A 53,642-nucleotide genomic window follows, 5' to 3' on the forward strand; every position below is an offset into this window, starting at 1 on the left:
CCGACGCTCGGCGCGGGTCAGGGCGCGGAAGGGACCGACCAGGCGCGGTCCGGCGAGCCGGTTCTCCAGCTTGCGCGCCTCCCGCTTGAGCGGCTGGGCCACGTACTCCCCCAGGATCACGCCGGAGGCCAGCGCGATCGCTACGGAGATGGCGGTCATCAGCGCGAGGATGCCCTGGGAGACGAGGTAGCCCCCGTCCGCGAGCCAGGTGAGGCCGCGGTAGATCGACAGGCCGGGCAGGAACGGCACGATCGCCGGCACCGCGACCACCAGCGGGGGCACCCGGACGCGGCCCGCCACCGCATAGGCGACGAGGCCGACGAAGAAGGCGGCCACGCCGGCAGCGGCGGCGCGGCCGAAGCCGTTGACCTCGACGGTCTGGGAGATCAGGGCGGCGACGGCGGTGATCGCCGCGATCGGCGCCACGGCCCGGCGTGGGGCGTAGCAGGCGACGGAGAAGGCAGCCGACGACACGGCCGCGCCGAGGATCAGGACGGGCAGGTCGGAGTACTTGACCTGGCCCGGCACGAGGCCGCTGAGCCCGATGTCGAGCACGTCGGAGACCGAGATGCCGAGGGCGACGCCCGCGATGATGCCCGCGGTGGCCATCATCGCCTCGATCAGCCGCGCGCCCGCCGTCAGGTAGAAGCCGGTGAGCGCGTCCTGCACGGCGCCCATCAGCCCGATCCCGGCGAGCAGCATGATGATGTTGGCGGTGACGACCAGCGACTCGTCGACCTCGATCGGGGTGGCCGCAACGCCGGCGGCGAGCAGCGTGGCGATCGCACCGCCCGCGACCTGGTGGTAGAAGAACGGCAGCCGTCGCCGCGCCATGAGGATCTGCACGCGGTCGATCGACACGGCCGCCAGCGCGGCGACGGCCGAGACGAGGGCGCCACCGCCGAGGAAGACGCCGACGCCGGCGGCCATCACGGCCCAGGCGATCGTGACCGCCCACCGCGGGAAGGCGTGTCCCAGCGACACGATGGTCGCCATCCGGTTGCGCGCGAGGTAGAGGTCGGCCCGGTCCAGGAGGATGTCGCGCACCAGGTGGTCGACTGCGGTGAGGTCCTCGTAGTCGATGTCGCGCTGCTGCACGTGGCGCATCATCAGCGTCGGTACGTCGTCGAGGGAGCGCTGGTAGCTCATCGAGAGGGCGGTGAAGGTCACGTCGACCTCGGCCTGGCGCAGGTCGAGGTGGTCGGCCACCGAGCGCATCGTGGCGGTGACGTCCGCGGCGCCGGCGCCCGAGGACAGCAGCATCTCGCCGATGCGCAGTATGAGGTCCATCGAGAGGTGGATCTCGCGCACCCGCTGTGCCTCGGTCTGCTCGTTGTGCTCATCCACGCCGCCATGCTCGCACCGCTCCCGGGGCCGCTGTCACAGGGGTGATCCGTGACCGCCCGGCGCTCCCTAGAGTGAGCCCATGCGCATCGACTTCCACGCGTCAGCCCGGCCGACGCTGGGCGTCGAGTGGGAGCTGGCGCTGGTCGACCGGGTCAGCCGCGACCTCGTGAGCGTGGCGTCGGAGGTGCACGAGCTGGCGGGCGGGCGCCTCGACGAACCGGCCCGGCTGCACAAGGAGCTGCTGCGCAACACGGTCGAGCTGGTCACCGGGATCTGCGACACCGCCGGCGAAGCGGTTGCCGACCTGCGCGAGACCCTGGCCGTCGTCGCCCCTGCCGCGCGCGAGCTCGGCGTCGACCTGCTGGGCGCCGGCTCGCATCCCTTCGCCGACTGGTCGCACCAGCAGCTGACCGAGGGCCACCGCTACGCCGAGCTCATCAACCGTACGCAGTGGTGGGGCCGCCAGATGCTGATCTGGGGCGTCCACGTGCACGTCGGCATGCCCGAGCGCGACCGCGTGATGCCCGTGCTCGCCTCGATGCTGACGACGTACCCCCACCTCCTGGCCCTCTCGGCGAGCTCGCCGATCTGGGCGGGCCAGGACACCGGCTACGCCTCCAACCGGGCGCTGATGTTCCAGCAGCTCCCGACCGCCGGGCTGCCGTTCACCTTCGACACCTGGCCCGAGTTCGAGAAGTGCATCGCCGACCAGACGACGACCGGGATCATCGAGTCGATGTCCGACGTGCGCTGGGACCTGCGGCCGGCGCCGCACCTCGGCACCCTCGAGCACCGGGTCTGCGACGGCATGTCCGACCTGGGCGAGATCGCCGCGCTCACCGCGCTCGTCCACTGCCTCGTCGTCGACCTCGACACCCGGCTCGCGGCCGGCGAGACCCTGCCGACGATGCCGCCGTGGCAGGTCCAGGAGAACAAGTGGCGCGCGGCGCGCTACGGCCTCGACGCCATCGTCATCCTCGACGACCACAACCGCGAGCGGCTCGTGACCGACGACCTCCACGACCTGCTCGAGCGCCTCACCCCCGTCGCCCGCCGGCTGGGCTGCGAGGCCGAGCTGCGTACGGTCGCCGACATCCCGAAGCGCGGCGCGTCGTACCAGCGGCAGCGCGCCGTGGCGCGCGAGTCCGGCGGCGACCTCATCGCGGTGGTCGACGCGCTCGTCGCGGAGCTCGACCACTCGCTCCAGTCCTGACCCGCGGGACGCCGCCCTTGTGGCGGTCGTCACCGGGCGAGAGGATGCCCGGACGCCCTCACCTGGGGGAAGTGGCGGAGGAGAACCAGTGGTCAACCTGATCGACCCGACCGCGACGGGCTTCCTGCTCGCGGAGAACCGCAACATGCCGATGCACGTCGGCGGGCTGCAGCTCTTCGAGAAGCCCGAAGGCGCCGGACGCAACTACGTCCGCGAGATGTACGAGCAGATGCGCGACGTCGAGCAGATCGCCCCGCTCTTCCTCAAGCACCCCCACCGCTCGGCCCGTACGGCGGGCCAGCTGGTGTGGCAGCCCGACGAGCAGTTCGACATCGAGCACCACGTCCGCCACAGCGCGCTGCCCAAGCCCGGGCGGATCCGTGAGCTGCTCGAGCTCTGCTCGCGCCTGCACGGCACCCGCCTCGCCTGGGAGCGCCCGCTCTGGGAGGCCCACGTCATCGAGGGCCTGCGCGACGGTCGGGTGGCGATGTACACCAAGACCCACCACGCCCTCGTCGACGGCGTCTCGGCGATGCGGCTGCTCGCCAGCGTGCTGTCGACCGACCCCGACGAGCGCAACATGCCCGCCCCGTGGGCAATGCGGCCTCGCAAGCCGCGCGAGGAGGAGCCGAGCGACGGGGGCGCCTCGCTCGCCGACGTCTCGGCCAGCACGGTGCGTACGGCGCTCGCGATCGCGTCGGAGGCGGCCGGGATGCCCGGCGCGCTGATCCGCACCCTCAACAAGAGCGTCCGCAACGAGACCTCCGCACTCTCGCTCTACGCACCCCGCACGCTCCTCAACCAGAACATCACCGGCTCACGTCGCTTCGCCGCGCAGGACTGGCCGGTCGAGCGGCTCCGCGCCGTCGGCAAGTCCACCGGCACCACCATCAACGACGTCGTGCTGGCGATGGTGAGCGGCGCGATGCGCACCTACCTCTCCGACCTCGACGCGCTGCCCGACACGACGCTGGTGTCGATGGTGCCGGTCGGTCTCAACGCCAAGCAGTCGGGGCTCGCCTCTGCCGAGGGCGGCAACGCCGTTGGCTCGGTGATGGTGCAGCTCGGCACGCACCTGCCCGATCCCGCCGCCCGGCTCACCGCGATCCACACGTCCATGCAGGACGGCAAGGAGGGCCTGTCGGCGATGACGCCGGCGCAGATCCTGGCGATGAGCGCCCTGGGCCAGGCGCCGGCGATCCTCGGTCCGGTGCTGTGGATGTCTGGCATCGTCCGCCCGCCGTACAACCTGATCGTCAGCAACGTCCCGGGCCCGCGCACCACGCACTACTGGAACGGCGCGAAGCTCACCGGCACCTACCCGCTCTCGATCCCGATCAACGGCATGGCGCTCAACATCACCTGCACCTCGTACGACGGCAAGATGTGCTTCGGCCTCACCGGCTGCCGACGCACGGTCCCCCGCCTCCAGGTGCTGCTCCAGTACCTCGACGACGAGCTCAAGGCGCTGGAGAAGGCGGCCGGGATCTGACCCCCGGGGTAGTCCGCATCAAACTTCTTGTCCTGGAGCTTGTTCACCAGAATTCTGATGCGGACTATCCGGGCGAGGCGTGTACGTCCAATCCGCCGCCCACCTGCTCGGCGACGGCGGTGAGGCGCGCGCGGGTGATGTCGGCGACGGTCGGGAGGCCGGCGAGGCGGGCGTTGGAGCCCTCGCGGGTGGGCTCGGCGGAGTTGATGCTGATGCAGCGGCGGGTGCCGCCGTCGGCGGCGTTGGCCAGCGCGACCGCGTGACCGGTGGTGCCGCTCCCGGCGAACGGGTCGAGCACGACAGCGTCGTTGGGCACGGTCGAGAGGATCCGGCGCACCAGGCCGGTCGGCTTGGGCGACTCGAAGACATGGCCGACGAGGGCCTTGAGCTCGGCGACGGCGCTGTCGGTGGAGCCGATCTCCTCGGCCAGCCAGATGGTGCGCAGCTTCTTGCGGCGGCCACCCTCGCGCAGCAGCCAGTCGCGCTGGAAGATGTCGACCCGCTCGCCGGTGCGGCCGCGGATCACCCGGCACTCGAGGTCGTCTGGGCGCTCGTCGACGCGGGGGCGCGACCACCGCCACACGGCCGGCCGCCCGTCGCCGAAGACCGGGGTGAGCGCCTGGCTGCCCGGGAACTCGGTGGTGGCGACCCGACCGGTCGCGGGGTCGCCGTGGAGCGCGAAGTGCAGGGTCGGCGCGGTGACCGGGTTGAACTTCTTGTTGGTGTTGCGCAGCGGGAGGTAGCGGAAGCGCCGCCCGTCCGGGGCCGACAGCGGGAAGTCGGCCTCGTCGACCGACTCGGTGCTGCTGCCCTCGACGACGCAGGCCGGCAGGTGCCGGGCGTACGCCAGGACGTACTCGTGGCTGGTCGCGAACCCGCGACCGAGCTGGCGGCCCTTGGGGTTGAGGTTGACCACGATCTGGGCGAGGAAATTGGCCTCCCCGAACACCTCGTCCATCAGCAGCCGCAGGTGGGCCGCCTCGTTGTCGTCGATGCTGACGAACACCGCGCCGTGCGGGGCGAGGACCTCCCGGACCGCCTCCAGGCGAGGCCGCATCATCGCTGTCCAGGCCGCGTGCCGGCCGGCGTACGGGTCGGCGTGCGAGCCGTCGCGGAAGCGGTCGGCGTACGCGAAGTCGTTGCCGGTGTTGTACGGCGGGTCGGTGTAGACGATGTCGACCGAGCCGGGCGCGAGGCGGGGCAGGACGTCGAGGTTGTCGCCGACGTGGAGGGTGTTCCACGCGGGCGCCGCGGTCGGGGGCATTGACGCGGCGGGCACGGAAGCAGCCTAGGTGCAGGGCAGGGACCCGCTGGTCCCAATTTTCCCATCCGTCACACGATGTCCTTTACTCTGGAACACGTGCCTGACTTCTCGTGCAGCTCCGTGCCCTCTCCCGCTCCCCGTCGGCCCAACCGGGCGCTGACGATCGCCACGGCCGGCGTGCTCGTCGCCGGCCTCGCTGTCGGGTTGGGTGGCGGTCCCTCGGTGGCCAGCGACCCGGACGGCTCCGCATCTGCGCGCGAGGGATTCCCGGCGCCCGGCCAGGCCGGCAAGGGCGGCTACCGCGGACGCAACCAGACCTCGGACGGCAAGCCCGGTGTCGTGGTCGGCCCGCCGGTCAACCTGCGTGGCCGCTCCGCCGTCGTCGCCAACGAGACGGCGTACGAGATCGCGCCCGGCGTCGTGCTGCGCGAGTGGGACCAGGTCGACGGCAGGCAGCCGGTCGGCCAGGTGAAGATCAACCTGATCACCGTCAACCTCGACGCCCCGAACATCAGCTTCGGCCCGCTGAACGCCAGCTTCGTCACCACCCGCCGCACCGTCAGCCAGCTCGGCCGGTGGGGCGGGGCGCTCACCGCCGTCAACGGGGACTTCTTCGACATCGGCCGCACCGAAGGCGCGCTGGGCGTGACCGTCGACCCGGCGGAGGGCCTCCTCACCGGCTCGCGCGACGGCTGGATCCCGGGCATCAACTCCAGCCTGTGGTTCGACGCCTCCGGCCCGCACGTCAGCCCGCTCAGCGTCCAGTACCGCATCCGCCAGGAGCCCGGCCTGATCGTCAACGGGTTCAACCACCCGCGCGTCCCGAAGGGCCGCGTCGGGATCTACACCCACGAGTGGAACCGCACCAAGGGTTACCTCGTCACCGACGGCAAGAAGCGCGCCCGTGAGGTGGTGCTGCGCAAGAACCGCGTCGTCTCCAACAAGCCGACGCTCTCCAGCGGGCTCAAGATCCGCTCGAAGGACCGGGTGCTCATCGGTGTCGGCCAGGCCGCGGGCCAGCTCAAGAACCTCAAGCTGCGCCAGAAGGTCACGTTGGCCCAGCGCATCGAGGGTGGGCGCCCGACGGCCGCGATCAGCGGCGACCGGGCCCTGCTGGTCAACGGCGTGCGCACCGTCATCAACAACACGATCGCCCACCCGCGTACGGCGGTCGGCATCGACGCCGACGGCCGCAAGCTGCACATCCTCGTCGTCGACGGACGCTCGGCCACGAGCCGCGGCTACACGATGGTCGAGCTCGCCGACTTCATGACCGCGCTCGGCGTGGAGAACGCCATCAACCTCGACGGTGGCGGGTCGTCGGCGATGTACACGCGCAACGGCACCGGCGCGATGGGCATCGTCAACGAGCCCTCCGACGGCGGCGAGCGCAAGGTGGCCAACGGGTTCGGCCTGATCTACGGCGCGGAGCTGCCGCCGGTCGTGCCGCTGGTGCCGACGCCCACCCCGACGCCCACTCCCACGCCGACCCCCACGCCGACGGTCCCGACGCCCACGGAGACTACGTCGCCTCCGCCGCCCCCGCCGCCGACCTGACAGGCAGGGCCCTTGGTAGTCCGCATCAAACGTCTGGTCCTGTCAGCCGACCAGCAGAAGTCTGATGCGGACTACCGGGCGGGGCAGGCCGCTCAGGCGTCCGGGACGGTGAAGACCACGACGTAGGTCATCGGCGCCAGGCACTGCACGCCGTTCTTGGGCAGCTTGGGGACGACCTCGAAGCCCGCCTCGCCCGCGTCGATCGCCACGTTGCGCGGGTCGTCGCAGCCCACGGCCACCGTCGCGGCGTACGGCGTGGCGTCGGGCGCCAGCCCGGACTCGGCGCCGATGGCGGCGCCGATGCTCGGCGCGAAGGCGGCGTCGAACTGGCCGACGAAGTCATTGATGGCCTGGTCGGTGTCGAGCACGAAGGCCAGGGTCGAGGCCGACCCACCGACCTCCGTCGCGTGCACCATCGTCGCCTTCGTGACGCCGGCGGACCCGATGGCGTCGATGGCCTGGGCGGTGCCCGGACCGCCACCGTCCGACGCGGTCTCCGTCGGCGTCTCGCTGGGCGAGTCCTCGGAGGGGGACGGCGTGCTGCTCGCGGAGTCGGAGGTGGCGTCGGGATCGGTCGCGGTGTCACCGCCGTCGTCGCCGCTGCACGCGGACACACCGGCCGTGAGGGCCAGGGACGTGAGGAGGGCGGCGGTCCGGGTGCGGACGCCCGAGCGGCGCAGTGAGGTAGTCATGGTGGTTCGACGATAGCCACGCCGCGCCCGCTCCCCGGTCAGGCACGTCGTCGGCCGGCCCCCGTCTCTGGCAGGCTGGCCGCATGAGCGAGCAGGTGGGGACCGAGCCGGTCCGCGAAGCGGTCCGCGCCTATGCCGCTCGCCAGCCCCAGCTGGCCTCCGCCACCCGGGCCTACGTCGAGCTCATCCAGGTGCTCCTCGACGACGCCGGCATCGACTACCTCAGCGTCACGGGACGTACGAAGAGCGTCGCGTCGTTCGCCGAGAAGGCCAACCGCACCGAGGGCGGCACCCCGCTCTTCCCCGACCCGCTCGAGCAGATCACCGACCTGATCGGCGTCCGCGTCATCACGTACGTCCACAGCGACGTGGCGGCGGTCGCGGAGGTGCTCGACGACGAGCTCGCCATCCTCGACGACCGCGACCTCGGTGAGGAGACCGCGCGGTCGGGGCGCTTCGGCTACGCCAGCCGGCACCTGCTGGTCGAGACCCGGCCCGGCGCCGGGCTCCCGCCGCTCGAGGGCCACCGGGCCAGCGTGCAGGTGCGGACCGTGCTGCAGCACGCGTGGGCGGAGTTCGAGCACGACATCCGCTACAAGGGCAACATCCCCGAGGACGCGGCGCCCGACCTGGACCGCCGGTTCACCCTCGCGGCCGGCCTGATCGAGCTGGCCGACCGCGAGTTCGCCACCATCCGCGAGCGGATCCAGGCCGCGGCCCCCGGCAGCGCGACCGAGGCCGAGGACGGCCGCATCGTCGGCCAGGACCTCGCGACCTTCCTCGCCGGCCACTACAGCGACGCCGGCTGGTCGCACACCGACCACTACGACTGGATCGCCGGGCTCCTGGCCGAGCTCGACATCGACACCATCGACGACCTCGCCGACCTGCTCACCTCGGTCGACGCCGACGCGGTGATCCGCCGGATGGGCTACCGCTACCCCGCCGGCGCCGTACGACGGCTCGACGACGCGCTGCTCGCGATCTTCGGGGAGCAGTACGTCACCCTCGCCGGCAACAGCCACCGGGCGCCGCTGCTGCGGGCCCGGCTGGAGAAGCTCTCGACGCCCGAGAGCTGAGAGTCACGCTCAGGCGAGGCACCTAGGGTTGGCCCCATGAGCCGCCCTTCCTGGACGACCGTCGCCCCCCTCCTCGCCATCGTGGCGTTGGTGCCCGCATGGTTCGCGCACCCCGAGGGCATCGTGCTGGTAGTCCTCGCCGTGCTGTTGGTCGCCGCGGTCCTCGCTGCGGTCCACCACGCCGAGGTCGTCGCGCACCGCGTCGGTGAGCCGTACGGCTCCCTCGTCCTCGCGGTGGCGGTCACGATCATCGAGGTCGGCCTGATCGTCACCCTGATGATCACCAGCGAGAAGGACGCCGCGGGCCTGGCGCGCGACACCGTCTTCGCCGCCGTGATGATCACCCTCAACGGCATCGTCGGCATCTCGCTGCTGGTCGGCGCGCTCAAGCACCACCTCGCCGTCTTCAACCCCGAGGGCACGGGTGCGGCTCTCGGCACCGTCATCGCCCTGGCCGTGCTGTGCCTGGTCGTGCCGTCGGTGACGACGTCGCAGCCGGGTCCCGAGTTCACCGGCGCCCAGCTGACCTTTGCGGCGATCGCCTCGCTCACGCTCTACGGCATGTTCGTCTTCACCCAGACCATCCGGCACCGGGACTTCTTCCTGCCGGTCACGCACGGGCAGCACTCACCGGTGGTGACCTCGGCCGGGGGCGGCGACTCCTTCCAGCACGAGCCGGTCGACCTCGACGAGGACGGCCACGCCGACCCGCCGATCAATCGGGCGGCGTACGCCAGCCTCGGCCTGCTCGTCGTCTCCCTCGTCGCGGTCGTGGGCCTGGCCAAGATCGAATCGCCGGCCATCGAGTCGGGGGTCGCGGCGCTGGGCTTCCCACCGGCGGTCGTCGGCGTCGTCATCGCCCTGCTCGTGCTCGCGCCCGAGACGATCGCGGCCGTCCGGGCGGCCGCCCGCAACCGGGTGCAGGTCAGCCTCAACCTCGCGATGGGCTCGGCCATGGCCTCGATCGGGCTCACCATCCCCGCGATCGCCATCGCCGGCATCTGGCTCGACGGACCCCTCGAGCTGGGGCTCAACCAGCTGCAGACCGTGCTCCTGCTCCTCACCGCAGCGGTGGCGATCCTGACGGTCGTCCCCGGGCGCGCCAAGCCGCTGCAGGGCGGCGTACACCTCGTCCTGCTGGCCGCGTTCCTCTTCCTGACGATCGCGCCGTAGCGCCGGGACGCCGAGACGGACGAGGGCGGTGGCCCACCCACGTTCCGCAGCTGCCGAACGTGGGTGGACCACCGCCCCAGCGGTGATCGGTGAGGATCAGCCGAAGTACTTGTCGTAGATCTTGTCGTACGTGCCGTCGGCGCGGATCTTGGCCAGCGTGCTGTTGATCTTGCGCAGCAGCGGGATGTTGCCGTCCTTCTTCACCGCCATGCCGTACTGCTCACCGGTGTCGAACTCCCGCGCGAGCTTGAGCTGGGGGTTCGACCCGACGAACTCGCCGGAGACGGTGTTGTCGAGCACGGCGGCGTCGATCTCGCCCGCGGCGAGGGCGGCCTGCAGGCCCTCGGCGTCGGGGTAGGGGGTGACCTGGGTCGAGGCGGGCGCGTAGTCGCTCATGTAGGTCTCGCCGGTGGTGTCCTTCTGGACGCCGACCCGCTTGCCGGCCAGCTCGCTGAGCTGGTCGAGGCCCGAGCCGCGCGGCGTCACGAGCGCCTGCTTGGCGTCGAAGTAGGGGCTGGAGAAGTCGAGCACGCGCGCCCGCTCGCCGGTGATGGTCATCGCCGCGATCGCGACGTCGCAGACGTCGGTGTTGAGCGAGTCACCCGAGGTGATGGAGTCGAAGTCCACGTCGAGCACGTCGAGCTCCACCTCGAGGGCGTCGGCGACGGCCTGGCCGAGGTCGACGTCGAACCCGGTGAGCTTGCCCTTCTCCTCGTAGACGAAGGGCGCGTACGGGCTGTCGGTGCACACGGTGAGGGCGCCCTTGAAGACCGGCGAGACCTCCGAGAGGCTGTCGGCGGTCTTGCCGCTGGCCGCGCCACCGCAGGCGCTGAGCGTGGCCATGAGGGCCACGGAGGACAGGGCCGCCGCTGCGGCGCGGACGGAGCTGCTGGGACGACGGATCAGTCGGGACATGGTCTTAGTTCGCATTCGCAGTGAGCGACTCGCGCAGTCGCGTGAGGGCGTATTCGGTGATCTTCACGAGCGCACCCTTGGCCTGCTCGCGGTCGCGAGCGTCGAGGCTGATGATCGGCACCTCGGCCGGCAGGGCCAGCGCGGCGGCGATCTCCTCGGCGGGGTAGCGCGGCACGCCGTCGAACTCGTTGACGGCGACGATGAACGGGATCCCCTTGGACTCGAAGTAGTCCAACGGCGAGAACGACTCGTCGAGGCGGGCCACGTCGACCAGCACGATGGCGCCGATGGCGCCGCGGCACAGGTCGTCCCACATGAACCAGAAACGGCGCTGTCCCGGAGTACCGAAGAGGTAGAGGACCAGGTCCTCGGCCAGGGTGAGGCGCCCGAAGTCCATGGCCACGGTGGTCGTGGCCTTGGTGGGCACGGCGGCGAGGTCGTCGACGCCCTCGGACTCGTTGGTGACGAGTGCCTCGGTGCGCAGCGGGTCGATCTCGGAGACGGCGCCGACGAGCGTCGACTTGCCGACGCCGAAGCCGCCTGCAATGACGATCTTCGTCGACGCAGCCGCGCGCTGTGCCTTAGTAGTTTCGAAGTCCACGGAGGGTCCTTTCGATGAGCTCGAGCCGCTCATCTGTCGACGTGTTGTCGTTGATGGTGGCCTGGATGCGCACCAGGCCCTGCTCGATCAAGTCACCCAGCAGCACCCGGGTGACACCGATCGGCATCTTGGTCAGTGCCGACACCTCGGCCACGGAACGCCGGTCGCAGACCTCGAGAACCTGCGCGGCAGACGGGCTCAGGACGGGCGCCTCCGCACCAGCCTGGAGGCGCAGCGTGGCCTCCAGGGCGAGGTCGATCTTGGTCGCCGTCCGGCCCGCTGTGAGTGTGTAGGACCGGATGAGGCGAGGGCGGTAGGCCTCGTCCTCCGGCTCGAGTGGCGGCGTCATGGCATGAGTCCGGTCAGCCGCCCGTACCGACGCGGGCCTGGGCCTCGACGGTACGTCCCACTCGGTCCACCAGCAGGGCCATCTCGTAGCCCACCTGGCCGATGTCGGCCTCCTCGGTCGTGAGCACGGTGAGGTTGGACCCGTCACCGACGCTCATCAACATCAGGAAGCCCATCTCCATCTCGACGATGGTCTGCATCACCGAGCCGCCCTCGAAGAGGCGAGCGGCGCCGACGGCGAGGCTGGCCAGGCCTGAGGAGACGGCGGCGACCTGCTCGGCCCGCTCACCAGGGATGCTGGTGCTCGAGGCCATGAGGAGACCGTCGGCGGAGACGAGGATGGCGTGCGCGGCGTCGGGAACCTCTTCGACGAAGCGCGACATCACCCAGTCGAGGTCGCGGTCGTCACCAGCAGAGCTGGCGGCGGGGGCGGCGGATTCGTGCGTCATGCTGGGCCTGCTTCCGTGTGCTGAGGGGAACTTTGGGCTGCCTGTCGACCACGGGAGACTCCCGCGGTATGGGACTGGAGTCGACGGCGGATCGCGTCTGGATCGCGGGTCTTGGCTGCCGTGGGCGGGGTCACGCTACCGGGGACGAGGCGCTCCCCCGGGGCACGACGGGGCAGTCCGGTGATGACGGCTGCGGCGGCGGGCTCGGCGACCGGAGCCGTCTCGGCGACGTGCTGGGCAGCGATCTCCCAGCCCCGGTCGATCTCGGACTCGTGGATCTCGTCGGCGTCGCCGGTGAGCCAGCCCGAGCGCATCGACTTGAAGATCGGCGACTCGCCACCGGCTCGCGCCGGCTCGGCGCCACGTTGCGACAGGCCGTTCGTCGAGTGGCCGTTGAGCGAGTGGTCCTCGAAAGCCGCGGCGGGCTCGGCGACGGGCTCCTCGTCGGGCTCCTCAGCAGGCTCTTCGGCAGGCTCTTCGTCGACCGGAGCCTCCTCGGCGACCGTCTCCTCGACGGGCTCCTCGGCGTGCTCAACCTGCTCGGCCTGGTCTGCGTCTTCGGACCGGCTGCTCGCCGGACCCCCGAGACCCAGCGGGTCGTCGGCGTCGACGTGTACGTCGTCCTCGTCGGCCGTGGCGGCGGGCTCGGCGACTGCCTCGTCCTCGTCCTCGGCGACCGGCTCGTCCGGCGTGGTGTCGACGACGACCGTGTCGTCGACCAGCTCGTCGGGCGTGGTGTCCACGACGACCGTGTCGTCGACCTGCCGGTCGGCTTCGTCGAAGGCGTCCTCGGGCAGCGGGTCGGAGAGCGGGTCGTGGGCGCGTACGGGCTCGACGTGCTCCTCGGCCTCCTGCTCCTCGGCCACCGGCTCGACGACCGACTCCTCGGCAACGGTCTCCTCGACCGGCTCCTCGGCGACGGGCTGCTCGACCGACTCCTCGGCGACCCGGGCCTGCTCGGCCTGGGCGCGCTGGCGGGAGGCCAGGGCGGTGATCGGGACGACCGAGGCGACCCTCTGGATCCGGCTCGGCGCGCCGTCGGACTCGTCAGTGGTGCCCGACTCCGCGTCGCTCGAACCGTCGGTCTCGGCACGCTTGCCGAACAGCGGGCCCGTGGCGCCGGAGGTCTCCGGCGGCAGGAACGCGTCGGCACCGGTGCGGGGCATGTTGGCGCCGGGCTCGCGGCGGGGCAGCAGGCTGTCCAGCGACGGACGCTCGGACGCACCGGCCTCCACCGACTCGGGCACGACGGTGTCGTCGACCTCGGCCTCGGCAACGGCCACGGCCTCCGCGTCCTCGCGGGCGGCCTTCTCCTCCGCGGCCTGCGTCGCAGCGACGGCGCGCTCCTCGGCCCTGGCCTCGGCGGCGGCCTGACCGGCGGCCCGGTCGGCCGACTTCTGGGCAGCCTTCTGCGCGGCCTTGGCCTGGGACTTCTCGGCGCGGGTGAGCCGGCGTGCCTCACGACGCGACTCCCCGGGAGCGCCGCCCTCGACGGTCTCGACCGTGGTCGAGGAGGTCGACGAGGTGGACTCCCCGGCGCGCGCAGCCGAGGCGTCGCCCGGAGCCGCGACCTGCGGCAGCTCGGGCAGGACCGACGGCGGGAGCAGCACGGAGGCGGTCATGCCGCCGCCCGGGTTGCGGGTGAGCGAGGCAACGATGTCGTGGCGGTCCGCGAGGCGTGAGACCACGAACAGGCCCATCCGACGGGCGGTGTCCGGCGTGGCCTCGGCACCGTGGGCGAGGTCGCGGTTGAGGATCTCGAGCTCGGCCGGCGGAACGCCGAGACCGGAGTCGGTGACCGTGATGGTGACGCCCTCGTCGCCCTGCTTGGCGGCCAGCCGGACCGGCTCACCGGGAGGCGAGTACGTCAGCGCGTTGTCGACCAGCTCGGTCAGGAGGTGCACCACGTCGGCCGCGGCCTCGTCACCCACGCGGGTGTTGAGGTGCGACAGGATCTGCACGCGCTGGTAGTCCTGCACGGCGGACGTCGCGGCCTGGAGGGCCTCGCCGACCGTGAGGCTGAACTGGCCCGCGTTGCGGTTGGGCGCGTCGGCCAGGATCAGCAGCGAGTCGGCCGTACGACGCATGCGCGAGGCCAGGTGGTCGAGGCGGAACAGCGACTCGAGGCGCTTGGGGTCTTCCTCGTCGTGCTCGAGGCGCTCGATCTGGGCGAGCTGCTGGTTGACCAGCGAGTTCGACCGGCGCGACAGCGTCACGAACATCGCGTTGACGGTCTGGCGGAGCTGCGCCTCACCGGAGGCGAGGTGGATGGCCTGGCGGTGGAGGTCGTCGACCGCCCGGGCGACCTGGCCGATCTCCTCGTTGGTGGTGACGTCGATCGTCGTGACCGGCTCGGGCTCCTGGCCCGCACGGATCCGGGCGACCGCGTCGGGCAGGCGGTGGCGGGCGACCGCGAGGGCGCCCTCCCGGACCCGGTTGATCGGGCCGAGCAGGCTGTTGGCGATCACGAAGGCGATGAAGATGGCCAGTCCGAGCGCGACCAGGGTCAGCACGGCGCCGATGAGTGCGTTGCGCCGGGCGTCGGACGCGGCCTCGTCGAGGGACGACGTGACGCCCTGGGTCAGGGTCTGCGTGATCTCGTCGTACGGCGTGTAGGCGTCGCGGCCGTCGAGGTTCGTGGCGGAGTCGTCACGGACCTGTCCGGCGTGGCGGGTGTTCTGCGTACGGAGCTGAGCGGTCTGCTTCTCCGCACCAGCGACGGAGCCGGCGAGACGGTCGATGGCCGCCGCCTCGACGCCGATCTCCGAGAAGAGCTCCTGCGAGCTCGACTGGGCGAGGGTGGTGGCGATCAGACCCTGCTGGAGCGCCAGTGACAGGCGACCGCTCATCAGCTGGGAGAGCTGCTCGAGCCGCGGCTCGGGTGTCTCCTGGGCGGCGTTCACGCTGGTGATGAGCTGGGAGACGCTGGACTCGAGCTGGCGGACGAGAGCGATCCAGGTGGCCGGGCCGAGAGTCTCGGCCTCCGTGCCACGGAGCGCCTGGCTCAGGTCGAGCAGCGCGTCGACGTGGGCGGTCTGGAGATCGTCGAGGTCGGCGGCGTCCTTGGCCTGGGTGAGCGCCTCGCCGTTCGTGACGATGTCGTCGATGGCGTCGATCAGGTCGCCCTGGCTCGCGGCGCTGTCGGACTGCGCGGCCACCATGGCGGCCTCGGACGCGGTCAGGTAGTCGATCGCGGGCTGGATGATCGTGACCTGCTTGGCGCTGGTGCCGGCCTGGCGCGAGTCGGTGAGATCTCCGGACACGCGCAGGCCACCGAGGACGGCGGCAAGCAGCAGCGGGATCGCCAGTGCCATGGCCATCTTGCGGCCCAAGGGCCAACCTGCGACCGAGAGACCCGTGCCCTTCCGGGACTGGGCTGCATCCTGAGTCATGTGTGCCTCGCGTTATCTGGTACGACTTCCGACGACGAAACCTGTGCTCCGGGTGGCCGAAGCAGACTCAACCTAAAGAGTCTGGCGACATTCCGTGGCGTTTTCGCAGAACTGGGTGTGCGTCGGTGTAAAGGGCTGTACCGGCCGGTCCCTGAGCGTGTCTGGGGCCTCATGGCCACCACGCGCCACACCAGACCCGTGTCCTGAGGGTGGGGAGTGACGCGTGGGACCGCGGCCGATGCCAGGGTGGACCAGCCCTGTCGCCCGTCGCGACGTCCGGTCCGCGAGCCCCTTCCGCACGGCCCCGACTTCCGGCAGGCTCACCCCCCATGACCCTCCTTCTCGGGAAGGGCCGGTCGCTCACGGCCGCCCTTGTCACCTCCCTCGTCCTGTCCCTGACGCTGGCCCTCGCGGTCCTCGTCCTCCCGGCCGGCACGCCGCCGGCCCGGGCGGCCACGCCGCTCACGGTCAGCCAGGCCATCGCCCAGCAGACCGGCGCCTCCCAGACCGTCCGCGGCTACGTCGTCGGGCAGCCGACGGCGACCAGCACGGTCGTACGCTCCGGCTTCCCCAGCGACTACGCGCTCGCCATCGCCGACTCGGCGTCGCAGACCAACACCTCCTCGATGCTGTACGTCCAGATCCCCTCGGCCTTCCGGGCGCAGTGGGGCCTGAAGACGAATCCGTCCCTCATGGGCAAGCAGATCGACGTCACCGGCGCACTCTCGGCGTACTTCTCCCACCCGGGCATGACGAACACGTCCGCCTTCGCGCTGGCCGGCGGCGGCACGCCGACCGACCCGCCGCCGACCGGCGGCACGAGCCCATGGGACTCCACCTACTACGCCCCGGCGATCGGCAAGACCGGCTCGGCGCTGCGTACGTCGCTCCACGACATCATCGACAACAACACGACGCTGTCGTACGACGCCGTGTGGACGGCGCTCAAGGACACCGACCAGGACCCCAACAACACCGGCAACGTCATCGAGCTCTACACCGGCCGCTCCATCTCGAAGTCCAGCAACGGCGGCAGCGTCGGCAACTGGAACAGGGAGCACGTGTGGGCGCAGTCCCGCGGCGGCTTCAGCACGAGCGCGGGACCGGGCACCGACCTGCACCACCTGCGGCCCGAGGACGTCACGGTCAACGGCACGCGCGGCAACAAGGACTTCGACAACGGCGGCACCGCCGTCTCGGGCTGCACCGACTGCTGGACCGACACCGACTCCTTCGAGCCGCGCGACGCGGTCAAGGGCGACGTGGCGCGGATGCTCCTCTACATGGCCGTGCGCTACGAGGGCGACGAGGGCTTCTACGACCTCGAGCTGAGCACCGTCTCCGGCAGCGCCGTCCCGCGCATCGGCGACCTCGACATCCTGCTCCAGTGGAACAGCGCCGACCCGGTCGACGCCTTCGAGATGCGCCGCAACGACCGGATCCACGCCCAGTGGCAGGGCAACCGCAACCCGTTCATCGACCACCCGGAGTGGGCGGCCGCGATCTGGAACTGACTCCAGCGGCCACGACAGTGGAGCCCCACGCCGGTAGGTACGGCGTGGGGCTCCACTGTTGCGTCAGTCAGGTGCTCAGCCGCCCGAGCCGTGGCTGTGCGGCGGAACGACCGGGCCCTCAGACGGCTGTACGACGACGAAGCCGGGGCCCTGGAAGGCGTACTGGAACGCCTCGCCGGTGCCGCCGCGCAGCAGCGACTTCATGTTCATCGAGTTGACCACCTGCGGCACCAGGCCGGCCGACCAGCAGACCGCGGCGTTGATGTCGACGAAGGTCGGCGTCTGGCTGCAGTCGAGGATGAGCGGCTGGCCGTCACTGGTGAGCGCGACGGTGCCCTGGCCCTGGATGAGGGTGTTGAACATCCCGCCGCTCATCATCCCGGCCCCCTTCACGCGGTGCACGTCGTACTCGAGGTTGGCGTCCATCGCGAGCAGCGCGCTGCCGTTGACCGAGAGCCCGTCGCCCTCGAGGTGGACGAGGAAGATGTCCTTGGCGGTGTCGGCGAAGAAGACCTCACCCTGGCCCGTCACCGTCATCAGTGGCGTGTCCTCCGACGTGACCAGCCGGCGCATCATCTTGCCGACCGAGCCCGCCGACTTGTGCTCGAACCTCACCTGGCCCTGGTAGGCGACCATCGCTCCCTTGGCCGCCAGCACCGGCTCCCCCAGCACCGCCCGCAGCGTCTTGCGGTGATGCAGGCTGAACCGCTCGGTGGTCGCGTTCTCCTGGTTGGCCTGGTCGAAGAGCTCGCTGCGCATGTGTCCCCCGTGTCTGTCGAAGCGTTGTCGTGGCGGCCGAGGTCGACCGCACCCGCCGAGCCTAGGAGACCGGGACCGCGACCGCGCGCAACGACAACCCGTCCGTCGACCACCCGAGTGGGCGACCGCGATCTGGAACTGATCACCAACGTAGGCAGTTCGCCTGGCCGGTCGCGTCGTCACGCGTGGGCGCGGCACTCGACCGGGCGAACTGCCTATCTTGTGCGGGCATCACTCGCAGGCGATGCCGTCACGGGAGGCGCGACCGGGCCTGCGTGCCTCTGGTCACGGCGGCGGTCGGGGGTGTAGGCAAGGGCTCGAGGACACCGCGCCCTCGACAGCACCCGAGGAGATGACTCCATGGCCGCTCTCGACACCGCCCAGCTGATGACCGAGCTCGAGCCCACGGTGGAGGAGAACCTCAACCGGCACCTCGCGATGGCGGACGAGTGGATGCCGCACGAGTACGTCCCGTGGAGCCTGGGGCGAGACTTCGCCGACCTGGGTGGTGACCCGTGGGAGGTCGCGCAGTCCCAGCTGTCGCCGATCGCGCGGACGGCGCTCGAGGTCAACCTGCTGACCGAGGACAACCTCCCGAGCTATCACCGCGAGATCGACCGCGCCTTCGGCCGCGACAGCGCGTGGGGCACGTGGGTCAACCGGTGGACCGCCGAGGAGGGCCGGCACGCGTTCTGCATCCGCGACTACCTGCTCGTCACCCGCGGCGTCGACCCCGTCGAGCTCGAGCGGGCCCGGATGGAGACGATGGAGACGGGCTACGAGGCGCTCGACAAGTCACTGCTCAACGTCTGCGCGTACGTGTCGTTCCAGGAGCTCGCGACTCGCATCTCGCACCGCAACACCGGGCGCTACACCGAGGAGCCGATCGCGGAGAAGCTGCTCAGCCGCGTCGCCAAGGACGAGAACCTCCACATGATCTTCTACCGCAACATCGTCACCGCGGCCCTCCAGCTCTCGCCCAGCCAGACGATGCGGGCGATCACCGAGGAGGTCGTCGACTTCCAGATGCCGGGCAGTGTCATCCCCGGCTTCTCGCGCAAGGCCGTGCAGATGGCCAAGGCCGGGATCTACGACCTGCGGATCCACCACGACGACATCGTGACGCCGCTGCTGCGGCAGTGGGGCGTGTGGGAGCTCGAGGGCCTCGACGAGGACGGCGAGAAGGCGCGCGACGAGCTCGCGGCCGCAGTCGCGGCGCTGGACGGCGAGGCGACCCGCTTCGTCGAGCGCCGCGCGGAGGCCGAGGCGAAGAGGGCCGCGCGCCAGTCGTCGTAGGCCTCAGCTCAGGACAGGTCTGCCAGACCGGGCGAGAAGTGCCAGCCCGGGTGCTTGCCACGCAGCGTGTCGAGGTGCTGGTCCCAGTCCGCGTCGCCCAGCTGCACCGGCGGGACGAGCGTGATCTCGCCGCCGCGCGCCACGAAGCCCCACGAGAAGCCGAGCATCGGTCGCGCTTCCAGCCCGCTGCCCACGTCGTCGGGGACGCACAGGAAGCTGTGCGCCATCCAGTCCATGTCGATGCGGCCCGGTCGCGAGGGGGCGTCGAACAGCGTCGGGTTCAGGCCGAGCCAGCAGTAGGGGTGGGACTGATCACCGAGGAACGCGAGCGGATCCATCTCGAACCGCTCGCCGCCGCTCACGTTGTCGTCCGACCGTACGAGCTGCACCCAGCCCATCAGCGAGTCGTATCCCCGGAACGGTCGCTCGATGGTGGCGGTGCAGATCGGGTAGTCCACGGTGTCCGGTTGGCACCCCACCGACGCCGGGTCGGAGTTGCGGCGGTGGTCGACGCGCACCACGCCGGAAACACCGTTGAGGACGAAGGGGAGCTCCATGTGTGGACGTTAGCGGCATGCTCTCCCCATGAGCGAGCGCAACGTCCTCGGCGGCGTACTGGAACCGTGCGGCACCGACCCGATGACCGGCTTCCACCGCGACGGGACGTGCACGGTCGGAGCGCACGACGTCGGGCTGCACGCCGTCTGCGCGGTGATGACCGAGGAGTTCCTCGCACATCAGCGGTCGGTGGGCAACGACCTCTCGACGCCGCACCCCGAGTGGAGCTTCCCCGGTCTGGTCGCGGGCGACCGCTGGTGCGTCGTCGCGGTGCGCTGGCTCCAGGCGTACGACGCCGGGGTGGCCGCGCCGGTGGTCCTCGCATCCACCTCCGAGCGAGCCCTCGACGTGGTGCCCCTCGCCGTCCTGCAGCAGCTGTCGGTCGACGTGCCGCCGGACCTCAGCGCCTGGGAGTGAGGTTCAGGCCCGCTCGACCTCGCTGGCGAGCTTGAGGACGGTGGTGCCGTCCTCCTGCTCGATGACGTACGCCGGGTCGTCGTCGCTGCCGTGCCGGGTGACCTCCGAGCCCTTGGTGGTCCGGGACACGTCACCGTGGTGCTCCTCGGTGACCTTCCCCTCGGCCCACGAGGAGCCCCACTTCCACTTCACGCTCGTGCCGGTCCGGATCGTCATGAACTCCACCGTGCCACCGGTCCCGGAGCGGCGGATCACCCTTCGGGAGACCCGACGACCCGCCGCACGATCGCGAGCCGCGCGTCGTCCGGGACGTCGCCGACGATCCGCAGGGTGACCGTGTGGGCATCGCCCGCCGCGAGCCTGCTGCCGAGGTCGGTCGAGCCCAGGGAGTAGGCGCTCGGGTCGGTCATGAGCGTGCCGTCGACGAGGAGCTCGACCGTCCCCTGCCCGCTGCCGCTGCTGGTGATCTCGAGGAGCGCCTCCTCGTCGAGGGCGTCGAAGCGGTGCGTCAACGCGCGCACTCCCGGCGGAGACTCGACGGCGTCGACGTACTCCCAGTCCTGGCCGTCGAGCGGCTCGACCTGCTGGATGTCCGCCCCGGCGACGGAGTCGATCGGCGCCGGGAGGTCGTACGCCGCTGCGGCGAGGATCGCGCCCTCCGGCTCGACGACCTCGCCGTCCCGGGTGATCCAGAGCCGCAGTAGACGCCCTGTTCCGTCCGGCTCCCCCGCGGTCCACCGGAAGGACATCGTGTCGCCGAGCACCTCGAGCGGACCGCACACGGCGGTGTCCTCGTCGGTCCCGTCGATCGTGCGGTGCACGACGTACTCGGGTCCGACCCCGGCACACGTCACCAGCCACTGCGATCCGACCGTGGCATCGACCGTCATCTCGAGCGGCCGCCCGTCCAGCGTCTCCTCCGACGTGATCAGCGTGCGGCCCGCGAAGGACCCGGCCACGTCCACGACCCGTCCCGAGGTGTCGGCCGGTCCGGGCGACTCGTCGGCGCGCAGGAACCCGCTCCCGGCCAGTCCGGCCAGGGTGGTGACGGCCGCGACGGCGGCCACTGCGCCCACCCCGCGGCGTACGCGGATCGCGTGGGCCTCGCGCCGGGCGGCGCTCGCGCGACCGGGATCCACGTCCGCGGCCACGTCGGTGGCGTGCTCGGCCAGGGTGCGCTGCACCAGCTCCTCGACGTTCATCGCGTCGCCCTCCCCTCGTCGGCGCGGTCCGCCAGGGCGGCATCCGCGCGCAGCTTGGCCAGTCCCTTGGCGGACTGGCTCTTGACCGTGCCGACGCTGCAGCCGAGCACGCGCGCGGTCTCCACCTCGGTCAGGTCCTCGTAGAACCGGAGCACCAGCACCGCGCGCTGGCCCCTCGGCAACCGGGCCAGCGCCGACCACATGTCGGGGTCGCGCTGCACCAGGTCGGTCGGCGTCTCCGGCAGGTTCTCGGCCGGGCGCTCGCCGCGCCACTTGCGCCGCCACCAGGAGGCGTACGTCGTCATCATCACGGTGCGCACGTAGGCATCGGGCTCGTCCACCCGCGACCACGCCAGCCAGAGCTTGGCGAGCGAGGTCTGCAGGAGGTCCTCGGCGCGACCGCGGTCGTGCGTGAGCAGGTACGCCGTGGTCAGCAGTCGCGGCGATCGCGCCGCGACGAACTCCTCGAACTCGGCAACCCGGTCCGGCGCGACAGCGCCGGCAATCGCTGGTTGCGTCACGGCGACCACCTCCTCACCCTCGGGATCCACCGCTGGGTCCACGACGGGGAGGACCGGTTGGGGGTCGCGAAAGGTTGTCCGACGAGTTCGCGGATCAGACCAGCGTGCTCCGGCGCGGCCGCGCCGTCCAGTGTCAGGAGCGGACGTGCATCCGCTCGCCCTGCGGGCCGAAGATCGCCAGCACCTCGGCGGGCACCGGGCCGGGGTTGCCGACCCAGTGCGGGGTGCGGGTGTCGAACTCGACGACCTCGCCCGGCTCGAGGGTGAGGTCCTTGTTGCCGAGCATCAGCCGCACCTTGCCGCTGAGGACGTACAGCCACTCGTAGCCCTCGTGCGTCTGCAGCGTCGGCGGTGGTGTGTTGTCGACCGGCAGCAGCATCTTGAAGGACTGCAGGCCGCCGGGGCGCCGGGTCAGCGAGATGAACGTGCGTCCGTGGCGTACGACCGGTTTCGACCGGATCCGCGGGTCGCCCGTCTCGGGGGCGTCGACGAGCTCGTCGAGGGCGACGCGGTGGGCGCGCGCCAGCGGCAGCAGCAGCTCGAGGGTCGGCTTGCGCTGCCCGGACTCGAGCCGCGACAGCGTGCTCACCGAGATGCCGGTCTCCTCCGCGAGGTCGGTCAGCGTGGCCTCGCGCTCGAGCCTGAGCTGGCGCAGTCGCGGGCCCACGCCGCGGAGCACTCCGTCATCGTCCATGTCGCCCAGTCTGCACGTCATTTGCCGATTCAGCAAGAATGTTTGTCATTACGGCGAAGGCCCGTGCATCATCGGGGCATGACTGAGAACGAGATGCGCGACAGGTACGACGTGGTGGTGGTCGGCGGCGGTGCGGCCGGGCTGAGCGGTGCGATGGCACTGGGCCGGTCGAAGCGGTCGGTGCTCGTGATCGACGCCGGCGAGCCCCGCAATGCGCCCGCCGACCACGCCCACAACTACCTGGGCCGCGAGGGCGTGAACCCTCTCGAGCTGCTCGAGATCGGCCGCGCCGAGGTGGCGGCGTACGGCGTCGAGGTGCTCGCCGACCGCGTCGTTGGGCTGTCGGGCGGCATCGACGACTTCCTGGTGACCACCGCCGGCGGTCGGCGGGTCCGCGCGCGGCGCATCCTGGTGACGGGCGGCGTGGTCGACGAGCTGCCCGACGTGCCGGGCCTCGCCGAGCGCTGGGGCAAGGACGTGCTGCACTGCCCCTACTGCCACGGGTGGGAGGTGCGCGACCGGCCGATCGCGGTCCTCGCGACGATGCCGATGTCCGCGCACCACGGGCTGCTGTTCCGGCAGCTCTCCGACGACGTGGTCATGGTCGTGCACGACGGCGTCCAGATCCCCGAGGAGGAGATGGAGAAGCTCGGCGCGATCGGTGTCCGCTTCGCCCACGGCACGCCGCGGGAGGTCGTCGTCGACGGCGACGTGCTCGTCGGGCTGCGGCTCGCCGACGGCTCGATCCTCGAGCGGGACGCCATCGTGGTCGCCACGCAGCCGCACGTACGCGCCGACTTCCTGGGTCCGCTCGGCATCGAGCCGAAGCCGTTCGAGATGAACGGCGCCACGTACGGCTCGGTCATCGAGGTCGAGCCGAGCGGCGCGACCGTCGTGCCCGGCATCTTCGCCGCGGGCAACGCCACCGACATCGCGATGATCCTCATCGCCTCGGCGGCGCACGGCGTCCGCGTCGGCGCGTGGATCAACGCCGACATGGCCAACGCCGACGCCGCGAAGGCGGTCGTCGAGCGACGCGACGGGTTCTTCGAGCGGCCGGCGTGGGAGGAGCGCTACTCGGGCGACAAGGTCTGGAGCGGGCGGGTCAACGTCCAGCTGGCCGCGGAGGCACCGTCGCTCGCCCCCGGCCGCGCTCTCGACATCGGCTGCGGCGAGGGCGGCGACGCGATCTGGCTCGCCTCCCAGGGTTGGGACGTGACGGCGGTCGACTTCGCCGACGCCGCGCTCGCGCGCACCACGAAGCACGCCGAGGAGGCGGGAGTCGCCGACCGGATCGAGACCCGGCGGGTCGACGTACGCACCTTCGAGCCCGCGGGCGAGACCTGGGACCTCGTCACCTCCCACTTCTTCCACCTGCCCGACGGCGGCATGCCCGACGTCGTACGTCGGCTCGCGTCCGCGGTCGCTCCGGGCGGCACGCTGCTCGTGGTCGGGCACCACCCCGAGGACCTCGCGACCGGGCTGCGGCACGGGCACAACACCTTCATGTTCACCCCCGAGGAGCTGCTCCCCGCGGTGCCCGACGGCTTCGAGGTCGAGGTCTGCGAGGCGCGGCCGCGCACCCAGGCGCACCCGCACACCGGCGAGGAGATCGCCGTCGCCGACTCGGTGCTGATGGTCCGCCGCGCGGGGTGAACGTCAGGTCCGGGTGGGCATGATGGACGCCATGACCTCTCGCGATCTCGTCGTCGAGCCGGCCACCCGGCCGTGGTGGACCCTCGTGCCGTTCATCGTCGCGGTCGCCGCAGTGGCGGGCGTCGGCGGGCTCGCCGCGGCCGGCTCGCAGGCGACGTACCGCGCCCTCGAGCTGCCGGCGTACGCCCCGCCGTCCTGGCTCTTCGGGCCGGTGTGGTCGGTGCTCTACGTGATGATCGGCGTCGCCGGGTGGCTCCTGTGGCGGGCCGGCGGCTGGGACCGGGTGATGTGGCTGTGGGTCGCGCAGCTGCTGCTCAACCTGGCGTGGACGCCGCTGTTCTTCGCGGCCGACCTCTACACGATCGCGCTGGTCGAGAAGTCGCGGGTGGCGCCGCCGGTCCAGGCGCTGCGGGTGAGATCGTCGCCCTGGCGGCCTCGGTCGCGCTGCTGATCGCCTGGTCATGGCACCGGTCGCGGGTCGCCGCCTGGCTGCTCGTCCCCTACCTCGCCTGGGTCTGCTTCGCGACCGCGCTCAACGCCGGGATCGTCGTCCTCAACTGACTGGTCGCACGCCGTGGACGCTGGGCGCACGGCATGCCGTGCGTCGAGCGGACGTAGGTCCGCTCGAGTCGACAGGTGGTCAGCGGAGGTCGAGGCGCGCCAGCACGTCCTCGACGATCCGGTCGAGCGACTCGGCGGGGTCCACGTCCATGCCCGACTCGTCGGGCTGGAGCGGCTCGAGGGTGTCGAGCTGCGACTCGAGCAGGCTGGGCGGCATGAAGTGCTCGCGGGCATTCATCCGGTCGAGGATCAGGTGCTTGTCGCCGGTGGCGTGCACGAAGAAGGTGCCCTCGCCGCCGCGACGCAGGACGTCACGGTAGGACCGGCGCAGCGCGCTGCACGTGATGATCGTCGGCTCGTCGTGCGCGTCGCGCTCAGCGGTCCAGTCGGCAAGCGACTCCAGCCAGCCCCAGCGGTCCGCGTCGGTGAGCGGGGTGCCCTCGGCCATCTTCGCGACGTTCTCGGGCGGGTGGAAGTCGTCCCCCTCCGCCATCTCCCAGCCGAGCCGCTCCTGCACGGCGCGGGCGATGGTCGACTTCCCCGAGCCGGAGACACCCATGAAAATCAGATGGAGCGCGGTCATTCGGGGTCCCCGCGGCGTTGTTCGGCGGAGGAGCGAAGCGGAGGAGACGAAGAACGTCGTGGGGTATTCATCCGATCGCCCAGACTCCCAGGGCGAGCACGAAGATCGTGACGCCGAGCGTCGTCTCCAGCACCGTCCAGGTGCGCAGCGTCGTCTTCACGTCCATCCCGAAGAACCGGCCCACCAGCCAGAAGCCGGAGTCGTTGACGTGGGAGAGCACGGTCGCGCCCGCGGCGATGGCGAGCACGAGTGCGACCTTCTGCAGCGACGACGGGTCGGCCTCCACGACGGCGGCGGACAGCAGTCCGGCCGTCGTGGTGAGCGCGACCGTGGCCGAGCCCTGGGCGACGCGCAGGATCGTTGCGATGACGAACGCGGAGACGATCAGCGGGAGGCCGAGGTCGGCCAGCGAGTCCGAGAGCGCCGCCCCGATGCCGCTGTAGCGCAGCACGCCGCCGAACATGCCGCCGGCACCGGTGATGAGGATGATCGCGCAGATGGGGCCGAGCGCGTCGTTGAGCAACGACTCGATCTCCGCGCGCGAGTGGCGCTTGATGGCGAGGGTGTACGTCGCGACGAGCAGCGCGATGAGCAGCGCGACGGGCGTCTGGCCGATGAACACGAAGACGTCGACGAGGCCGCCCTCGGCCGCGATCGACTCATTGGTGCGCAGGGTCGTAAGGACGGTGTTGGCGCCGATCAGCACCAGCGGCAGCAGCAGGATCCCCAGCACGTGGGCGAACGCCGGCCGATCGCCCTCCTCGACCTCCCGACCACCGGTGAGCACCGAGTCGTCGATGGGGACGTGCACCTTGCCGAGCCACGTCACCGTGACGACGTACACACCGATGACCCAGGCGATCACGGCGATGACCACACCCACCAGGAGCGTCAGGCCGATGCTGGCGCCGAGCTCGGTGGCCGCGGTGACCGGACCGGGGTGCGGCGGGACGATCGCGTGCATCGCGGCGAAGGCACCCGCGGCGGGCAGGGCGTACATCAGGACGGATCCGCCGAACCGCTTCGCGACGGAGAAGATGATCGGGAGGAAGACCACCAGGCCGGCGTCGAAGAAGATCGGGAGACCGAAGAGCAGCGACGCGACGCCGAGCGCCAGCGGGGCGCGCTTCTCGCCGAAGCGGCTGACGAGGGTGTCGGCCAGCACCTGCGCGCCACCGGTCACCTCGAGCAGCCGCCCGATCATCACGCCGAGCCCGACAAGCAGCGCGACCGTGCCGAGGGTGCTGCCGAAGGCGGCGATCGAGATGGTCGGCACGTCCGCGACCGGTACGCCGGCGGCGACCGCGGTGCCGAGGCTGACCAGCACGAGCGCCACGAAGGCGTGCAGGCGCAGCACGATGATGAGGACGAGCAGGACGGCGACGGCGATCGCTGCGATGAGGAGCAGCGTTCCGGAGCCGTAGACAGGGTCCATGGTGTCCACGAGAGGTGCCTCCGAGATGGCGGTGGGGGTGGTCGGTCCACCCTCGCACACACCGCTAGACCGACGACGAGAGCTCGCTCTTGATCTCCGTCTTGAGCACCTTGCCCACCTTGGAGCGCGGCAGGTCGTCCCAGACGTGCACCTCCTTGGGCGCCTTGACCGAGCCGATGCGCTGCTTGACGAACGCGATCAGCTCGTCGGGGTCGACCGTCGCGCCGGGGTGCGGTTGTACGACGACCACCACGCGCTCGCCCCACTTGTCGTCGGGTCGCCCGATCACCGCGCAGTCCTGGACGGCCTCGTGCGCGAGCACCGCCTGCTCGACCTCGGTCGAGTACACGTTGAAGCCGCCGGTAATGATCATGTCCTTGGCCCGGTCGACGATGTGGAGGAAGCCCTCGTCGTCGAGGAAGCCGATGTCGCCGGTGTGAAGCCAGCCGTTGCGGAGGGTGCGGGCGGTCTCCTCGGGGTTCTGCCAGTAGCCGGCCATCACCAGCGACGACCGCGCACAGATCTCGCCTCGCTCCCCCGGCGCCACCGGCCGGTCGTCCTCGTCGAGGATCGCGACCGTGACCAGCGGCGCGGGCCGACCGGCGCTGGTGAATCGCTCGGTCGCCACCGAGCCGTCGGCCCGGAAGTGGGCCGCGGGCGGCATCATCGAGATCATCATCGGCGCCTCGGTCTGCCCGAACAGCTGCGCCATGACCGGCCCGATCCGGGTGAGTGCCTCCTCGAGCCGCGACGCCGACATCGGGGCCGCGCCGTACCAGAAGCACTGCAGGCTGCTCAGGTCAGTCGACTCGAGGTACGGGCTGCCGAGCACCATGTAGATGAGCGTCGGCGGCAGGAACGTGTGCGTGACGCGGTGCTCCTCGACGAGCCGCAGGAAGCCGCCGACGTCGGGTGCGCGCATGATCACGACCTCGCCGCCGAGCGACAGCACCGGGAAGCAGAGCACCCCGGCCGCGTGCGTGAGCGGCGCGAGTGCGAGGTAGACCGGCGGGCCGTCGAACGGGTAGCCCATCAGCGTCAGCGCCGTCATGGTCTCGAGGTTGGTCGGCGTGAGCATCACGCCCTTGGGTCGACCGGTCGTGCCGCCGGTGCCGACGAGCATTGCGAGTCCGTCGGCACCGGGGCGATCGCGGAGACCGGGCACGGTCGCGCCCGATCCGTTGGCGAGGAAGTCCCGCCAGGACAGGGATCCGTCGTCGGCTCCTTCTTCGGGGCTGTCCAGGCAGACCCACGTGTGGACCCCCGGCAGCTCGTCGCGGATCGAGGCGACGAGCGGCGTGAAGCCCGACTGGTAGAGCACGACCTCGGCGCCGAAGAGCTCGAGCAGCTCGCGGTTCTCCGCCGCCTCGTTGCGCGGGTTGATCGGGCACCACACGCCACCCGCCCGACTGATCCCGAAGACGCACGTGAACGCGACCGGGTCGTTGGCCGAGAGGATCGCGACCCGACCGCCCGCGCCGAGGCCGCGCCCGAGCAGCGCGGCCGCGACCTCGTGGGACAGCCCCACCACGTCGGCGTACGACAACGTGGTGCCGTCGGTGGTCAGGCAGGGGCGGTCGACGCCGAGGCTCGCGCCCTTGTCGAGGTAGTCGTGCAGCAGCATCTCGGTCCCGGCTCAGTCCTGCGTCGTGAGCACCGGCGAGGAGACCAGGCCGAACGAGCGCAGCACCCCGAGGAGCTCGTGGTGCCCGAACGCCTGGCAGCCCGACGCGAAGCCGACCCGGCGCGGCGGCTGCTGCAGCAGGGAGTAGGCGGCGTACGCCTGCATGAGGCCGGTCTGCTTGTAGTTGGAGTTGCCGTGGATCACGCAGTGCGCGCGGCCCAGCGGTCCGGAGGCGTGCACCGAGTCGAGCGACTTGTTGACCCGCGGGTTCTCGCGCGGCGGCATCTGGTCCATCACCTGGCGGGCTGTCGCCGTGAGCGCGGCCGCCCTGTCCGCCTCGTTCATCTCCTTGGTGGCCTCGATGGCGCCGGCGACGATGAGCGGCACGCCGTTCATCAGCGCCGCGTTGAAGACGCCGCCCTGCGCCTTGCAGTTGGCGACGCGCGGGTCGCGCTTGAACCAGACCGGGTGCGACGTCCCGCCCCACGGCAGCGACTGCGCGAGCTCGTGCTGGCCGGGGACGACGAGCGGCGTCAGTCCCTGGGCGGGGTCGAAGGGGACGTACGCGTTCTGCTCGAGGAAGTGGGCGGCCGAGTTCGCCGCGTTGACCAGGATCGTCTCGGTCGAGGCGATCGTCGGGGAGCCGCCCCAGAACACGGCGATGTCGAGGGTGTCGAGGCCCGGCTTGTCGAGGCAGAGCTGGGCGGCGATCTCGCCGGTGGTGTACATCTGCGCGATTCCGGGCGCGAGCAGCAAGCCCGCCTCGGCGAACTTCGCACCCCACTGGTCGTCGCACGCCATCAGCCAGTCCTGCTCGCCAGTGGTGTCCGTGTAGTGCACACCGGCCTTGAGCGCGGCCTCGACCGCGACCGGGCCGAGCGTGCTGAACGGACCGACCGTGTTGCACACGACCGAGGCTCCGTCGAACAGCTCGGCCAGGCTCTCGACGTCGTGGTCCACCGTCTTGATCTCGTAGTCGGCGGTCTCGACGCCGGCGACGTTGTGCGCCAGCGACGACTCGAGCTTCTCCTGGCTGCGCCCGGCCGCGACGAACGGCACGTTGTACTCGCGCAGGTACTCACAGATCAGGCGGCCGGTGTAGCCGGACGCTCCGTAGACGACGACCTTCTTCTCGCTCATGGGCTCTCTCTCGGGTTCGGGGTGGGTGGCGTACGGGCGGGCGGAGCTCACATGCCCATGCCGCCGTCGACGGGGATGCCGGCGCCGTTGATGAAGCGCGAGGCGTCGGAGGCGAGGAAGACCACGGCGTCGGCCATGTCCTCGACCTCGCCGAGGCGGCCCGACGGGGTCAGCTCGATGACGGCGCCGACGGCCTCCTCGGGGCTGCCATAGAGGCCGAGGCTCGCCATGTCGTTGGCCAGGCCCGCGCCCATCGCCGTCGGGACCAGGCCGGGGTAGATGCAGTTGACGCGTACGCCGTAGCCGAGCTTGCCCGACTCCATCGCGGCGACGCGGGTCATCCGGTCCACCGCCGACTTTGTGCCGGAGTAGATCGAGATCGCGGGGAACGCGATGGTCGCGGCGACCGAGGAGATGTTGATGATCGAGCCGCCCTTGCCGGCGGCGCCGTCGGGACGCATGGTGCGGAGGCCGTGCTTGAGGCCGAGCGCGGTGCCGAGGATGTTGACGTCGAGCATCTTGCGGATGTCGTCGGGCTCGACCTCGGTGATCAGGCTGGAGATCTCGATACCGGCGTTGTTGACCAGCACGTCGAGGCCGCCGAGCTGGTCGACGGTCGCGGCGACCGCCGACTCCCAGCCGGCCTCGTCGGTCACGTCGAGGCGTACGTAGCCGTGCCCCTCGCCGAGGCTCGCGGCCGTGTCGGCGCCGGCCTCGTTGACGTCGGCGATCATCACCCGGGCGCCGGCGCCGGCGAGGGCGCGGGCCATCCCCTCGCCCAGGCCCTGGGCACCTCCCGTCACCAGGGCGACGCGGCCGGTCAGGTCGATTGAAGTCATCGGAGAGCTCCTCTGGGTGCGGACGGGTGATGGTGCTCACACTGGCCCCGATTCTTGACGACTGTCAAGGAAATCTTTGGACAACTGTCAAGACGGCCGCTCGTGCCGCTAGGATCACGGCATGGCCGTCCCTCCCGCTCCCTCCGTCGCCGACCCGGTGGCGACCGCGGCGGCGCGCGTGAGCAAGCACGACACCCGACGCGACCAGCTCGCCGAGTCGGCGCTGACGACGCTCGGCCAGCTCGGCTACGCCAAGACCTCGCTGCGCGAGATCGCCCAGCACTCGCCGTACTCGCACGGGGTCGTGCACTACTACTTCTCCAACAAGGAGGAGCTGATCACCTACTGCGTGCGCTACTACAAGCGCACCTGCGTGACGCGCTACGACGAGATCGTGTCGTCGTCGGAGACGGCAGAGGAGCTGCAGTCGCGCTTCGCGGCCAAGCTCGCCGAGACCATCCGCGAGGAGGGTCCGATGCACCAGCTCTGGTACGACCTGCGCAACCAGTCGATGTTCGAGCCGGCGCTGCGCGAGGTGGTCCTCGAGATCGACGGCCAGCTCGAGGCGATGATCTGGCGGGTCATCTCGCGTTACGCCGACCTGGCTGGCCGACCGGCTGCCCTCGATCCCTCGACCACCTACGGCATGCTCGACGGGCTCTTCGCCCAGTCGCTGCTCTCCTGGGCGACCGGTCCGCGCGAGGCCCGCGAGGACGTCCTCGCGGTGCTGAGTGCGCGGGTCGACACGCTGATGCCGTCGCTGCTCGCCTGATCCGGTTCTCCACAGATTGCTGTTCGGGGCTCCCGCTCGCGCTCTGGGCCGGTCACGATCGACCCATGATCCTCTCGGGAACGATCACCCTCGACCCTGCCGCCCACGCCGCCACGACCGCCGCCCTGCGCGAACGGCTCGAGGACCTCGACGTACGCCGTCGCCGGGCCGACCGGTCGATCGAGGGCGTCCTCGCCACCTGGCGTGGCAGCGCCGCCGACGCCTTCCGCGCGCGGTGGGAGGAGTGGAGCGCGGCGACGGCGGGCGTGGTCGAGGAGCTCGCGGTCGCGACCCAGGCGCTCGACCTCGCGCGAGCCGGTCTGGCCGCAGCTGATGACGGTGCCGGCGGTTCGTCCGAGCGTCTCGAGGGTCGGCTCCGATGACCTCGTTCGACGTCGACCTCGGCGAACTCCGCGCGGCGCTCGCCGAGCTGGCCGCCTGCCAGCGCGACCTCGTCGGCATCGCCGCCGAGATCGACCAGGCGCAGACCCGGCTGCAGGACGACTGGACGGGGCGTGCCGCCGATGCACAAGTGCTGTCGTACGCCTCCTGGCGCGACGGGTGCGCCGCGATGGTGACTGCGCTCGCAGGGTTGCGAGCGATCGCCGGCGCCGCGGACGACTCCTACTCACGTGCGGCATCGGCCAACGTCGAGATGTGGCGGCAGGTCAGCGCGTGACGGCGACCCTGCCCGGCGTGACGACCGTGGCGTAGACCCCGAACATCGGCTCGCCGGCCTTGTTGGTCGGCCTGCTGTGCGTGAGGGCCTTCAGCAGCCGCGCGTCCTTGGCGCCGGTCTCCGGGTGGTGGTCGATGACCGCGCACCGCGGGATCGGCCCGCCGATGCGGATCGTCGCGACGCCGACGGTCATCGTCCGGCCCAGCCACGTGTCCTCGACCCAGGGCTCGTCCGTCTCCACCACCAGCGTCGCCCGGAAGCGTGCCGCCTGCTCGCCCTCGTCCAGCGCGTCGAGGGAGGCCGTCGTCACGAGGGTGATCGGATCGGCGAAGACCACGGCACCCCGCGGCGACCGCGCAAGACGTACGTCCTGGCCGAGGTGAACTGACATCAATTCAGCGTGCGGTCCGTCCGTCAGCGCGAGGTCGACCTGCCTCCCCCAGTAGTCGCACGTGATGGTCTCGCCGCTCGTTGTCGCAGGCCCGTCGACGGACTCGCCGCTCGGCAGCGTGAGCACCAGCGCGTCGTCGTACGACCGCGCGACGACGCCTATCAGCGACGGGCGCTGGACGGTCCTCAGGACGCGGCCCTGCGCCGGGTCGACAAGGCAGTACGCGCGATCCCCGACAGGACCGCGCTCATCGAGGTCGATGTGGTCGAGGGCGAGGTGGCGCATGCCCTTGACCGGCGAGAACCCGGCACGGCGTACGACGAGCTCCTCCATGCCACGCATGCTCGCACGGCCGGCTCACGCGCGGCGCGGGCGGAAGACGATGACGTTGTCGGGCCTCTTCCGGCTGCGCTGGGCGAGTGGCCGCGGCTGTGGCTGTGGGACATCGCAGGGCTCCGGCAGGGGAAGTCCGTGCACCTCGTCGTTGACGACCGCGACGAACCGCGCCACTCGGTCGCCAGGCCCGCGACCCAGGACGGCGCCACTGAGCACGTGGTCGAACGTGAACTCCGCGAACTTCTGATGCCCCTCCGCCTTCGCGCCGGGACGGAGCAGGTGGTCGAGGACGAAGCGGAGGGAGTCGACCATCCACCTCGAGTCCTCCTCGCCGTTCCACTTCAGGCAGCAGCCGTCCGGACAGACTTCCCACGCCAGCCGGGCGAACGGCACCGTCGGGTCCCCACGACCCGTCGGTGTTCCGCGCAGGGTGCCGTCGGAGTCGAGGAGGCCGAAGAGGAACGCGCTCTCGGCGTCGTTGAGTGCGGGCCGGACCTGGATGCGGCCGATGAAGTCGTGATGGGTCATCGCCCTCACCTGCCCACGCCGGTAGGGCGAAAACGCCGGTATCCGGATCTGTGGAGAACCCCGATCGCCTCCTCCACAGATTGCTCGGAGGGGGTCGCGAGGGCCCCGGCGATCCGGCAAGGGTGGTCGGTGTGCGGATCACTGTGGAGTGCGGCGGGTTCACCCGGGCGGCCGACGCCTGCCTGACCGCCAACCACACCAGCGCCGTGCTGACCGAGTCCCTCCCCGCGCGACTCGGCGCCTCGGCCGGGATGGCGGGCAACGACGCGACGAGCGTCGGCTTCGCGGCGGCGTACGACGCCGGCGCGCGCGAGGCCGTGGCGGCGCTCGCGGACCTCACCCACGCCTTCATCGGCGCGGGTCGACTCCTGACCGCGACCGGCGCCAACCACGCCTCGGCCGAGGTCGGCGCTGGCGGGATCGCCGTCCTCGGCCATGCAGGCGGCGACCTCGACGACTCGGCCTTCGTCCGCGTACGACCGGCGTCTCCTCCGACGAGCCTCGGACACCAGGAACCGTCGCTCGGCGTCGTCGACGCCTGGATCCTCGACCAGGTCGAGGGCTTCGTCTGGCCCGGTGCCGACGTCGAACGCCTGCGCGCAGCCGGCGACGCCTGGCGCCGAGCTGCCGCCTCCACCGCAGGTCTTGCTGACCACGTCGACATGGCGGTCGCGCTGATCGAGGGGCAGCGCTCCCCCGAGGTCCCGTACGCGGTCGATGCCCTCGGCGAGCTCACCCGCCTCATCGGCGACACCGCCTGGCAGCTGTCCCACCTCGCCGACGCGTGTGAGGAGTACGCCGACGCGGTCGAGGAGACCCGCGACCGCACCCGCGAGCTGTTGGGCGAGGTCGCGCAGATGATCGTGGAGGGAGCGGCCATCTCGGTGATCGTCACCGGTCTCACCGGCGGTCTCGGCGGCGGTGCGACTGCAGTTGCCGCGGCTGCCCGCGTGCGCTCCCAAGCCCCTCGGTTCTACGCCCTGCTCGTCTCGCTCCGCGCCGGCGTCGCCGCGACCGCGGCCCGGCTCGAGCGGGTCCGCGACGAGCTCGCGGTGGTGCGGACGCGTGTGGAGAAGTTCGTCCGGGTGCCCGTGCGAGATGAGGTGGGGGCCGTCAACCCGTCAGCATGGGTGCCACGCAAGCCCGGCTGGCTCCGGTCGCACGAGGTGCCTCCTGGACACACCATCGAACGGCACGTCGGAAGGACGTTGGACGAGTTGACGCAACGGTTGAACCTACGGCCAGGCATGCCTCTCGCTTCGACCTTCGATGACCAGCAGAGCGCCGAACGCCTCATCGCGTTGACGCTCGAGCGGCGGGCCGAGGAGATTGAAACGTGGCTGCTGGACCCGACGCACCGCCTCACTCTCATCGAGGACCTGGCGCAGCGGACCGGAACAACGATGGGGCGAGACGGAATAGTTCATACGCCGACCGGCATCAGAGTTGTCTTGTTGCCCGACAGCCGCGCTCGATCAGGTTGGCGCATACTGACAGCGTTCCCCGATTGAGGAGGATCGACCATGGAAGCCGTGAAGTATCTGATGGGTGCCTACTTCCACCAGGACTGGGACATCGACGGTGGACTCGTGTCCGACACCGTCTCCGCGTTTCTCCGCGAGCGGCGTGAACTGGTCATGGCGACGGTCGACCAGATCGGCGCGCTCCTCGAGGTAGACCTGCCCGAGGGAGGGCTGGATGCTCAACTGGAGGAGTGGGGCTGCCAGTACTACGCCGGCGAGACGGATGACGCGTACCGAGCATGGCTCAAGGACATCCGTGACCAGATGCGCTCGTTCCTCTCCACCAGCGCAGCTTCCTGATCACACTCCCTGACCCGCGGGCGCCGCTGAGAACACCGCCGAGGGACTCGGCGGCGACGATGCGTGTTGGAGCGCTGGTGAGCACTGCATCCAGACGCGTCCAAGTCTGACCGATATTGCACGCGAGCTGGCAGACGAGATCCGAAAGGCACTCCAGTCATGACCACGTCGCAGGACCTCGTACGTCGACTCGTCTCGGACTTCCCCGACCTCCAGGCGATGATGGACGAGCACCTCGCCGATCAGGAGGGCGAGCTGCTGCCCTACCTCTTCCTGGCGGACGTCGCGCGGTGGGCCCACAAGGCCCTCGACGCCGATCCCGAGGGGGTAGGCGATGTCGTCGACTGGTTGGAGGACGAGTTCGTGATCGCCGAGCCCGCCGAGCAGGACCTCATCGGTCTCGGTTTCGTGGAGGCGATCCCGTTCCCACCCGAGGGCGCAGCGCTCTTGCTGCGCCTGGGGCCGGCGCTTACGCACGTGGCCGCGGAGCTCGGTCTCCTGCCGGCCGCAGACTAGGCCACCTCCTCACGGCCCTTGGGCAACAGCCGAGCCCCAGGACGGACCTAGCGGCGCGGTGCTCCACTGTCGCAGCGTTCAGCCGTTGTCGACCTTCAGCGGCGCGAGTGTGCCGAGGGACTCGGCGACGACGACGGCGTCGTCCCCGGGCTGGAGGCGGAAGTCGGGGCCGGGGTTGACGAAGGACGCGTCGTCACGGCCGACCGCGAGGAGGGTCGCGTTGTGGTCGCTCCGCATCCGCGAGGACAGCTCGTCGATCGACAGGCCGATGTAGTCCTCCGGGAGGGAGACGCGGTAGAGCTCGGACCCCTCGCCGCCGGACACGATGTCGGTGACGATGCCCGCGATCCCGGGGTAGAGCGACGACCGGGCGAGCAGCCGTGAGGCGATGCGCGACGTCACGACGATCTCGTCGGCGCGAGCCCGCTTGAAGTGCTCGACGTGCGCAGGGTTGTTCGCCTCGACCACCGTGCGCACCTGGGGAGCGATCGTCTCGATCGCCATCACCGTCAGGATCGAGCGCATGTCGGCGTCATTGCTGGCGTCCGCAGGACAGACGATCGCCGCCATCGCCTCCTCGATCCCGGCCCTCCGGAGGTCGTCGGCGTTGGTGCAGTCGCCGCTGACGAAGTAGGCGAGCGACCCGGCCGGGTTCTTGTCGGAGCTGTGCACCACGACGACCTTGGGCGTGTACTCGTCGGTGGACAGCTCGGTGATCAGTTCCCGTGCGGTGGAGTTCCACCCGCACACCACGATGTGGTCGCGGTAGCCCGATGCACCCATGCCCTGACCTTCTTTCAGCAGGAAGTCGATGACGAAGCCCACGAGCGCACCGGTGATTGTGGCGACGATGGCGACGCCGAAGAGCACGAGCAGCCAGCTCACGAGATACCCGGCCACGGACGTGACGTACGACGCGTCGCCCGCACCCATCACCGTCGTGACGCCCCAGTAGAAGGTCGCGCCGAACGACTCGGCGACGGTTCCGACCGAGTCACGCTGACCCTCGATCGCGGTGACGACGACCGACGCGACCGCGACCACGGCGAACAGCCCGAGCATCAGGCGGAGGAAGAAGCCGCGCTCGATGCCGGCGGTGAGCCGCTGCGCGTGGAAGCCGATGCGGCGCAGCACCGGGGAGACGAACACGTGCTGCAGCCGGCGCGCCAACCGTCCCCTCATGGCATCCCTCGACCCCGTCGGCAGCGGCCGCTCCGCTGACGGACCGATGCTGCCAGCGCTGCCCCGTCGCTGACTAGATCCGCTAGACCGCTGACGCACGCCCGCGGACACCCGAGAATCAACGGGTGCCCCGGCGTACCTCCACCTGGCTGACCGTCATCGCGACGGCCGCGATGCTCGCTGCCGTGGTGGCGTGGCACCCGTCCGAGCAGTTCGCGACGGTCCGCAGGGCGATCGGCCTCGGCGCAGAGCGGCCGCTGCCCGCGCCCGCCGTCGTACGCGCGGGCGGCACGTTCACCTACGCGATGACCCAGCCGGGAGCCGGCACCGACCCGGTGGGCTGGGACCCGTGCGAGGAGATCCGCTACCGGGTGAACCCTGCCGGCGAACCGCCAGGCGGCCGTGAGCTGATCGACCGTGCCATCACCCGCGTCAGCGAGGCGACCGGGCTGTCGTTCGACGACGAGGGGGACACAGACAGGCGGCCGTTCCCCGGCGGCGTCAAGCTGTTCGGCCGGCCCGACCCCGTCGTCATCGGCTGGGCTGACCCGACGGAGTACGCCGACCTCGCCGGGCAGGTCGCGGGTGTCGGCGGCGCCGTGGCCGAGCAGGGAAGCAACGGCCGGGTGCACTACGTCAGCGGCGGCGTGGTCCTCGATGTCGAGGCGTTCACCCCGACCGCCGTCGCGCAGCAACCGCGCGTCCTCGAGGCGATCGTGCTCCACGAGCTCGCCCATGTCGTCGGCCTCGCGCACGTCAGCGAGCCGATGGAGCTGATGTTCGCGAACAACATCGGCCAGGTCTCATTCGGCCCCGGCGACCGCGAGGGTCTGGCCCGACTGGGCTCCCTGCCCTGCGGCGGCTGACCTACGGTGCGCGGTTGCCGCGTGCGTCCTCCTGCGCCACCAGCTCGTCGAGGTCCTTGAGCCGGTCGAGCCCGTTGACCGCGCGCGACATCCGGTGGTTGCCGGCGAACGTCTCCCGGTGCCGGTCGAGGAACCACCAGTAGCCGGCGGTGAACGGACACGCGTCCTCCCCCACCCGCACCTTCGGGTTGAAGCGGCACGACCCGCAGTGGTCGCTCATCGTGTTGATGTACGCACCGCCGGACGTGTACGGCTTCGTCATCATCACGCCGCCGTCCGCGTGCTGCGACATCCCGACGATGTTGGGCACCATCACCCAGTCGTACCCGTCGACGAACGCGCGGTGGAACCAGTCGGTCACCTGCGTCGGCGACCACCCGCGCTGCAGGGCGTACGACCCCAGCACCATCAGCCGCGGGATGTGGTGCACCCAGCCGTGCTCCGCGACCTGGCCGAGGGCGTGCGAGACGCAGCGGGCGTCCGTCGCGTCGGCGTCGAGATCCGTGAACCACTTCGGCATCTGCTCCCGCGCGCCGAGCGCGTTCTCGCGGCGGTACGCGTCGCCCTGGTGCCAGTAGGTGTGCCAGACGTAGTCGCGCCAGCCGATCACCTGCCGCACGAACCCCTCGACGCTCGCGATCGGCGCGCCACCGCTGCGGTACGCCGTCTCCGCGCGCTCGACGACCTCGAGCGGATCGAGCAGACCGAGGTTCATCGGCGCACTGATCAGGCTGTGCGCCATCCACGGGTCGCCCTCGAGGATCGCGTCCTCGTGGGCGCCGAACTCCGGCAGCCGGTGCTCGACGAAGTGGTCCAGCGCCGCCAGCGCCTCGCGCCTCGTCGCGCTGAAGATGCGCGGTCCGTCGCGGCCGATGAACGACACGTCACCGTCGCGCTCCCACCGATCAAGGTCCTCGCGGACCTGCGCGTCGATGTCATCCTCGCTCGGCCACCACGGCTCGGTGACGCCGAGCGTCGCGGCGCCCTTCGGCGGGGGCTCGCGGTTGTCGTGGTCGAAGTTCCACTGGCCGCCGGCCGGCTCGCCGTCGTCCATGAGCACCCCGTGCGCGACCCGCGCGCGCCGGTAGAAGTCCTCCATCACCAGGCGCTTGCCGCGCCGGCCCTCGGCCCACCGCTCGAAGTCCTCGCGGGCCGTCGCGAACCCCCGCGGCGGCAGCACCGTGCAGCCGAGCCGCTCGACCAGACCGAGCGCGGCGTACGACGTCGGGTGCACGACCTCGACGTCATCGAGGTCGCGCACCACCTCGGCGTACGTCTCCGCCCGGACGTACGCCAGCCGGTCCCCGAAGTCGGCGGCGCGGTGCCGCATCGCGCTCAGCACGAGGTGCGCCTTGGCGCGATGGAAGCGACGCCGCTTGAAGACCGACAGCGCCTCGACCATGAGCAGCGGGCCGCGGTGGTCGTCGGCGAAGTGCCGGCCGAGCTGGTCGCCGAAGAGCCACCGGGTCGTCATGCGGCCACCCTAGGTCGACGGGTGGAGCGAGACCTCACCCTTCGACACCGTCCGGCAGGACGGCGAGGTTGGAGGCGCGCGCGAGCCGAGCGTCGACGGTCAGGACGCGGGTGCCGAGCTGGTGGGCGAGCTCGACGTAGAAGGCGTCGGCAACCCTGAGGGACGCGGTCCTCTTCCACGCCCCCGCCACCAGGGGCGGGAGGTCGTGACGCTCGAGCGGGGTCCTCCCGAAAGTCGCCAGGGCACGGCCCGCCGCGGCCCGCGACAGGACGCCGGCCCGGTGGAGTCGGGCCAGGGCCGACGCAACCTCGAGGTCGACGTGCGCCGGCGCGTGCAGTCGACCACCGGCAAGCACTGCTGCGCTGGAGGACGCCGATGCGCCGGCGATGACCAGGTCCACCAGGATCGACGCATCGACCACCCAGCTCTCAGCCTCGGGCACCGAGCTCCTCACGAGCTCCGTCGATCGCCGCAAGGACGTCCTCGACCGCGATCGGCGTCGCGGGCGGCTTCGGCAGCGACCTCAACCATGCATCTGTCGCGTCACCCGCCAACGCGTCCGCCAGGGCTTGCTGGGTCAGGGCCGACACATTGAGTCCTGCCTGACGCGCACGAGTCGCGAGGTCATCAGGGACATACACGTTGAGCCGCGCCATACACACATGCTACACACTCACGCTGGCGCCCCCGCCGAAGCGATACCCCTGCCGCGATCTGTGGACAGCCGGACTAGCTCTGCTGAAGCCCCTTGACGTACGACGCCTGCCCGAGGTGCTGGAGGCAGTCACCGATGATGCTGACGAGCCGCTGGCCGGCCGTGACGGGCGGGTCCCAGTTCTGGTCGACCTCCCGCTCGAGCTCTCGGTCGTCGACGGTCTCGAGGTAGCGGGCGGTCGCGAGGGTGACCTGGTGGTGGTAGGCGACGAGCAGCTCGGGGTCGGTGATCCGGACGGCCTCGACCTGCTCGCTGGTGTGGCCGTAGCCGATGTCGTCGGTGCCGTTCGGCAGGCCGAAGCGCTCCTGCCAGTCCTCCCACACCTGCGGCGCCCCGGCGAGGTGGGCGATGTGGTCGTCCTGCACCCGCGCCAGGTGCCAGAGCAGCCAGGCGATGGGGTTGCCGGTGCCGCCCGGTCGGTGGTGGAGGGTCTCGTCGTCGAGCCCCTCGGCCACCCCGTCGTACAGCTCGGTGATGCGCCCGAAGGCCTCGGTCAGCACTCCGCGGGAGTCCATCAGGTCACTCGACCGGCGTCGCGGAGCTGACCTGCGGCGCGCTCGACTGCTCGTCCTTCATGCCGTCGATCTCCGCGAGGATGCGGGTCCGCTCGTCGTCGCTGAGCGTGACCTGCGCCTTCGCGAGCCCCTCGTCGAGCTGCTGGGCGATCGTGTCGTCCTCGGCGCTGTACTGGTACGAGCTCACCTGGTCGACCACGAGCTGGGCCGCCTCCGTCGCTGCCTGCTTCTTGTCGTCAGTCATGCATTCCAACCTAATGACGCCCTCCGACGCCACAAGGTCCCTCGGGGTGGCCGCTACTCGGCGGTGGCCGTCCAGAACGCCTCGAGCATCGCGACCGCGGGGTCGGCGAGCCCGATCTGGCTGAGCAGGACCGCGACGGTGCCGCTGTCGGGATGGACGTACGCCGACGTGCCCGTCCCGCCGACCCAGCCGTAGCGCCCGATCACGTTCCACGGGGAGATCAGGTCGGTGTCGACCCCGCCGCCGAACCCCCAGCCCTGACCGTCGAGGAAGAACCCGCCCAGCTCGCGGTGCTCCTTCGTTGTGTGATCGGTCATCATCTGGCGCACCGACTCGGGCTTCAGGATGTCTCCCCCGCCGTCGAGGAGCATCCGGCCGAACGCCAGCCAGTCGTCGACGGTCGTGACGAGTCCGCCGGACCCGGAGGCGAAGGCCGGCTCGGTGGTGAAGACGCCGTCGACCTCGTCGCTCACCTGGAGCACGCCGTCGTCGTCGCGGGAGTACAGCGTGGTGAAGCGGTCGAGCTTGTCGGCCGGCACGTGGAAGCCGCTGTCGACCATGCCGAGCGGTTCGAGCAGGCGCTCGGCCATCAGGTCAGCGAAGCCCTGCCCGGCCGCGCGCGCGAGCAGCACGGCGAGGACGTCGTACGACGCGTTGTAGGTCCAGCCCTCGCCCGGCTGGTGCATCAGCGGGATCCCGCTGAGCCGCCTCATCCACTCGTCGGGCTCGGGCACCGCGTGGATGTCACCGGCCGCCTGGCCCAGCTGCTCCATGAGCAGGCCGATGACCGGCGACTCCCAGGTGGCGAAGCCGTGCCCGGCCGTGCCGGTCAGCAGGTGGCGGGCGGTGATCGGGCGTACGGCCGGGACAGTGTCGTCGAGCGCGCTCCCTCGCTCGCGCAGCACGCGCGGCGCCGCGAGCTCGGGTAGCAGCTCAGCGACCGCAGCATCGAGGTCGAGACGGCCGTCCTCGACCAGCACCATCGCCAGCGCCGCGGTCAGCGGCTTGGTGATCGACGCCCCGCGGAAGATCGAGTCGCGCCGCATCGGCGCCCCACTGGTGCCCTGAGCGCCGAGCGTCGTGACGCGTACGTCGTCACCGCGCGCGATGAGCGCGACCAGTCCGGGGACGGCACCGGAGTCGACGTACGGGCGGAGGACATCACCGAGATCCGCCACCCCGAGAAGCCTCAGAACCTCAGAGGTGCTGCAGCTTGGCGTAGGGCGGCTTGATCCGCACCGACTGCTCGCCGAAGTCGACCGTGGCCGCGTGACTGTCGAGGTGCGTCACGACGCCGAGACCGTAGAGGTCGTGGCAGACGCGGTCGCCGACCTCGAAGACCTCAACCACGGCCTCGACCTTGGGGGCGAAGGGGCTGCTGCTGGTGTGTCTGGGCTTTGAACCGTATGAGCTGGTCATCGTCTGTCCATTATGCGCCCTTTCAGGTGAGATCGCCTCACTCAGGCCCAGATCTCTGCCTCCGCACCCCCACTACGCTCGCCACATGAGCACTCCCGACACCTCCCCGGTCGCCCTCGTGACGGGCGGTTCGTCCGGCATCGGCGAGAGCACCGCACGCGCCCTCCTGGTCCAGGGATTCACGGTGTACGCCGTCGCCCGCCGCGTCGACCGGATGGCCGCGCTGGCCTCGGAGGGCGTGCACACCTTCGCGATGGATGTCACCGACGACGCCTCGATGGTCGCCGGCATCGACCGGATCGTCGGGGAGCAGGGCCGCATCGACGTCCTGGTCAACAACGCCGGCTACGGGTCGTACGGCGCCGTCGAGGACGTGCCGATCGAGGAGGCGCGGCGCCAGTTCGAGGTCAACGTCTTCGGTCTCGCGCGCCTCGTCCAGCTCGTCACGCCGCACATGCGCGCGCAGAAGTCGGGCCGGATCATCAACATCTCCTCGATCGGCGGGAAGTTCTACGAGCCGTTCGGTGCGTGGTACCACGCGACCAAGTTCGCCGTGGAGGGCTTCAGCGACAGCCTCCGCATGGAGCTGCGGCCCTTCGGCATCAAGGTCGTCCTCATCGAGCCCGGCCCGATCCTCACCGAGTGGAACGAGATCGCTCGCGACTCGCTCCTCGAGCGCTCGGGTGATGGCGCGTACGCCGCCCACGCACGAAAGGCGCACGCCGTGCTGACGCGGTTCGACGAGCCGTCGCGGGCTTCGACGCCGGAAGAGGTGGCGGACAAGATCGTGAAGGCTGCGCTCGCGAAGCGTCCCGCTGCTCGCTACCCGGTGGGCAAGGGAGCACGGATGATCACCACCTCGCGCGACCTGCTCCCGGACCGGGTGTTCGACGAGGTCGTGAGCCGGACCTTCGGGACGCGCTGACCACAGAGTTCTTCGCGACCCGGCGCAGCTCGGTCTGGGCGGTGCGCGGCCGGCATCAGGCGAATGCACGACATGCTCGGGCGAGGTTGAGGAGGAGCCCCCGCGCCGGCTCGTGCACCAGCGACGCCCACCGCGCCCAGACGTCGTAGTGCCCGTCGCGGACCAGCAACCTGCGTGCGTCGGCACGCGCAGCCGGCTGGAGGATCGCGGCCGCTATGTGGGGAGCCTCGGACTGTTGGATCACGCCGTCGGCTGCTCGACGCAGGATGCGGAAGGCGGCTCGCGGGATCTCGTCACGGCCGGACCGGAGCTGCGCGGTGACGCGCTCCAGGTCGGCGGGCGGCGTACCGATCCTGAGGAGGTCGATGCTGAGCACGTCGGTGGTCAGCTCGTAGTCGTCGCGCATGAAGTCACGCTCCACCAGCCTGCCCTCGTCGAGCGCCTGCGTGACACGCGCCCATGGCTCCGATGCGCCGGACACCTCCCGAGCCACTCGCTCAGGCACGGCCATCGGCGCGGTGTCGAACATCAACAGGTCGTCGACGCCGCTGGGCACCAACCGCCCCAGCACCCACCCCTCGTCACCGGCGGTCGTCCGGGCACCGAGGTCGAGCACCTCCAGCGACGTACGCGCGCCGGGATCATGGATGCGCAGGCGTCCGCCCGGGCGGCTCGCTACGACCTGGTAGCCGCCCAGCGGAGCTCCCGCCCAGGACCTCGCCAGGTCCGCGTGCTCGGCGAGCCGATCCGTGACGAGCTCGTCCGCGAACCGGGTGAGCCCACCCAGGTCGTGGAGAAGGAGCTGGTGGAAGAGCCACGATTCCGAGGCCACCCAGGCGGCGACCTTGACCGGGTCGCCCGCGTTGGCATGGCAGTCGGCGAGCTGGTCGGCGTGAAAGGTCTCGACGGCGTACTTCAGCGCGAGCCGCTGCATCCGGCCGGACTCCGTGGCCGGGTCCTCACAGCGAACGGCCTGGTACGCCATCCAGCGTGCCCCCACCCATCCGGGGAGCTCGTCGCCGAGTGACGCGAGCTGGGTCAGCAGCACGTGGTGACGGCTCCGCTTGTTGAGCACAGGCACAGACGCGTGCAGGTGGAGTGCGCGGGCAGCGTCACCCGCCCGTTCGGCGGCATGGGACTGGTCGACCAGGTCGAAGTGGGCCGCGGTCATCTGGTCCGCGACGCGTGGCAGTCGGCGAAAGCCGGGAGTGGTGTTCCGAGACATGCCTCCAGCCAAGATCCGTTCAACAGCTCGCCGCAAGCGGCACGGACCGATCTGTGGATGACCACGGGACCTGTGGAGAAGCGTTCGCCAGGTGCGACGATCGCGTGCAGGGTCGGTGCCATGTTCGATCCAGTGCTCACCACCCAGTCACAGCTGGAGGACGCCTGGCGTGAGCTGATGGGGCCGTGGAGCTACGGCGGCCACACCGTTTGGATGATCCTCATCGTCGACGACCGCCCGCTGCCCCACCTCACCGAGATCGTGGAGGCCGAGGATCCACCTGACGCCGCCCACGCGGACGGCCTCGCCGAGATCCTCCTCATGCTTGACCGCGAGGTGGCGCCAGGCATGCGCGTCGCGTTCCTCCGGTCCCGCCCCGGCAAGGACATCGTCACGGACACCGACCGGGCATGGGCGACGAGCCTGTACGCCACCGCGCGCCGGGCTGGCGTGCCGTGCGAGGTGGTGCACCTCGCCACGCGCGGGGCGATCCGTCCCCTGCCGGCCGACGTGGTTGGACTCCGCTCGGCATCCGGGTGAGCAACCGGCGCGCTACGCGGGTGCGAGACCATGGGCGTATGGCGCTTTCCCTGGAAGAGGTCGAGGACCTGATCGACTCGTGGGAGCTCGACCCGCGCGTCGACACGGTCGTACCCGCCCACCAGCTGTTGGCGACGATGGCCGTCGGCGACCCCGGTCGCATCGACGTGTTGCAGGTGATCGCGGACCATCAGTCGATGCGCGGTGACGTCGACGCCGCCTTGTCGACCCTCGACCAGGCAGGCGCCGCGACGGACGAGGAGAACGACGTCCTGCAGGCCATGCGCGTGTCGTACCTCATCGGAGCCGGCCGAGGCGAGGAGGCCGAGGCGCTCCTTCGCGAGCTCCGCCGCCGAGGGTCGAACCTTCCGCGCGAGGCCCTCGAACGAGTCGCCGAGACGCTCGAGGAGAGCGGACGTCTGCGCGAGGCGATGCGGTGGTTCACCCTGGGCCTGCGTGACCTGCACCCACTCGAGGACGTCCCGGACTTCGACGAGGAGCAGGCCCTCATCGGCCGTCGGCGCGTGCGCGTGGCACTCGAGCTGCCACCAGACCACTACGACGCGCTCGCGCTCGCCACCTTGGACCGGAGACGAGCCAGATGACACCGTCCTCCACTCTGACGGATCGGGCTGTGTCGCTCCTGAGCGGCCCTGCGCGAGTGGTTCTCGGCATCACCGGTGCGCCAGGCGCCGGCAAGACGACGCTCACCGCGACGCTGCTCTCCGCGCTCGGCGAGCGTCTCGGCGAGGACGCCGTCGCCCACCTGCCGATGGACGGCTTCCACCTCGCCGACGTCCAGCTCGACCGGCTCGGGCGCCGCGACAGGAAGGGCGCGCCGGACACCTTCGACGTCGACGGATACGTCGCGGCGCTCCGGCGACTGAACGACGAGCCGGATCGGACCCTCTACGTCCCGGGCTTCGAGCGCAACCTCGAGCAGCCCATCGCCGCCGCGATCGCCATCCCGCCCGCTGCCCGGCTGGTGATCACGGAGGGCAACTACCTCCTGCTGCCCACCGCCGGCTGGGAGCGCGTACGCCCACTGCTGGCCGAGGTGTGGTTCGTCGAGGTCGACGACGACGTACGCCGCGAGCGTCTGGTCAGCCGACACGAGCAGTTCGGGAAGACACCCGACGCTGCCCGCGACTGGGTGGACCACACAGACGAGCCCAACGCCCGGCTGGTCAGTGCTACGAGCAGCACCGCAGACCTCGTCGTCACCCTCTGACCGGCGTCAGCCGTCGCGCGCGTCGAGGTACGCCGCGACGAGCCGGGCCGGGACCCGCCCGCGGTCGGAGACGTCGTACCCCTGCAGAAGGGCCCAGGCCCGCACCTCGGCCGGCGACGGGGGCGCCGGGGATAGTGGCGGTGCGGCAACGAGGTCGGCGGCGATCCGGGCAGCGGGACGTTCCTCGTCCGCGGCGACAGCCGCCGCAGCGAGGAACCGGTAGGTCCACTCCTGCGCCAGCTTGCGGGTCTCGCAGAAGAGGATCGGCACGCCCGGCCACCGGACCTGGCACTCGGCCAGCCCGTCCGCCACCACGGCGGGCCGCACGTGCGTGAGCTTGAACACGGCGGAGTAGCGGTCCTCCACCACGACAGCCGCCCTCGGGAGGGAGGCGAGCTCGGCGAGCTGGAAGCCGAGCTTGCCGCCGGTCAGCGACGACACGAGGTCATCCAGGCTCTTGCGCTCGACGCTTGCCAGCAGGCTGCCGTGGCGCACCACGCCGTAGTCGCCCGCATCCAGTCGCGCCCGCGTCGTGGTCGCTTGGCGGTCGGAGAACGTGTAGCCGTAGCGCTCGCGCGAGTCCACGACGATCTCCAGAGCCGCCACCCCCGAGGCGCGCGCGGTCGGCGTGGTCACCCGAGGGCGCGCCTTCTTGTTCGTCCTCGCGCTCTGCCAGAAGATCACCTGCCGCTGGCCACGCACCGTCGTCATCACGAACTGGGACCGGTTCTCCCGGCCGCGGTCGAGGACGAGGTCGATCGCGGCGCCGCGCCGTACGCAGCTGCGCGTGCCGACCCGCTCCACGATCTCGGCGTCGGCCGGCCACTCCTCCACGCGATGGCAGTAGACCTTCGCCGTCCGCGGCCACATCTCCCTGCTCTTGAGGACGACGCCATCGCCCAGCGGGATGCGGAGCAGGTAGGGCAGCGTCGAGTCCCCGTCGGGGTTGCGCGAGATCACGAAGTCGTCGGGCACGGGGCCACGCTAGCTCCGATAGATCCGACCGTGGTGTTGCTGTAGCCGACCGGTCCGCGGAGTTCCCACACGGAGATCCCTGGGTCACACCTCGATGATCACGAGGGTGGGATCTAGCCTCGCGATGTCACCTGCGTCCGACGTCAGCACCGCGAGCCCACGCCGCCGCGCGTGGAGGGCCACGTGTCCGTCGACGACATCCGGGATCCCGGCCGCGCCGCACATGACACCCACAGCACGCGCGGACTGCGCGTCCAGGTCGACCGTGATCACCTCACGGGCGTTGAGGAACCTCGCCAGCCGCGCCTGGTGACTCCCGTCCCGCCACACCTGTGCCACGACAGTGGCAGGCACCTCCAGCGAGGCGCCGGCAGCGACCGCGCGATCGAGCAGGCTGATCACCCGCCGCTCCCCTCGATCGACGGCGATCAGGGCACCAGCATCGAGGCAGAACCCGGTGGTCACGTCCCGAGCTGCGCCTTCGACAGCGCGTCCTGCACCCACGCCTCGTCCTCGACCGAGAGAGGCCCGGCCTCGACGAGCCACTCGGCCAGGACCTCGGCCACGGACTCGCGGTCGGCCTTCTCCCGCAGCGCGCCGGCGACGTACGCCGACACCGACGGTGCCTGACCAGACGCCACGGCAGCGATCGCTGCCTCGACGAGGTCCTCGGGGAGACTGACGGTGATGCGAGCGTTCATACTTTGATCATACTCCGGCATGTGCGCCGGCTGATCGCGCTCACGCAGTCCGCCCCGCCTGGTCGAGGCGCGCGCTGACGTCGATCGCCGCGAGGTCGGCGGCGGCCAGTCCTGCGATCCACCCGTCGCCGTTGCTCACGCTCGCGGACCGTCCGATCGTGTGCGGAACCATGCGGTCGAACGCGTCAGTCACCTTCGCCTCCTGAGATCGGAGCACCGGGAGCAGGTCGGCGCCGGCAGCTCGCGCGGCAGTCGCGTTGACGGCGGCCAGCCGCTCGCCGATACGAGTGGCGTACGCGGTGAGGAACGACTGACGGAAGGACTTGGTTCTCGTCACTCCCGACGCCGCCGTACGGCGCCCGTGGCGCAGCATTGCGGCATCCGCCTGCACGAGCAGGGACGTCACGAGGAGCTCGACCGCGTCGAGGTCGGCAGCCGCGCCCACGACCACGGTGAACCCGAGTCGTTCGGCACTCGCGGCACGGCACCGGTTGGCCGAAGCAACGGCCGAGACGAGGAGGGTCTTGGCCCGCACGTAGGGCGCATCCAGCCACACGCGCCGGACCGCAAGATCGCTGCTGTCGCGTTCCGACCCGCCGTCCAGCAACCTGTCCAGCGCGTAACGGGAGATCAGCTCCTGCGCCTTCGCCGAGAGCGCCTCGGCCTCCTCGTCGTACTCCGTCGACTCCGCCTTGGCCAGCAACGCCCTGACTCGCGCGAGCTTGGGGTGCTCGGGGCCAGGCGCCGCCGCAGTCGAGGCGATCGCATCGGTCAGCAGTGGTACGCCGCGCAGCAGGGCCACCAACCCCAGCAGCGACGACACCTCACCGTGGGCACCGATGTTCAGCGCGGGTTCGCAACCCATCAGGTCGATGGCGTCGCGCCACGTCTGTCCACGCCGGCGGCTCCCCTCCTGCTCACGCAGCGCGGCCGCGAGCGTCGGGAGGTGGGCCGCGCCCAGGTTGCGCCTCACCAGCTCGGAGAGGTCTCCTGGGGACCACCCACCCGCTGCGACGCCCTCGATCACCGCGCTCATGAGGTCGTGGAGGACGATCGACAACACGTGCTCCGGGTACGGCTTCGTCCTCGCGAGGAGCAGCTCCGCGACCTGCACCAGATGTGCCTCCGTCAGCTTCTTCAGCCTGAGCACCCGCACCGCCGTGCGCACTCGCTGCTCGACCGATGCGTACGCCGCGTCGGCGTCCCAGCTCTCGCCAGCCGCCGGACGCTCCTCGGGCCGTTGACTCGCCCGTTGCGCCCGCTCCTGCTTGCGCTGCTTCGCCGCCCTGCGCTTCCTGTTGTTGACACCCATTCCGTCTCCCCTCGTGGTCCGCACGACGCTACGAGGGGACACCGACAGGGAGCACCTCGTCATCCACAGGCACGAGGCGACCTACCCGTCAGGATCTGCCGTTCCGCGACGTAGTGCGCGAGCGACTGATCCGGCGGAACCAGCAGTTCCGGAAGTCCCACGTCGACGCTCGTGGGTGGGTCGAGGAAGTTGAGCTGGACCGCAACCGATCGCCGCAGCACTGCGTCTCCTGATGCACACGCTTCTCACCGAGAAGCACGACCAAGGAGAACGTATGACGACCACATCTCGGGAATCTCTCGTTGCGCGCGTTGCCCTCGGCATCGCGGTCGGCTCACTGATGGTGGCGGGTGTGGCCTCGCCGGCCCACGCAGCCACAACGTCTCGAACGGCATCTTGCTCAATCGGCGGGTTCACGGGCTACATGCGGGTGACCTTCGACGCTCCCAACTTCTTCAGCACCACGGTGCGCCGAGTCGAGTACCGGATCAACAAGGGCACCAACTCAGGTGGCAACAACGCAGACGTGTCATGGCTGGACTACGGCGTGGCGCCGACGCTGGAAGCAACCACGACGACCGCCATCCAGGACAACGCGTGGCACACCCTGCGGGAGACGGACTACGGGCGCGGATCCGGTGGGATCGGGACCCTGATGATCTTCGACAAGAGTGGGGCATCCGACCCGCGCTGCTCTCCGCAGTTCTGACGGGTCATGTCGTGCGGCCAGGGTGCCACCCTCCACGTGGCGCCCGGCCGCGCGATTGGCCCGACGGCGCAGGCTCCGCTCAGAGCCCCAGCCGGCGCGCGACGTCGTCGCCCGCCACCCGCCGTACGGCCTCCGGATCTCCCACCACCACCAGCTCGTCGGTGGCGCGGGACATGCCGACGTAGAGCCGCTCGCGCGCGCGATCGCGGGCGCCGTCCTCGTTGAGGCAGAGCACGACGGCACGCCGCTCGAGCCCCTTGCACCCGAGGACGTGGCCGTAGAAGACGTCGTCGTCCCAGTAGGTGCGCCAGTAGCCGTCCTGGTCGTGGAAGTCGGTGCGCTCGACCTGGATCGGGTGCCGGTGCCCGGTGGTGAGGAGCGCGACGTGGCACGGGTCCCAGCCGGCGTCGAGCAGGCGGTCGACCTCGTCGTCGGCGACGTCGAGGGGATCGTTCCCGCCCACGTCGACGAACCGGACTGACGGACCGTCCCCACCGTGGGAGTACATCCGGCTCGGAGCGAGCGGACCGAAGGACTCGTGGATCTGCTTGGTGTTGCGCAGGTTGTGGTCGAGCACGAGCGGGACGAGCGCGACCGGCGGGCGGCCGAACCGCGCGAAGATCCGCTGGTTCTCGTCGGAGTAGACGAACAGTCCGCCCTCCTCCTCGTCGCGCAGCGCGCGCAGCACGGGCGTCCACCAGGAGTCGGCAAAGTCCTGCGCCTCGTCGACGACCACCGCGTCGTACTTGCTGCCGTCAGGGAGGTCCGCCGCGAGCTCGGCCATCTCGGCCGGCAGCCGTTCCTCCCAGAACTCGCTGTCGGTGCGATCCCCCTCGGCCGCGCCCCACTGCTGGCCGAAGGCGTGGAAGGTGCCGACGAACGCGGGTCGGTGCCGCCGGTCCCACGTGGCAACCTGACGTCGGAGGTGCTCCGCGAGCCCGATGGAGTAGCAGAGCAACGCCACCCGCTGGGGCTTGCGATCCTGCCCGCCGCGGGTCAGCTCCTTGGCCTGCTGGAGCGCCAGGACGGTCTTGCCGCTCCCGGCACCGCCGCGGACCTCGACCCGGTTGAGCAGGCGGGTGACCTTGAGGATCGTGGCCTGCTCGAGGGTCAGGCGGTCGGCGACGCCCGCTCGCTCCTCTGCCTCGGCGCGGATGTCGTACGTGGTGGGCAGCCGGCCGGTCAGGATCTCGGCGATCTCGTGCACCTCGTCGAGCGTCGCCACCCGCTGGCCGTGCGTCATCCGCTGTGCGTTCTGGCGGAGTCGTCCGACCAGGTGGTCCTGGTCGCCCTTGTCGTGGAGCGCCCAGCGCGGCAGGTCGGGCAGCGCGAAGTCATGGTCGAACTCGGAGTAGGGCGTCACCACGGCGTGCGCCCACGCGACGCGCGTACGACTCCCCCATCGCTGGTCAGCCTCCGCGTAGGTGCGGAGGGCGTACTTCCCGTCGCGCGCCTGGTCGACCGGGTGGATCGTGGCCTCCCGGCCGCGGCGCATGATCCGCCAGCCGCCGTCCCACCAGACGCTGCCGCCCTTGACCTCCACTACGACGATGCCGATGTCGGGCATGAGGACGACGAGGTCCGCCTCGTGGTCCTTCTTCTCGTCGGTGAGCCGAAGGTTGGCGATGAGCACGTCGTCGTCGCCGAGACTGTCGCGCAGCCGCTCCCACACCGTCCGCTCGGAGTCCGTGGTGAAGGTCGGGCTCTCCGGGATCAGGCGCGGCATGCGCCCACCCCATCACCGAGCGCGGCGTCCCGTCTGCCGAACGCGGTCACCGGCTCGTCCCCGCCTCGTCCTCGTCGAACAGCGCCAGCTGGTCGGCCTGCACCTTGCGGACCGGCGCGTCCACGATCAGCCGGAGACCGGCACGCATCCGCACGGCGAGGTCGCGCAGGTAGTCGTGCCGCGCCCTCGCCAGCTTCTCCTGGGTGCGCCGACCCTCGTCGCGCGCACTGCGAGCCTTGGTCCGCATGTCACGACGGCGTCGCTCGGTGATGCGGATCGCCTTGAGCAGCAGGCCGGTGTCGTTGCCGAAGATGCGCGCCATCGCAGCCGGACCGACCGAGCCCCGCTGCTCGCGCTCCAGCTCTGCCATCACGGCGTACGCCGTGGCGAACCGACCGCTCGACCGGTCCCTGGACCGCGACTCGGCGCCCGTACGGACACGCTCGGCGAGGTCCCGTCCCCAGCCGTCGACCTGCGACAGCAGCCGCTGGATCTCACCCTGGACTGCGAGAGGCAGCGCGACGCCGAGCCCCAACTCGCGGGTGACGCTGATCCGGCGCTCGTGGAGCGTGAAAGTCAGTCCCCACTCCGCGCGGTTGAGCCGGTTGATCTCGACCAGCGCGGACTCCGTGTCATCGACATCGTCGAGCAGCATGCAGGACAGCAGCACGCGCGGCGCGTGGCCGTTGACCGACGCCCAGACCACGTGCGCCTCAGTGGGCAGGCCGAGGTCTCCGTCGTCGTCCCACTGCGGCGCGTCGTCGTAGACGTCGGCGACGGCCAGGTCGATGACGGCGCGTACGTCGTCGACCGAGGACGGCTGGGTCGCCTCGGTGAGGTCGATCTCCTGCTGCGGCGCGGGCTCTCCGAGCGCCTGAGGCTCGAGGCCGTCGGCGTGGAGGTAGATCGGGTGGAGGACGCCGTACGTCGCGCGGAGCGCCTCGACCACCATCACCGCGGCTCGGTCCACCTCACGTGGCTCGAGCTTGACGGTCAGATCGTGGTCGCCGTTGGCGAGCACCTGCACCCAGAGAATGCCGCCGGTCAGCGTCACCTCGCACCACGGCGCGGCCATCTCGTCCGGGTCGGTGTCGATCACGACGCTGTCGTCGATCTCGAGCATCGCCAGCCGGTCCGCCAGCCGCTGGCGGAACTCCCGCCACGCCGTCTCCACCGTGTCGTCCCACCGACGCTCCAGCTCATCGTTCATCGCCTCGACCCCACTTCCGGATCGCCCCCGCGATCCCCACAGATCTGACTCTAGAGAAGCCCACCGACAGTTGATCCGACCAGCGATCGGTACCCACCGACGGGGATCAGTCCCAGAGATCGACGAGGTTGTCGGCCACCCAACGCAGGGCGGTGCGAGCCTCGGCAACCCGATCGGCGTCGTCCGGGTCGTACGCGAGGAGCGCCTCGCCGGCGCCACGAACCTGCGTGCGCCACGCGTCGTACTCCAGCTCGGGCGGGTGGTTCCTGATCTCATCCACCTGAGCCGCCAGCATCGCGCCCAGCCGCCGGCAGAGGTACGCGTCGAGGTTCCAAAGGTCGGCGTCTGTCCAGCCGCGGACACGCCGCTGGCGACGTGAGCGGCGCTGGGCGAGGCGCTCCTCCATCACCCACTTCGGCGCCCGCGCGAGGCGACGCAGACGTACGGCCGGACGACGAGCCTCCGCCTCGAGCTGCTCGAGCGTCTTCGTCGGCCCGAGATTCTCAAGTGTCCACTGCGACGGATCGATGCCCGAGAGGTCGACCGACGTACGCAGGTGCAGAACCTTCGCACGCCGCACGGGTGCGTGACTCGCGTTGGCATCCTCGGACTCGTGCACGGTTCACCCCATCTCGTCAACTATTCCGCCTCGACATGGGCAATCTAGGCAGACCCACCGACAACTAGACCGCTCGGCAAGATCAGCCATGTCCACAGACGATCCTGGAGATCCGTCCGAGAGGATGACCGTCGTGCGCACTGGGACATGGAACCTCGCCGGCCGCTGGTCCGATGCCCACCTCGAGCTGATGATCCGGGCTGACTGCGACGTGTGGCTGCTGACCGAGGTCAATCTGCGCACCGAGCTCCCCGGCCACGACCTTCATCTTGGCGTGAAGGAGATGGCGCCGAAGCGCCGCTGGGCCGGAATTGCGACTCGCCTATCGATGACCCCCGCGGCCGACCCGCACGGTGCGAGCGCACTCGCCCGCATCGGCGGGACGACGTACGTCAGCTCGATCCTGCCGTGGAAGGGGTGCGGTTCCGCGAAGCCATGGGTGGGCGAGCGGCACGTCGACAAGACGGAGAACGCCGTGGCCGAGCTCGTGGAGAACCTTCGCAGCGTCGAATCGCTCGTGTGGGGAGGCGACTGGAACAACGCACTGACGGGTCGCGAATACGCCGGCTCCATCGGCGGGCGCCGAGCGATTCTCAGTGCCGTGGACGAGCTCAGGCTCGAGGTGCCGACTACCGGGCTACCGCACGCGATCCCGGAGCTTCTCACCATCGACCACATCGCCGTGCCC

Annotated in this window: 61 protein-coding genes (2 of these 61 cut by a window edge); 24 read left to right on the top strand and 37 right to left on the bottom strand. The window is 70.7% G+C overall.

What is annotated here, in order from left to right; genetic code table 11:
- Window positions 1-1,347 carry the 5' portion of a threonine/serine exporter family protein gene (locus EUA94_RS12995; RefSeq protein WP_242494853.1) on the bottom strand. It extends 24 nt beyond the left edge of the window, so the window shows 1,347 of its 1,371 coding nt (coding positions 1-1,347); it begins with the start codon at window positions 1,345-1,347; its stop codon lies beyond the left edge, outside the window.
- 79 nt (window positions 1,348-1,426) lie between these two features.
- Between EUA94_RS12995 and EUA94_RS13000 the strand changes: the two genes are divergently transcribed.
- On the top strand, window positions 1,427-2,560 hold the full coding sequence (locus tag EUA94_RS13000; RefSeq protein ID WP_129427308.1) for a glutamate--cysteine ligase: 1,134 nt from the start codon (window positions 1,427-1,429) through the stop codon (window positions 2,558-2,560).
- An 88-nt stretch (window positions 2,561-2,648) separates the two neighbouring features.
- Window positions 2,649-4,052, top strand: a complete 1,404-nt coding sequence (locus EUA94_RS13005; RefSeq protein ID WP_129427309.1) for a WS/DGAT/MGAT family O-acyltransferase — start codon at window positions 2,649-2,651, stop codon at window positions 4,050-4,052.
- A gap of 64 nt (window positions 4,053-4,116) precedes the next feature.
- Here the strand turns inward: EUA94_RS13005 and EUA94_RS13010 are convergent, their stop codons facing one another.
- Window positions 4,117-5,331 carry a site-specific DNA-methyltransferase gene (locus EUA94_RS13010; RefSeq protein ID WP_242494854.1) on the bottom strand — a complete coding sequence of 405 codons (1,215 nt, stop codon included), beginning with the start codon at window positions 5,329-5,331 and terminating at the stop codon, window positions 4,117-4,119.
- Between the two features lie 81 nt (window positions 5,332-5,412).
- Here EUA94_RS13010 and EUA94_RS13015 point away from each other — a divergent pair, with 81 nt between their 5' ends.
- On the top strand, window positions 5,413-6,873 hold the full coding sequence (locus EUA94_RS13015) for a phosphodiester glycosidase family protein (RefSeq protein ID WP_129427310.1): 1,461 nt from the start codon (window positions 5,413-5,415) through the stop codon (window positions 6,871-6,873).
- 92 nt (window positions 6,874-6,965) lie between these two features.
- Here the strand turns inward: EUA94_RS13015 and EUA94_RS13020 are convergent, their stop codons facing one another.
- Complete coding sequence (locus EUA94_RS13020; protein WP_129427311.1) at window positions 6,966-7,565, bottom strand: hypothetical protein; 600 nt, start codon at window positions 7,563-7,565, stop codon at window positions 6,966-6,968.
- A gap of 83 nt (window positions 7,566-7,648) precedes the next feature.
- On the opposite strand from EUA94_RS13020, the gene EUA94_RS13025 reads away from it, so the two are divergent.
- Together EUA94_RS13025 and EUA94_RS13030 are read left to right on the top strand one after the other, a co-directional pair.
- On the top strand, window positions 7,649-8,644 hold the full coding sequence (locus EUA94_RS13025) for a GTP pyrophosphokinase (RefSeq protein ID WP_129427312.1): 996 nt from the start codon (window positions 7,649-7,651) through the stop codon (window positions 8,642-8,644).
- Window positions 8,645-8,680: 36 nt separating this feature from the next.
- Window positions 8,681-9,817 carry a calcium:cation antiporter gene (locus tag EUA94_RS13030; RefSeq protein WP_129427313.1) on the top strand — a complete coding sequence of 379 codons (1,137 nt, stop codon included), beginning with the start codon at window positions 8,681-8,683 and terminating at the stop codon, window positions 9,815-9,817.
- Between the two features lie 96 nt (window positions 9,818-9,913).
- On the opposite strand, the gene EUA94_RS13035 is transcribed toward EUA94_RS13030, so the two are convergent.
- Genes EUA94_RS13035 through EUA94_RS13055 form a run of 5 tightly spaced genes read right to left on the bottom strand, consistent with a single transcriptional unit; the run spans window position 9,914 to window position 15,522 of the window.
- Window positions 9,914-10,732, bottom strand: coding sequence for an ABC transporter substrate-binding protein (locus EUA94_RS13035; RefSeq protein WP_165356884.1), 819 nt, complete (start codon window positions 10,730-10,732; stop codon window positions 9,914-9,916).
- A gap of 4 nt (window positions 10,733-10,736) precedes the next feature.
- Window positions 10,737-11,333 (bottom strand): GTP-binding protein, encoded by a 597-nt coding sequence (locus EUA94_RS13040; protein WP_242494855.1) that lies wholly within the window; start codon window positions 11,331-11,333, stop codon window positions 10,737-10,739.
- Window positions 11,314-11,682 carry a DUF742 domain-containing protein gene (locus EUA94_RS13045; protein WP_129427316.1) on the bottom strand — a complete coding sequence of 123 codons (369 nt, stop codon included), beginning with the start codon at window positions 11,680-11,682 and terminating at the stop codon, window positions 11,314-11,316. Before EUA94_RS13045 ends, EUA94_RS13040 begins: the two co-directional genes overlap by 20 nt.
- Before the next feature lie 13 nt (window positions 11,683-11,695).
- Window positions 11,696-12,130, bottom strand: a complete 435-nt coding sequence (locus tag EUA94_RS13050) for a roadblock/LC7 domain-containing protein (protein WP_129427317.1) — start codon at window positions 12,128-12,130, stop codon at window positions 11,696-11,698.
- Window positions 12,127-15,522: an ATP-binding protein gene (locus tag EUA94_RS13055; protein ID WP_129427318.1), complete on the bottom strand. Its 3,396-nt coding sequence runs from the start codon at window positions 15,520-15,522 to the stop codon at window positions 12,127-12,129. The genes EUA94_RS13050 and EUA94_RS13055 overlap by 4 nt, the downstream gene beginning before the upstream one ends.
- Before the next feature lie 329 nt (window positions 15,523-15,851).
- Here EUA94_RS13055 and EUA94_RS13060 point away from each other — a divergent pair, with 329 nt between their 5' ends.
- The gene (locus EUA94_RS13060; RefSeq protein WP_129427319.1) at window positions 15,852-17,036 is read left to right on the top strand and encodes an endonuclease; all 1,185 of its coding nucleotides are present in this window, start codon (window positions 15,852-15,854) and stop codon (window positions 17,034-17,036) included.
- Window positions 17,037-17,111: 75 nt separating this feature from the next.
- Here the strand turns inward: EUA94_RS13060 and EUA94_RS13065 are convergent, their stop codons facing one another.
- Window positions 17,112-17,795, bottom strand: a complete 684-nt coding sequence (locus tag EUA94_RS13065) for an AIM24 family protein (protein ID WP_129427320.1) — start codon at window positions 17,793-17,795, stop codon at window positions 17,112-17,114.
- Between the two features lie 360 nt (window positions 17,796-18,155).
- Between EUA94_RS13065 and EUA94_RS13070 the strand changes: the two genes are divergently transcribed.
- Complete coding sequence (locus EUA94_RS13070) at window positions 18,156-19,091, top strand: acyl-ACP desaturase (RefSeq protein WP_129427321.1); 936 nt, start codon at window positions 18,156-18,158, stop codon at window positions 19,089-19,091.
- Window positions 19,092-19,099: 8 nt separating this feature from the next.
- Here the strand turns inward: EUA94_RS13070 and EUA94_RS13075 are convergent, their stop codons facing one another.
- Entirely contained in the window at window positions 19,100-19,648 is a 549-nt protein-coding gene (locus tag EUA94_RS13075) for a hypothetical protein (RefSeq protein WP_129427322.1), read from the bottom strand.
- Between the two features lie 28 nt (window positions 19,649-19,676).
- Here EUA94_RS13075 and EUA94_RS13080 point away from each other — a divergent pair, with 28 nt between their 5' ends.
- Window positions 19,677-20,066, top strand: a complete 390-nt coding sequence (locus EUA94_RS13080; RefSeq protein ID WP_129427323.1) for a DUF2237 family protein — start codon at window positions 19,677-19,679, stop codon at window positions 20,064-20,066.
- A 3-nt stretch (window positions 20,067-20,069) separates the two neighbouring features.
- Here EUA94_RS13080 and EUA94_RS13085 read toward each other — a convergent pair whose 3' ends face one another.
- From EUA94_RS13085 to EUA94_RS13100, 4 genes are all read right to left on the bottom strand, one after another.
- Entirely contained in the window at window positions 20,070-20,282 is a 213-nt protein-coding gene (locus EUA94_RS13085) for a hypervirulence associated TUDOR domain-containing protein (protein WP_129427324.1), read from the bottom strand.
- A gap of 35 nt (window positions 20,283-20,317) precedes the next feature.
- The gene (locus EUA94_RS13090; protein WP_129427325.1) at window positions 20,318-21,268 is read right to left on the bottom strand and encodes a hypothetical protein; all 951 of its coding nucleotides are present in this window, start codon (window positions 21,266-21,268) and stop codon (window positions 20,318-20,320) included.
- Window positions 21,265-21,789: a SigE family RNA polymerase sigma factor gene (locus EUA94_RS13095; protein ID WP_129427326.1), complete on the bottom strand. Its 525-nt coding sequence runs from the start codon at window positions 21,787-21,789 to the stop codon at window positions 21,265-21,267. Before EUA94_RS13095 ends, EUA94_RS13090 begins: the two co-directional genes overlap by 4 nt.
- A 133-nt stretch (window positions 21,790-21,922) precedes the next feature.
- Window positions 21,923-22,483, bottom strand: a complete 561-nt coding sequence (locus EUA94_RS13100; protein ID WP_129427327.1) for a helix-turn-helix domain-containing protein — start codon at window positions 22,481-22,483, stop codon at window positions 21,923-21,925.
- 78 nt (window positions 22,484-22,561) lie between these two features.
- On the opposite strand from EUA94_RS13100, the gene EUA94_RS22725 reads away from it, so the two are divergent.
- From EUA94_RS22725 to EUA94_RS23135, 3 genes are read left to right on the top strand one after another with little or no spacing between them, the layout of a single operon-like run.
- Window positions 22,562-24,139, top strand: coding sequence for a bifunctional NAD(P)/FAD-dependent oxidoreductase/class I SAM-dependent methyltransferase (locus EUA94_RS22725; protein ID WP_129427328.1), 1,578 nt, complete (start codon window positions 22,562-22,564; stop codon window positions 24,137-24,139).
- 31 nt (window positions 24,140-24,170) lie between these two features.
- Window positions 24,171-24,590, top strand: coding sequence for a TspO/MBR family protein (locus EUA94_RS13110; RefSeq protein ID WP_242494856.1), 420 nt, complete (start codon window positions 24,171-24,173; stop codon window positions 24,588-24,590).
- Window positions 24,590-24,700, top strand: coding sequence for a tryptophan-rich sensory protein (locus tag EUA94_RS23135; RefSeq protein WP_422879901.1), 111 nt, complete (start codon window positions 24,590-24,592; stop codon window positions 24,698-24,700). The genes EUA94_RS13110 and EUA94_RS23135 overlap by 1 nt, the downstream gene beginning before the upstream one ends.
- 79 nt (window positions 24,701-24,779) lie before the next feature.
- On the opposite strand, the gene EUA94_RS13115 is transcribed toward EUA94_RS23135, so the two are convergent.
- The 5 genes from EUA94_RS13115 to EUA94_RS13135 form a co-directional block, all read right to left on the bottom strand.
- Window positions 24,780-25,283, bottom strand: a complete 504-nt coding sequence (locus tag EUA94_RS13115) for a gluconokinase (protein WP_129427329.1) — start codon at window positions 25,281-25,283, stop codon at window positions 24,780-24,782.
- Window positions 25,284-25,350: 67 nt separating this feature from the next.
- Complete coding sequence (locus EUA94_RS13120) at window positions 25,351-26,718, bottom strand: GntP family permease (RefSeq protein WP_242494859.1); 1,368 nt, start codon at window positions 26,716-26,718, stop codon at window positions 25,351-25,353.
- Between the two features lie 64 nt (window positions 26,719-26,782).
- Window positions 26,783-28,342 carry an AMP-binding protein gene (locus EUA94_RS13125; protein ID WP_129427331.1) on the bottom strand — a complete coding sequence of 520 codons (1,560 nt, stop codon included), beginning with the start codon at window positions 28,340-28,342 and terminating at the stop codon, window positions 26,783-26,785.
- Between the two features lie 12 nt (window positions 28,343-28,354).
- Window positions 28,355-29,482: a DUF5938 domain-containing protein gene (locus EUA94_RS13130; protein WP_129427332.1), complete on the bottom strand. Its 1,128-nt coding sequence runs from the start codon at window positions 29,480-29,482 to the stop codon at window positions 28,355-28,357.
- Window positions 29,483-29,529: 47 nt separating this feature from the next.
- On the bottom strand, window positions 29,530-30,321 hold the full coding sequence (locus EUA94_RS13135; protein ID WP_129427333.1) for an SDR family NAD(P)-dependent oxidoreductase: 792 nt from the start codon (window positions 30,319-30,321) through the stop codon (window positions 29,530-29,532).
- A gap of 121 nt (window positions 30,322-30,442) precedes the next feature.
- On the opposite strand from EUA94_RS13135, the gene EUA94_RS13140 reads away from it, so the two are divergent.
- The 3 genes from EUA94_RS13140 to EUA94_RS13150 all read left to right on the top strand — a co-directional run bounded on the left by EUA94_RS13140 (window position 30,443) and on the right by EUA94_RS13150 (window position 31,772).
- On the top strand, window positions 30,443-31,093 hold the full coding sequence (locus EUA94_RS13140) for a TetR/AcrR family transcriptional regulator (protein WP_129427334.1): 651 nt from the start codon (window positions 30,443-30,445) through the stop codon (window positions 31,091-31,093).
- Between the two features lie 65 nt (window positions 31,094-31,158).
- The gene (locus tag EUA94_RS13145; protein WP_129427335.1) at window positions 31,159-31,476 is read left to right on the top strand and encodes a WXG100 family type VII secretion target; all 318 of its coding nucleotides are present in this window, start codon (window positions 31,159-31,161) and stop codon (window positions 31,474-31,476) included.
- On the top strand, window positions 31,473-31,772 hold the full coding sequence (locus EUA94_RS13150; protein ID WP_129427336.1) for a WXG100 family type VII secretion target: 300 nt from the start codon (window positions 31,473-31,475) through the stop codon (window positions 31,770-31,772). Before EUA94_RS13145 ends, EUA94_RS13150 begins: the two co-directional genes overlap by 4 nt.
- Here EUA94_RS13150 and EUA94_RS13155 read toward each other — a convergent pair.
- Window positions 31,762-32,496, bottom strand: coding sequence for an MOSC domain-containing protein (locus EUA94_RS13155; protein WP_129427337.1), 735 nt, complete (start codon window positions 32,494-32,496; stop codon window positions 31,762-31,764). The two genes, EUA94_RS13150 and EUA94_RS13155, sit on opposite strands and share 11 nt — an antisense overlap.
- Before the next feature lie 24 nt (window positions 32,497-32,520).
- Window positions 32,521-33,027, bottom strand: coding sequence for a hypothetical protein (locus tag EUA94_RS13160; protein WP_129427338.1), 507 nt, complete (start codon window positions 33,025-33,027; stop codon window positions 32,521-32,523).
- Window positions 33,028-33,158: 131 nt separating this feature from the next.
- Here EUA94_RS13160 and EUA94_RS13165 point away from each other — a divergent pair, with 131 nt between their 5' ends.
- The 3 genes from EUA94_RS13165 to EUA94_RS13175 all read left to right on the top strand — a co-directional run bounded on the left by EUA94_RS13165 (window position 33,159) and on the right by EUA94_RS13175 (window position 35,366).
- On the top strand, window positions 33,159-34,538 hold the full coding sequence (locus EUA94_RS13165; protein ID WP_129427339.1) for an RNase A-like domain-containing protein: 1,380 nt from the start codon (window positions 33,159-33,161) through the stop codon (window positions 34,536-34,538).
- 12 nt (window positions 34,539-34,550) lie between these two features.
- Window positions 34,551-34,850 (top strand): contact-dependent growth inhibition system immunity protein, encoded by a 300-nt coding sequence (locus tag EUA94_RS13170; protein ID WP_129427340.1) that lies wholly within the window; start codon window positions 34,551-34,553, stop codon window positions 34,848-34,850.
- Between the two features lie 159 nt (window positions 34,851-35,009).
- Window positions 35,010-35,366 carry a DUF7674 family protein gene (locus EUA94_RS13175; RefSeq protein ID WP_129427341.1) on the top strand — a complete coding sequence of 119 codons (357 nt, stop codon included), beginning with the start codon at window positions 35,010-35,012 and terminating at the stop codon, window positions 35,364-35,366.
- A gap of 78 nt (window positions 35,367-35,444) precedes the next feature.
- On the opposite strand, the gene EUA94_RS13180 is transcribed toward EUA94_RS13175, so the two are convergent.
- On the bottom strand, window positions 35,445-36,548 hold the full coding sequence (locus tag EUA94_RS13180; protein WP_129427342.1) for a potassium channel family protein: 1,104 nt from the start codon (window positions 36,546-36,548) through the stop codon (window positions 35,445-35,447).
- A 125-nt stretch (window positions 36,549-36,673) separates the two neighbouring features.
- On the opposite strand from EUA94_RS13180, the gene EUA94_RS13185 reads away from it, so the two are divergent.
- Window positions 36,674-37,414, top strand: a complete 741-nt coding sequence (locus EUA94_RS13185; RefSeq protein WP_129427343.1) for a matrixin family metalloprotease — start codon at window positions 36,674-36,676, stop codon at window positions 37,412-37,414.
- A 1-nt stretch (window position 37,415) separates the two neighbouring features.
- Here EUA94_RS13185 and EUA94_RS13190 read toward each other — a convergent pair whose 3' ends face one another.
- The 7 genes from EUA94_RS13190 to EUA94_RS13220 form a co-directional block, all read right to left on the bottom strand.
- Window positions 37,416-38,888, bottom strand: coding sequence for a cryptochrome/photolyase family protein (locus EUA94_RS13190; RefSeq protein WP_129427344.1), 1,473 nt, complete (start codon window positions 38,886-38,888; stop codon window positions 37,416-37,418).
- A 34-nt stretch (window positions 38,889-38,922) separates the two neighbouring features.
- Window positions 38,923-39,330 carry a type II toxin-antitoxin system VapC family toxin gene (locus EUA94_RS13195; protein ID WP_129427345.1) on the bottom strand — a complete coding sequence of 136 codons (408 nt, stop codon included), beginning with the start codon at window positions 39,328-39,330 and terminating at the stop codon, window positions 38,923-38,925.
- Entirely contained in the window at window positions 39,317-39,544 is a 228-nt protein-coding gene (locus tag EUA94_RS13200) for a type II toxin-antitoxin system CcdA family antitoxin (RefSeq protein WP_129427346.1), read from the bottom strand. Before EUA94_RS13200 ends, EUA94_RS13195 begins: the two co-directional genes overlap by 14 nt.
- Window positions 39,545-39,617: 73 nt before the next feature.
- Complete coding sequence (locus EUA94_RS13205) at window positions 39,618-40,118, bottom strand: mycothiol transferase (protein ID WP_129427347.1); 501 nt, start codon at window positions 40,116-40,118, stop codon at window positions 39,618-39,620.
- Window positions 40,119-40,122: 4 nt separating this feature from the next.
- Complete coding sequence (locus EUA94_RS13210) at window positions 40,123-40,362, bottom strand: hypothetical protein (protein ID WP_129427348.1); 240 nt, start codon at window positions 40,360-40,362, stop codon at window positions 40,123-40,125.
- A 53-nt stretch (window positions 40,363-40,415) separates the two neighbouring features.
- Entirely contained in the window at window positions 40,416-41,540 is a 1,125-nt protein-coding gene (locus EUA94_RS13215; RefSeq protein WP_129427349.1) for a serine hydrolase domain-containing protein, read from the bottom strand.
- Window positions 41,541-41,559: 19 nt separating this feature from the next.
- On the bottom strand, window positions 41,560-41,781 hold the full coding sequence (locus tag EUA94_RS13220) for a hypothetical protein (protein WP_129427350.1): 222 nt from the start codon (window positions 41,779-41,781) through the stop codon (window positions 41,560-41,562).
- 85 nt (window positions 41,782-41,866) lie between these two features.
- Between EUA94_RS13220 and EUA94_RS13225 the strand changes: the two genes are divergently transcribed.
- Entirely contained in the window at window positions 41,867-42,706 is an 840-nt protein-coding gene (locus tag EUA94_RS13225) for an oxidoreductase (protein WP_129427351.1), read from the top strand.
- A gap of 55 nt (window positions 42,707-42,761) precedes the next feature.
- On the opposite strand, the gene EUA94_RS13230 is transcribed toward EUA94_RS13225, so the two are convergent.
- Window positions 42,762-43,931 carry a hypothetical protein gene (locus EUA94_RS13230; protein WP_129427352.1) on the bottom strand — a complete coding sequence of 390 codons (1,170 nt, stop codon included), beginning with the start codon at window positions 43,929-43,931 and terminating at the stop codon, window positions 42,762-42,764.
- A gap of 120 nt (window positions 43,932-44,051) precedes the next feature.
- Here EUA94_RS13230 and EUA94_RS13235 point away from each other — a divergent pair, with 120 nt between their 5' ends.
- From EUA94_RS13235 to EUA94_RS13245, 3 genes are read left to right on the top strand one after another with little or no spacing between them, the layout of a single operon-like run.
- Complete coding sequence (locus EUA94_RS13235) at window positions 44,052-44,471, top strand: hypothetical protein (RefSeq protein ID WP_129427353.1); 420 nt, start codon at window positions 44,052-44,054, stop codon at window positions 44,469-44,471.
- A 38-nt stretch (window positions 44,472-44,509) separates the two neighbouring features.
- Complete coding sequence (locus EUA94_RS13240; protein WP_129427354.1) at window positions 44,510-45,076, top strand: hypothetical protein; 567 nt, start codon at window positions 44,510-44,512, stop codon at window positions 45,074-45,076.
- Window positions 45,077-45,105: 29 nt separating this feature from the next.
- Complete coding sequence (locus tag EUA94_RS13245) at window positions 45,106-45,702, top strand: nucleoside/nucleotide kinase family protein (protein WP_242494857.1); 597 nt, start codon at window positions 45,106-45,108, stop codon at window positions 45,700-45,702.
- 6 nt (window positions 45,703-45,708) lie between these two features.
- Here the strand turns inward: EUA94_RS13245 and EUA94_RS13250 are convergent, their stop codons facing one another.
- From EUA94_RS13250 to EUA94_RS13265, 4 genes are all read right to left on the bottom strand, one after another.
- Window positions 45,709-46,677: an ERCC4 domain-containing protein gene (locus EUA94_RS13250; protein ID WP_129427356.1), complete on the bottom strand. Its 969-nt coding sequence runs from the start codon at window positions 46,675-46,677 to the stop codon at window positions 45,709-45,711.
- An 84-nt stretch (window positions 46,678-46,761) separates the two neighbouring features.
- Window positions 46,762-47,142 (bottom strand): PIN domain-containing protein, encoded by a 381-nt coding sequence (locus EUA94_RS13255; protein ID WP_129427357.1) that lies wholly within the window; start codon window positions 47,140-47,142, stop codon window positions 46,762-46,764.
- Window positions 47,139-47,378, bottom strand: coding sequence for a ribbon-helix-helix domain-containing protein (locus EUA94_RS13260; RefSeq protein WP_129427358.1), 240 nt, complete (start codon window positions 47,376-47,378; stop codon window positions 47,139-47,141). Before EUA94_RS13260 ends, EUA94_RS13255 begins: the two co-directional genes overlap by 4 nt.
- A gap of 40 nt (window positions 47,379-47,418) precedes the next feature.
- Window positions 47,419-48,690, bottom strand: coding sequence for a DUF2786 domain-containing protein (locus EUA94_RS13265; protein ID WP_165356885.1), 1,272 nt, complete (start codon window positions 48,688-48,690; stop codon window positions 47,419-47,421).
- Between the two features lie 232 nt (window positions 48,691-48,922).
- Here EUA94_RS13265 and EUA94_RS13270 point away from each other — a divergent pair, with 232 nt between their 5' ends.
- Window positions 48,923-49,399 (top strand): hypothetical protein, encoded by a 477-nt coding sequence (locus EUA94_RS13270; protein WP_129427360.1) that lies wholly within the window; start codon window positions 48,923-48,925, stop codon window positions 49,397-49,399.
- A 79-nt stretch (window positions 49,400-49,478) separates the two neighbouring features.
- On the opposite strand, the gene EUA94_RS13275 is transcribed toward EUA94_RS13270, so the two are convergent.
- From EUA94_RS13275 to EUA94_RS13285, 3 genes are all read right to left on the bottom strand, one after another.
- On the bottom strand, window positions 49,479-51,125 hold the full coding sequence (locus EUA94_RS13275; protein WP_129427361.1) for a nuclease-related domain-containing DEAD/DEAH box helicase: 1,647 nt from the start codon (window positions 51,123-51,125) through the stop codon (window positions 49,479-49,481).
- 46 nt (window positions 51,126-51,171) lie between these two features.
- On the bottom strand, window positions 51,172-52,335 hold the full coding sequence (locus EUA94_RS13280) for a T3SS (YopN, CesT) and YbjN peptide-binding chaperone 1 (RefSeq protein ID WP_129427362.1): 1,164 nt from the start codon (window positions 52,333-52,335) through the stop codon (window positions 51,172-51,174).
- Between the two features lie 106 nt (window positions 52,336-52,441).
- On the bottom strand, window positions 52,442-52,954 hold the full coding sequence (locus EUA94_RS13285) for a hypothetical protein (protein WP_129427363.1): 513 nt from the start codon (window positions 52,952-52,954) through the stop codon (window positions 52,442-52,444).
- 133 nt (window positions 52,955-53,087) lie between these two features.
- Here EUA94_RS13285 and EUA94_RS13290 point away from each other — a divergent pair, with 133 nt between their 5' ends.
- A protein-coding gene (locus EUA94_RS13290) for an endonuclease/exonuclease/phosphatase family protein (protein ID WP_129427364.1) crosses the window boundary here: on the top strand, window positions 53,088-53,642 show its 5' portion. Its footprint extends 93 nt past the window's final position; the window shows 555 of its 648 coding nt (coding positions 1-555); its start codon is at window positions 53,088-53,090; its stop codon lies beyond the right edge, outside the window.

The sequence above is a fragment of the Nocardioides zhouii genome (genome assembly GCF_004137345.1).
Lineage (GTDB): Bacteria > Actinomycetota > Actinomycetes > Propionibacteriales > Nocardioidaceae > Nocardioides > Nocardioides zhouii.

Excerpts from the sequence above, each read along its gene's own strand:
- EUA94_RS13280 (WP_129427362.1), bottom strand. The coding sequence starts at position 52,335 with ATGAACGATGAGCTGGAGCGTCGGTGGGACGACACGGTGGAGACGGCG.
- EUA94_RS13200 (WP_129427346.1), bottom strand. The coding sequence starts at position 39,544 with ATGGCGCGGCTCAACGTGTATGTCCCTGATGACCTCGCGACTCGTGCG.
- EUA94_RS13085 (WP_129427324.1), bottom strand. The coding sequence starts at position 20,282 with ATGACGATCCGGACCGGCACGAGCGTGAAGTGGAAGTGGGGCTCCTCG.
- EUA94_RS13180 (WP_129427342.1), bottom strand. The coding sequence starts at position 36,548 with ATGAGGGGACGGTTGGCGCGCCGGCTGCAGCACGTGTTCGTCTCCCCG.
- EUA94_RS13120 (WP_242494859.1), bottom strand. The coding sequence starts at position 26,718 with ATGGACCCTGTCTACGGCTCCGGAACGCTGCTCCTCATCGCAGCGATC.
- EUA94_RS13065 (WP_129427320.1), bottom strand. The coding sequence starts at position 17,795 with ATGCGCAGCGAGCTCTTCGACCAGGCCAACCAGGAGAACGCGACCACC.
- EUA94_RS13000 (WP_129427308.1), top strand. The coding sequence starts at position 1,427 with ATGCGCATCGACTTCCACGCGTCAGCCCGGCCGACGCTGGGCGTCGAG.
- EUA94_RS13155 (WP_129427337.1), bottom strand. The coding sequence starts at position 32,496 with ATGGAGGAGCTCGTCGTACGCCGTGCCGGGTTCTCGCCGGTCAAGGGC.
- EUA94_RS13080 (WP_129427323.1), top strand. The coding sequence starts at position 19,677 with ATGAGCGAGCGCAACGTCCTCGGCGGCGTACTGGAACCGTGCGGCACC.
- EUA94_RS13060 (WP_129427319.1), top strand. The coding sequence starts at position 15,852 with ATGACCCTCCTTCTCGGGAAGGGCCGGTCGCTCACGGCCGCCCTTGTC.
- EUA94_RS13020 (WP_129427311.1), bottom strand. The coding sequence starts at position 7,565 with ATGACTACCTCACTGCGCCGCTCGGGCGTCCGCACCCGGACCGCCGCC.
- EUA94_RS13170 (WP_129427340.1), top strand. The coding sequence starts at position 34,551 with ATGGAAGCCGTGAAGTATCTGATGGGTGCCTACTTCCACCAGGACTGG.
- EUA94_RS13030 (WP_129427313.1), top strand. The coding sequence starts at position 8,681 with ATGAGCCGCCCTTCCTGGACGACCGTCGCCCCCCTCCTCGCCATCGTG.
- EUA94_RS13110 (WP_242494856.1), top strand. The coding sequence starts at position 24,171 with ATGACCTCTCGCGATCTCGTCGTCGAGCCGGCCACCCGGCCGTGGTGG.
- EUA94_RS13145 (WP_129427335.1), top strand. The coding sequence starts at position 31,159 with ATGATCCTCTCGGGAACGATCACCCTCGACCCTGCCGCCCACGCCGCC.
- EUA94_RS13190 (WP_129427344.1), bottom strand. The coding sequence starts at position 38,888 with ATGACGACCCGGTGGCTCTTCGGCGACCAGCTCGGCCGGCACTTCGCC.
- EUA94_RS13025 (WP_129427312.1), top strand. The coding sequence starts at position 7,649 with ATGAGCGAGCAGGTGGGGACCGAGCCGGTCCGCGAAGCGGTCCGCGCC.
- EUA94_RS13175 (WP_129427341.1), top strand. The coding sequence starts at position 35,010 with ATGACCACGTCGCAGGACCTCGTACGTCGACTCGTCTCGGACTTCCCC.
- EUA94_RS13035 (WP_165356884.1), bottom strand. The coding sequence starts at position 10,732 with ATGTCCCGACTGATCCGTCGTCCCAGCAGCTCCGTCCGCGCCGCAGCG.
- EUA94_RS13225 (WP_129427351.1), top strand. The coding sequence starts at position 41,867 with ATGAGCACTCCCGACACCTCCCCGGTCGCCCTCGTGACGGGCGGTTCG.
- EUA94_RS13055 (WP_129427318.1), bottom strand. The coding sequence starts at position 15,522 with ATGACTCAGGATGCAGCCCAGTCCCGGAAGGGCACGGGTCTCTCGGTC.
- EUA94_RS13160 (WP_129427338.1), bottom strand. The coding sequence starts at position 33,027 with ATGACCCATCACGACTTCATCGGCCGCATCCAGGTCCGGCCCGCACTC.
- EUA94_RS22725 (WP_129427328.1), top strand. The coding sequence starts at position 22,562 with ATGACTGAGAACGAGATGCGCGACAGGTACGACGTGGTGGTGGTCGGC.
- EUA94_RS13125 (WP_129427331.1), bottom strand. The coding sequence starts at position 28,342 with ATGCTGCTGCACGACTACCTCGACAAGGGCGCGAGCCTCGGCGTCGAC.
- EUA94_RS13220 (WP_129427350.1), bottom strand. The coding sequence starts at position 41,781 with ATGACCAGCTCATACGGTTCAAAGCCCAGACACACCAGCAGCAGCCCC.
- EUA94_RS13150 (WP_129427336.1), top strand. The coding sequence starts at position 31,473 with ATGACCTCGTTCGACGTCGACCTCGGCGAACTCCGCGCGGCGCTCGCC.
- EUA94_RS13235 (WP_129427353.1), top strand. The coding sequence starts at position 44,052 with ATGTTCGATCCAGTGCTCACCACCCAGTCACAGCTGGAGGACGCCTGG.
- EUA94_RS13045 (WP_129427316.1), bottom strand. The coding sequence starts at position 11,682 with ATGACGCCGCCACTCGAGCCGGAGGACGAGGCCTACCGCCCTCGCCTC.
- EUA94_RS13210 (WP_129427348.1), bottom strand. The coding sequence starts at position 40,362 with ATGACTGACGACAAGAAGCAGGCAGCGACGGAGGCGGCCCAGCTCGTG.
- EUA94_RS13205 (WP_129427347.1), bottom strand. The coding sequence starts at position 40,118 with ATGGACTCCCGCGGAGTGCTGACCGAGGCCTTCGGGCGCATCACCGAG.
- EUA94_RS13115 (WP_129427329.1), bottom strand. The coding sequence starts at position 25,283 with ATGACCGCGCTCCATCTGATTTTCATGGGTGTCTCCGGCTCGGGGAAG.
- EUA94_RS13075 (WP_129427322.1), bottom strand. The coding sequence starts at position 19,648 with ATGGAGCTCCCCTTCGTCCTCAACGGTGTTTCCGGCGTGGTGCGCGTC.
- EUA94_RS13100 (WP_129427327.1), bottom strand. The coding sequence starts at position 22,483 with ATGGACGATGACGGAGTGCTCCGCGGCGTGGGCCCGCGACTGCGCCAG.
- EUA94_RS13275 (WP_129427361.1), bottom strand. The coding sequence starts at position 51,125 with ATGCCGCGCCTGATCCCGGAGAGCCCGACCTTCACCACGGACTCCGAG.
- EUA94_RS13070 (WP_129427321.1), top strand. The coding sequence starts at position 18,156 with ATGGCCGCTCTCGACACCGCCCAGCTGATGACCGAGCTCGAGCCCACG.
- EUA94_RS13230 (WP_129427352.1), bottom strand. The coding sequence starts at position 43,931 with ATGTCTCGGAACACCACTCCCGGCTTTCGCCGACTGCCACGCGTCGCG.
- EUA94_RS13135 (WP_129427333.1), bottom strand. The coding sequence starts at position 30,321 with ATGACTTCAATCGACCTGACCGGCCGCGTCGCCCTGGTGACGGGAGGT.
- EUA94_RS13260 (WP_129427358.1), bottom strand. The coding sequence starts at position 47,378 with ATGAACGCTCGCATCACCGTCAGTCTCCCCGAGGACCTCGTCGAGGCA.
- EUA94_RS13140 (WP_129427334.1), top strand. The coding sequence starts at position 30,443 with ATGGCCGTCCCTCCCGCTCCCTCCGTCGCCGACCCGGTGGCGACCGCG.
- EUA94_RS13240 (WP_129427354.1), top strand. The coding sequence starts at position 44,510 with ATGGCGCTTTCCCTGGAAGAGGTCGAGGACCTGATCGACTCGTGGGAG.
- EUA94_RS13270 (WP_129427360.1), top strand. The coding sequence starts at position 48,923 with ATGCACACGCTTCTCACCGAGAAGCACGACCAAGGAGAACGTATGACG.
- EUA94_RS13050 (WP_129427317.1), bottom strand. The coding sequence starts at position 12,130 with ATGACGCACGAATCCGCCGCCCCCGCCGCCAGCTCTGCTGGTGACGAC.
- EUA94_RS13265 (WP_165356885.1), bottom strand. The coding sequence starts at position 48,690 with ATGGGTGTCAACAACAGGAAGCGCAGGGCGGCGAAGCAGCGCAAGCAG.
- EUA94_RS13090 (WP_129427325.1), bottom strand. The coding sequence starts at position 21,268 with ATGAACGTCGAGGAGCTGGTGCAGCGCACCCTGGCCGAGCACGCCACC.
- EUA94_RS13130 (WP_129427332.1), bottom strand. The coding sequence starts at position 29,482 with ATGAGCGAGAAGAAGGTCGTCGTCTACGGAGCGTCCGGCTACACCGGC.